The 57,671-nt window shown below is 39.2% G+C and carries 41 protein-coding genes (2 of these 41 only partly in view); 24 read left to right on the top strand and 17 right to left on the bottom strand.

From position 1 onward, the window contains the following. Positions 1-808, bottom strand: partial view of a DegV family protein gene (locus F7732_RS11260; protein ID WP_151573960.1) — the 5' portion only. 32 nt of this gene lie to the left of the window's left edge; 808 of the gene's 840 nt are visible here — the first part of the coding sequence; the start codon lies at positions 806-808; its stop codon lies off the left edge, out of view. Positions 809-1,083: 275 nt separating this feature from the next. Here F7732_RS11260 and F7732_RS11255 point away from each other — a divergent pair, with 275 nt between their 5' ends. Next, on the top strand, positions 1,084-1,401 hold the full coding sequence (locus tag F7732_RS11255) for a hypothetical protein (protein ID WP_151573959.1): 318 nt from the start codon (positions 1,084-1,086) through the stop codon (positions 1,399-1,401). 123 nt (positions 1,402-1,524) lie between these two features. Here F7732_RS11255 and F7732_RS11250 read toward each other — a convergent pair whose 3' ends face one another. Next, positions 1,525-2,208: a response regulator gene (locus F7732_RS11250; protein ID WP_066442522.1), complete on the bottom strand. Its 684-nt coding sequence runs from the start codon at positions 2,206-2,208 to the stop codon at positions 1,525-1,527. A gap of 42 nt (positions 2,209-2,250) precedes the next feature. Next, positions 2,251-3,393, bottom strand: coding sequence for a sensor histidine kinase (locus tag F7732_RS11245; RefSeq protein WP_151573958.1), 1,143 nt, complete (start codon positions 3,391-3,393; stop codon positions 2,251-2,253). A 607-nt stretch (positions 3,394-4,000) separates the two neighbouring features. On the opposite strand from F7732_RS11245, the gene F7732_RS11240 reads away from it, so the two are divergent. Beyond that, complete coding sequence (locus tag F7732_RS11240) at positions 4,001-4,636, top strand: YigZ family protein (RefSeq protein ID WP_151573957.1); 636 nt, start codon at positions 4,001-4,003, stop codon at positions 4,634-4,636. A 91-nt stretch (positions 4,637-4,727) separates the two neighbouring features. Then, positions 4,728-5,774, top strand: a complete 1,047-nt coding sequence (locus F7732_RS11235; RefSeq protein ID WP_151573956.1) for an LCP family protein — start codon at positions 4,728-4,730, stop codon at positions 5,772-5,774. 314 nt (positions 5,775-6,088) lie between these two features. Here F7732_RS11235 and F7732_RS11230 read toward each other — a convergent pair whose 3' ends face one another. Beyond that, complete coding sequence (locus F7732_RS11230) at positions 6,089-7,132, bottom strand: glycosyltransferase family 4 protein (protein ID WP_151573955.1); 1,044 nt, start codon at positions 7,130-7,132, stop codon at positions 6,089-6,091. Positions 7,133-7,580: 448 nt separating this feature from the next. Between F7732_RS11230 and secA2 the strand changes: the two genes are divergently transcribed. Continuing rightward, the gene (gene secA2, locus F7732_RS11225) at positions 7,581-9,941 is read left to right on the top strand and encodes an accessory Sec system translocase SecA2 (RefSeq protein ID WP_151573954.1); all 2,361 of its coding nucleotides are present in this window, start codon (positions 7,581-7,583) and stop codon (positions 9,939-9,941) included. Positions 9,942-9,959: 18 nt separating this feature from the next. Then, complete coding sequence (locus F7732_RS11220) at positions 9,960-10,856, top strand: accessory Sec system S-layer assembly protein (protein ID WP_192913019.1); 897 nt, start codon at positions 9,960-9,962, stop codon at positions 10,854-10,856. 80 nt (positions 10,857-10,936) lie between these two features. Here the strand turns inward: F7732_RS11220 and F7732_RS11215 are convergent, their stop codons facing one another. The 3 genes from F7732_RS11215 to F7732_RS23255 all read right to left on the bottom strand — a co-directional run bounded on the left by F7732_RS11215 (position 10,937) and on the right by F7732_RS23255 (position 15,011). After that, positions 10,937-13,453 carry a phosphodiester glycosidase family protein gene (locus F7732_RS11215; protein ID WP_161598867.1) on the bottom strand — a complete coding sequence of 839 codons (2,517 nt, stop codon included), beginning with the start codon at positions 13,451-13,453 and terminating at the stop codon, positions 10,937-10,939. A gap of 740 nt (positions 13,454-14,193) precedes the next feature. After that, positions 14,194-14,520: a hypothetical protein gene (locus tag F7732_RS11210; RefSeq protein ID WP_151573952.1), complete on the bottom strand. Its 327-nt coding sequence runs from the start codon at positions 14,518-14,520 to the stop codon at positions 14,194-14,196. A gap of 365 nt (positions 14,521-14,885) precedes the next feature. Beyond that, positions 14,886-15,011, bottom strand: coding sequence for a hypothetical protein (locus tag F7732_RS23255; RefSeq protein ID WP_275670926.1), 126 nt, complete (start codon positions 15,009-15,011; stop codon positions 14,886-14,888). A 200-nt stretch (positions 15,012-15,211) separates the two neighbouring features. Between F7732_RS23255 and F7732_RS11205 the strand changes: the two genes are divergently transcribed. The 4 genes from F7732_RS11205 to F7732_RS11190 all read left to right on the top strand — a co-directional run bounded on the left by F7732_RS11205 (position 15,212) and on the right by F7732_RS11190 (position 20,896). Next, positions 15,212-16,078 carry a helix-turn-helix domain-containing protein gene (locus F7732_RS11205; protein WP_151573951.1) on the top strand — a complete coding sequence of 289 codons (867 nt, stop codon included), beginning with the start codon at positions 15,212-15,214 and terminating at the stop codon, positions 16,076-16,078. Between the two features lie 330 nt (positions 16,079-16,408). Further along, positions 16,409-17,071 (top strand): hypothetical protein, encoded by a 663-nt coding sequence (locus F7732_RS11200; RefSeq protein ID WP_151573950.1) that lies wholly within the window; start codon positions 16,409-16,411, stop codon positions 17,069-17,071. Positions 17,072-17,086: 15 nt separating this feature from the next. After that, positions 17,087-18,319 (top strand): efflux RND transporter periplasmic adaptor subunit, encoded by a 1,233-nt coding sequence (locus F7732_RS11195; protein WP_161598866.1) that lies wholly within the window; start codon positions 17,087-17,089, stop codon positions 18,317-18,319. Between the two features lie 450 nt (positions 18,320-18,769). Beyond that, positions 18,770-20,896, top strand: a complete 2,127-nt coding sequence (locus F7732_RS11190; RefSeq protein ID WP_151573948.1) for a 5'-nucleotidase C-terminal domain-containing protein — start codon at positions 18,770-18,772, stop codon at positions 20,894-20,896. A gap of 93 nt (positions 20,897-20,989) precedes the next feature. On the opposite strand, the gene F7732_RS11185 is transcribed toward F7732_RS11190, so the two are convergent. Next, complete coding sequence (locus F7732_RS11185) at positions 20,990-22,297, bottom strand: S-layer homology domain-containing protein (protein ID WP_151573947.1); 1,308 nt, start codon at positions 22,295-22,297, stop codon at positions 20,990-20,992. A 467-nt stretch (positions 22,298-22,764) separates the two neighbouring features. Beyond that, positions 22,765-26,271: a S8 family serine peptidase gene (locus F7732_RS11180; protein WP_151573946.1), complete on the bottom strand. Its 3,507-nt coding sequence runs from the start codon at positions 26,269-26,271 to the stop codon at positions 22,765-22,767. Positions 26,272-26,727: 456 nt separating this feature from the next. Here F7732_RS11180 and tagU point away from each other — a divergent pair, with 456 nt between their 5' ends. Then, a complete protein-coding gene (gene tagU, locus F7732_RS11175; protein ID WP_151573945.1) occupies positions 26,728-27,675 on the top strand; it encodes a polyisoprenyl-teichoic acid--peptidoglycan teichoic acid transferase TagU in 948 nt (315 codons plus the stop codon). Positions 27,676-28,013: 338 nt separating this feature from the next. Continuing rightward, positions 28,014-28,499, top strand: coding sequence for a sigma-70 family RNA polymerase sigma factor (locus F7732_RS11170; RefSeq protein ID WP_151573944.1), 486 nt, complete (start codon positions 28,014-28,016; stop codon positions 28,497-28,499). 149 nt (positions 28,500-28,648) lie between these two features. Here F7732_RS11170 and F7732_RS11165 read toward each other — a convergent pair whose 3' ends face one another. The 5 genes from F7732_RS11165 to F7732_RS11145 form a co-directional block, all read right to left on the bottom strand. Next, complete coding sequence (locus tag F7732_RS11165) at positions 28,649-29,278, bottom strand: hypothetical protein (protein ID WP_151573943.1); 630 nt, start codon at positions 29,276-29,278, stop codon at positions 28,649-28,651. A 412-nt stretch (positions 29,279-29,690) separates the two neighbouring features. Continuing rightward, complete coding sequence (locus tag F7732_RS11160; protein WP_151573942.1) at positions 29,691-34,586, bottom strand: S8 family serine peptidase; 4,896 nt, start codon at positions 34,584-34,586, stop codon at positions 29,691-29,693. Positions 34,587-34,994: 408 nt separating this feature from the next. Continuing rightward, entirely contained in the window at positions 34,995-35,777 is a 783-nt protein-coding gene (locus F7732_RS11155; protein ID WP_151573941.1) for an N-acetylmuramoyl-L-alanine amidase family protein, read from the bottom strand. Positions 35,778-36,432: 655 nt separating this feature from the next. Then, on the bottom strand, positions 36,433-38,124 hold the full coding sequence (locus F7732_RS11150) for an alkaline phosphatase (RefSeq protein ID WP_151573940.1): 1,692 nt from the start codon (positions 38,122-38,124) through the stop codon (positions 36,433-36,435). 304 nt (positions 38,125-38,428) lie between these two features. Further along, entirely contained in the window at positions 38,429-39,061 is a 633-nt protein-coding gene (locus F7732_RS11145; RefSeq protein ID WP_151573939.1) for a hypothetical protein, read from the bottom strand. A gap of 372 nt (positions 39,062-39,433) precedes the next feature. On the opposite strand from F7732_RS11145, the gene F7732_RS11140 reads away from it, so the two are divergent. The 6 genes from F7732_RS11140 to F7732_RS11115 all read left to right on the top strand — a co-directional run bounded on the left by F7732_RS11140 (position 39,434) and on the right by F7732_RS11115 (position 45,400). Further along, positions 39,434-40,447 carry an SIS domain-containing protein gene (locus F7732_RS11140; protein WP_240056600.1) on the top strand — a complete coding sequence of 338 codons (1,014 nt, stop codon included), beginning with the start codon at positions 39,434-39,436 and terminating at the stop codon, positions 40,445-40,447. Positions 40,448-40,584: 137 nt separating this feature from the next. Next, positions 40,585-41,850 carry an ABC transporter substrate-binding protein gene (locus F7732_RS11135; RefSeq protein ID WP_151573938.1) on the top strand — a complete coding sequence of 422 codons (1,266 nt, stop codon included), beginning with the start codon at positions 40,585-40,587 and terminating at the stop codon, positions 41,848-41,850. Positions 41,851-41,981: 131 nt separating this feature from the next. Further along, entirely contained in the window at positions 41,982-42,866 is an 885-nt protein-coding gene (locus F7732_RS11130) for a carbohydrate ABC transporter permease (protein ID WP_151573937.1), read from the top strand. Positions 42,867-42,868: 2 nt separating this feature from the next. Beyond that, positions 42,869-43,720 (top strand): carbohydrate ABC transporter permease, encoded by an 852-nt coding sequence (locus tag F7732_RS11125; RefSeq protein ID WP_151573936.1) that lies wholly within the window; start codon positions 42,869-42,871, stop codon positions 43,718-43,720. A 27-nt stretch (positions 43,721-43,747) separates the two neighbouring features. Beyond that, positions 43,748-44,560, top strand: a complete 813-nt coding sequence (locus tag F7732_RS11120; RefSeq protein WP_151573935.1) for a PfkB family carbohydrate kinase — start codon at positions 43,748-43,750, stop codon at positions 44,558-44,560. Between the two features lie 81 nt (positions 44,561-44,641). Further along, positions 44,642-45,400, top strand: a complete 759-nt coding sequence (locus F7732_RS11115; protein WP_151573934.1) for a GntR family transcriptional regulator — start codon at positions 44,642-44,644, stop codon at positions 45,398-45,400. A 113-nt stretch (positions 45,401-45,513) separates the two neighbouring features. Here the strand turns inward: F7732_RS11115 and F7732_RS11110 are convergent, their stop codons facing one another. Then, complete coding sequence (locus tag F7732_RS11110) at positions 45,514-46,113, bottom strand: transposase (RefSeq protein WP_151573933.1); 600 nt, start codon at positions 46,111-46,113, stop codon at positions 45,514-45,516. Between the two features lie 276 nt (positions 46,114-46,389). Between F7732_RS11110 and F7732_RS11105 the strand changes: the two genes are divergently transcribed. The 7 genes from F7732_RS11105 to F7732_RS11075 all read left to right on the top strand — a co-directional run bounded on the left by F7732_RS11105 (position 46,390) and on the right by F7732_RS11075 (position 56,721). Beyond that, on the top strand, positions 46,390-47,745 hold the full coding sequence (locus F7732_RS11105) for a sodium/glutamate symporter (protein WP_151573932.1): 1,356 nt from the start codon (positions 46,390-46,392) through the stop codon (positions 47,743-47,745). 212 nt (positions 47,746-47,957) lie between these two features. Continuing rightward, on the top strand, positions 47,958-48,959 hold the full coding sequence (locus F7732_RS11100) for a GTPase (RefSeq protein ID WP_151573931.1): 1,002 nt from the start codon (positions 47,958-47,960) through the stop codon (positions 48,957-48,959). A gap of 255 nt (positions 48,960-49,214) precedes the next feature. Beyond that, positions 49,215-51,653, top strand: coding sequence for an EAL domain-containing protein (locus F7732_RS11095; RefSeq protein WP_151573930.1), 2,439 nt, complete (start codon positions 49,215-49,217; stop codon positions 51,651-51,653). 321 nt (positions 51,654-51,974) lie between these two features. Continuing rightward, complete coding sequence (locus F7732_RS11090; RefSeq protein WP_151573929.1) at positions 51,975-52,331, top strand: hypothetical protein; 357 nt, start codon at positions 51,975-51,977, stop codon at positions 52,329-52,331. Positions 52,332-52,564: 233 nt separating this feature from the next. Continuing rightward, entirely contained in the window at positions 52,565-54,994 is a 2,430-nt protein-coding gene (locus tag F7732_RS11085; protein WP_151573928.1) for an EAL domain-containing protein, read from the top strand. A gap of 584 nt (positions 54,995-55,578) precedes the next feature. Beyond that, positions 55,579-56,157, top strand: a complete 579-nt coding sequence (locus F7732_RS11080) for a competence protein ComK (RefSeq protein WP_151573927.1) — start codon at positions 55,579-55,581, stop codon at positions 56,155-56,157. 141 nt (positions 56,158-56,298) lie between these two features. After that, entirely contained in the window at positions 56,299-56,721 is a 423-nt protein-coding gene (locus F7732_RS11075; protein ID WP_151573926.1) for a VanZ family protein, read from the top strand. 132 nt (positions 56,722-56,853) lie between these two features. Here F7732_RS11075 and F7732_RS11070 read toward each other — a convergent pair whose 3' ends face one another. Both F7732_RS11070 and F7732_RS11065 read right to left on the bottom strand, forming a co-directional pair. After that, complete coding sequence (locus F7732_RS11070) at positions 56,854-57,072, bottom strand: hypothetical protein (protein ID WP_151573925.1); 219 nt, start codon at positions 57,070-57,072, stop codon at positions 56,854-56,856. A 454-nt stretch (positions 57,073-57,526) separates the two neighbouring features. Continuing rightward, positions 57,527-57,671, bottom strand: partial view of a plasmid pRiA4b ORF-3 family protein gene (locus tag F7732_RS11065; RefSeq protein WP_151573924.1) — the final stretch only. It continues 959 nt past the right edge of the window; the window shows 145 of its 1,104 coding nt (coding positions 960-1,104); its start codon lies beyond the right edge, outside the window; the stop codon is at positions 57,527-57,529.

Here is a 57,671-nt window from a genome sequence, read left to right as displayed (position 1 = left end):
CTTCGCCAAGATGAGTGCCAATAACCGGTCCAAAGTAACTGATCACAAATTCAACATGCGGGTATTGTTCCTCAAGTTCTGCTTTCCACTCAATTGCTTCCTGCTCCCTGTTTGCATGGATAATCACTGCACGGTGCGGTTCTCCGCCTTTGACTGCTTCGCCGAGCAGTTCAACGATGCGTTTCATCGCTTTTTTTCTTGTGCGGATTTTTTCAAATGGCACAATTAGTTTGTTTTCAAAGTGCAATAGGGGCTTTACTTGGAGAAGACTGCCGATTAGTGCCTGGGCACTTGATAGGCGTCCGCCGCGCTGCAGGTGCGAAAGGTCGTCCACCATGAAATAAGCCTTTAGGGTTTTGCGCATTTCTTCGAGGCGTTCCATGATTTCTGCCGCATTTTTGCCGGCAGCTGCCATTTCCGCCGCTTCTAAGACATAAAAGCCTTGAACCATGCAGCTGATCTCTGAATCAAAAGGAAATACTTTGATATCTTCTACCAGACTTCCAGCTGACACGGCTCCTTGGAATGTACCGCTTATTCCGCTTGAAAGGTGAATTGAAATAACTTCATCGTATTCTTTTGATAGCTTTTCGAACAGCTCCATAAACTCGCCAACTGGCGGCTGAGAAGTTGTCGGCAATTCTTTCGTTTTGACTTCTGCGTAAAAGCTATCTGCGGTAATTTCTACTTCCTCCTGATATGTTTCATTGCCGAATATCACACTTAGAGGAATCATATGTATGTTCAATTTTTCTCGTATTTCTAGAGGTATGTATGCCGTACTATCTGTAACAACAGCTGTTTTCATAAATAGAGCTACCATCCTTATCCTTTTTTCTCTACTATATGTTCTTCTATTATTTTATATGAATGAATGGAAAATTGCATTACTTACAAGCAGATTCTTACAGATCCCTATGTAAATATTTAATAAAGATCTGGCTTTAAATCAAATAGGCAATATATATAGAAAAATTTTAAAATTACGTGAATCTGCAAACATCTTCTAATTTCTAACAAATGTGTTAAACTCTATACTTGTTGAATTTACAAATTTTATAAGAAAGGTGGCTTTAGAAGTACTTGGAAGACTTTTTTCGTTCTCGATTTCTGTATAAGGATCGTGAATACTATGAAGGCAAAAATGTTTTTAATCACAATATTCTCCGGAACGAATTACAAAAACACGATACTATTATAATCCCTGCTCTTAAGGAACAGCTCACTGGTTCCGAGCTAGCAGAGTGGCTCATACACAATTCTTCTCCTCAAGATATAGAAAAGCTCGTGTTGATGATTCAAAAAGCACGCAAACATCAATCTGATACTAAAGCTGTGATCGAAATGGCAGTATCAGCTCTCACCATGGTTTCTCTCACATTTAAAAAAGAAGTCTTATAAATCTACACATATACTTATTCCTTTACTTCAAGATATAAAATATAGAATTCAAATTTTGCGTGCCTAATTTCTTTCATGACAAAAAAACACGTAAAGGGCGTCCCCCTTTACGTGCAGATTTTTTTATCGAACCTCAACCCAGCCGTTTTTAATCGCTACAACAACAGCTTGTGTACGGTCGTTTACGTTCATTTTTTGCAGAATATTGCTCACATGGTTTTTAACGGTTTTTTCGCTAATGTATAAAGCTTCGCCAATTCCGCGGTTGCTTTTTCCGTCAGCCAGCAGCTGAAGGACTTCGCATTCACGGCGCGTCAGCAAATGAAGCGGTCTGCGAATTTCCACTTGAACATACGTACTGCGATTGTTTGTCCCTTCAGAAGCCAAACGGCGGTATTCGTTAACAAGGTTATGTGTTACTTTTGGATGCAGATAAGATCCGCCATCCGCGACAACCTTAACCGCTTCTACTAAAGCATCTGCGTCCATTTCTTTTAGCAGATACCCGCTTGCACCTGTTTTTAATGCGTGTGTTACATAGTTTTCATCATCGTGAATTGATAAGATGATGACTTTTGATTCTGGATATTTTTCAGTCAGCAAACGAGTCGCTTCAACACCATTTGTATTTGGCATATTAATATCCATAATGACGACATCCGGGCGATACTTCTCAACAAGATCCATTGCCTCGCTGCCGTCATCTCCTTCTGCTACTACATCAAAAGAATTTTCAAAGTCTAAAATTCTTTTAACCCCTTCTCTAAATAACTGATGATCATCGATGATTACGATTTTTGTTGTCAAATTCTCCGCCTCCCAAGGTCTCTCTCTTTTATATCGCTTGCTTTATAAGCTTAAAGGGATCTGTATAATAACGACTGTGCCTTTTCCTTGTTTTGAATCAATGGAAAGCTGACCCTCAACAAGTTCAACACGTTCGCGCATTCCCATAATACCAAAGGAATCCCCTTTTTTCTCTTTTATATTAAATCCTTTTCCATTGTCGCGGATCACCGCTGCCACTCTGTCGCTGCGGATTTCCAGCTTGACCGAAATATCCGAGCATTGTGCATGCTTCAAGGCGTTTTGAACCGACTCTTGAATAAGCCGGAATAACGCAACCTCATATTGAGGAGGCAAACGCAGCTCTGCTCCAATATTTTGGAAATTTATTTGAACGTTTTGATGATATTCTTCTATCGTTTGCAGGTATTTTTTTAAAGTCGGAACAAGTCCTAAATCATCAAGCGCCATTGGCCGCAGATCATATATAATCCTCCGCACCTCATATAAGGCACTTCTGACCATTTTCTTCAGACTCTTGATTTCCAGAATTGCTTCTTCTCCGCTGCGCTCTTTGTATACTCGTTCAATTAGATCAGAGCGCATCATGACATTCGCCATCATTTGGGCTGGTCCATCATGGATTTCACGCGACAGGCGTTTTCTTTCTTCTTCCTGTGCTTCGATGATCTTCAAGCCAAATTCCTGCTTTAGCCTTGCATCCTCCAAAACCTCGCCCATTTGCTTGAGATCACTTGTTAAGTAGTTCATCACAACCGTAATCTGCGAAATCAGGTGCTCAGCGCGTTCAATCGTATCATGAACGGTTACAAGCCTTCTTTCGATATCATCACGCTTGTCTCTCAGTTGTTTTTCTGTTTGCCGGTTCATGGAAAGATCCATTTGCAGCTGATGAGCCTTTTCGTATGCCTCGCGCACTTCAACTTCTGTGTAATCCTTGAAATGCATACTGACCTCAGACAGCCGCTTCCGGGCAAACCTTGTCTTTACATCAAGGTCGTCCCCAGCAGAGATAATTTTTGCCACGTTCAGCTTGACCTCTTTGAGCTCGTCCGTTAATGTTTCATAATCCTTACGGCACTGCTCGCCAATTCGAAAGATTTCATCTTTGCTCGTTCCGACTGTATCAATCATTTTCTGCAATATTAAATCAAGTGCTTTAGTATCAAATTTCTTTAAACTCATTCTCAGTCCTCCAAGGGAAAGAAAAGCTCAGTCATTAGGTACTTGACGCTATCATCTATTATGTCTCTCTTTTGTCAGAATAGCCTGTCAGACCTATTTCCATCATAATCTCCTTGTTGCTATTCCCTATTTTAACTCGAAAAAATGCTCGTTACTATATGAGAAGACCGCAAAATGTGCGAAATTCCGCCAAATTCGTTAAATAGACTCATGGTTGAATTCAGATATCATGTCATTTATCCTACATTATGTACGATGAATCACAAAAAAACGTTGTCACTGGAAGAATATTTTTTATTATAACATGGTCCTAAGACAACCATATTAAAGTTTTATTACAATCCCTTTAAAGTAACCTTATTAAGCAGCAAGCAAGCCAGCCGGAAACAAGGCTTATATTACATTTATATAATCGTGCTCTCTGCTGACTTCTTTCATATATAAATTATGATAGTATAAAAGAAGACATGTTGGATTCTGTCGATTTATAATAGGAATACACATCGAATGTAAGGCAATCCAATGTCATATGTTTAACTAGACAGGTTCACAGCTGTGAGCCGTTCAATGGACGAACATTGAAAACAACCGTTAGGAGCGACACTTTATGCTGCCGAGCTATTTGACCGTAAAAGGATATGGAGAACACGAAATCGTGATCCAGAAATCCCGTTTCATCGCCTTTATTTCAAGAGCTGAAACAGAGGAAGAAGCACAGGAATTCATTCAAAAAATTAAAAAAGAACACTGGAACGCAACCCATAATTGTTCTGCCTATTTAATTGGTGAGAACGACCAAATTCAAAAGGCAAATGACGACGGGGAACCAAGCGGAACTGCTGGTGTACCCATCTTAGAAGTTTTGAAAAAAAGACAGCTGAAAGATACCGTAGCTGTTATTACCCGGTACTTTGGGGGTATAAAACTAGGAGCAGGCGGTTTAATCCGCGCATATGGAAAAGCGACATCTGAAGGATTAACAGCAACTGGAATCGTTGAAAGAAAGCTGATGGCTGTTATGCATACAACTGTAGATTATACATGGCTTGGCAAGCTTGAAAATGAGCTGCGCTCTTCCGTATATAGCATTAAAGACATTCATTACTTAGACAATGTCGAAATACAAGTTTATGTGGAAGAAAATCAAACTTCCGCTTTCACGGATTGGATGACTGAACTGACAAATGGACAAGGTAAGATCTCCAAAGGCGAAAGTCTTTATATGGAGGAACTTGTTCAATAAGAACACCTTCGCATATCGAAAAAGTATTTTACGAATTATAGCGAAAATTGTAAAATAGATAAATGAATCTAATTTAAAGGAGAAAAGCTCTATGTCTCTTGATAGACAATCAATCAAGCGCCAAAAGAAACGAAGCAAACGAAAGAAAGTATTAATGCTAATCCTTCTTCCCCTGCTCGTCCTAACCTTGAGCGCAACTGCATATGGTGCATTTTTATTTAACAAAGCCGAATCTGTAATGGATAAGTCTTATGAGCCAGTAGAACGAGATACAAAGAGAACCGATTCAATGCCTGAAAGCGAAGATACTTCGATCCTATTTATCGGTGTCGACGATAGTGAGCTTCGCAGCTATAACACGGGGTCCCGTTCAGATGCCCTGATTCTTGCTACATTCAATGCCGAGCAAAAATCAGTCAAATTGCTGAGTATTCCCCGCGACTCCTACGTCTATATACCTGATGTAGGATATGAAGATAAAATTACACACGCACATGCCTTTGGCGGTGTATCTGCTACACTTGAAACAGTTGAAGAAATGCTTGATATCCCGATCGAGTATTATGTAAAAATGAACTTTAATGCCTTTATCGATGTTGTCGATACATTAGGCGGCATTGAAGCCGAAGTCCCTTATGCAATTTCTGAAATGAATTCATTAGATCAGAAAGGCTCCATTAACCTTGAGCCTGGCATTCAAGAATTAAACGGTGAAGAAGCATTGGCACTTGCCCGGACAAGAAAGCAGGACAATGACATTGAACGCGGCAAACGCCAGCAGGAGATTATTAAAGCCATCGTTAAAAAGACGATATCTGTTTCCGGTATGACCAAGTATGGTGATTTAATGGAAGCAGTCGGTGATAATATGACGACAGACCTTCCTTTTGGCGAAATGAAATCGTTCTTTGACTTTGCCACAGCAGGAAGCAGTTTAAACATTGATACACTCAACCTAGCTGGAAGTGATTCATATATCAATTCTGTCTATTACTATCAATTAGACGAAACTGAATTAGAAAACGCAAAAAACATCCTAAAAGCTCATATGAACCTGGACAACGGTGAGACGGATTTGAACTCACCAGAATCAGAGACTGAGCAGATTGAAGGCAATGAAACAGCTGGATATGAGTAATAAGAAAACAGAGGCTGAAAAGTAACTTAATCTCGGCCAAAGATAGACCCGATGAAATTAGCAGATTGTATCTGTCTAATGTCTCGGGTCTTTTTGTTGCACTTGCATAACAACCTTTAAAAACGGATGGAATGGAGCGGAGGACCTCGACTCCGGAGGGAAATAGAGGAAGAGCTGAGACCCCACAGGCTCGCCGAGGAGATTCAGCTTCCTCCCCTCGGAAAGCGAGATCCACAGCGCAATGGAATTTACTACGTATTAAGACAAACTATATACAAAAAAATGGCCCCGATCACAGGGCCATTTTTCATATCTTACATCTTCTTCGGTGCCTTTACCATCTTCAGCAAAGGTTTATAGTCATTGTTCACAAGACCGATTTTTTCAACAACAAGCTCGATTCCGACGATCAGCAGTCCGATCAGCAGGATTGCGCCCCAGACAGTTGCCTGTGAAAGGATGATCGCTGCTAATCCAAACATTGCTGCCATTGCATAAATCAATAACACTGTCTGACTATGGGAGAAACCAAGTCGCAATAAACAGTGATGTAAATGTGATTTATCCGGTGCTGATAACGGCTGCTTATTGACGATACGTCTGATAATCGCAAAGAATGTATCAGAGATCGGCACACCGAGAATAATAACTGGGATAATCAATGAAATCATTGTAATGTTTTTAAATCCTAATAAGGAAAGCACTGCGATCATATATCCTAAAAACAATGCTCCTGTATCGCCCATGAAAATCTTCGCTGGGTGAAAGTTGTAAAGCAGAAAGCCTAATGTGCTTCCTAGCACAATAAATCCGATGCTTACAACGAATGGATCACCTTTAATAATCGCCATACCGGAAATCGTGATTAACGCGATCGAAGATACCCCTGCAGCTAATCCGTCCAGGCCGTCAATCAGGTTAATCGCATTGGTGATTCCGACAATCCAGATCAGTGTCAATGGAATGCTGAATATGCCAAAGTTAAGCTCGCCTATTAACGGAACAGTAATATATTCAAGCTGAACGCCGCCTAAGATAACGACAACAGCAGCAGCGATTTGGCCCAGCAGCTTATACTTGGCAGAAAGCTCAACGAGATCATCCAGAACTCCTGTAATAATAATGATTAAGCTCCCGATCACAATGGGCCAGGTTAATGCATCGTCCGGTCTTAATACCAAAAGGCCAATAATAAAGCTTATATATATTGCCAATCCGCCTAAACGCGGCATAATTTTTTGATGGACCTTTCGCTGGTTGGGCTTGTCAACTGCCCCAATTCTGATGGCCAGCTTTTTAACGAAAGGAGTAATAATAATTGAAGCGATAAAGCATATTAACAAGGTAAGGTAAACCATAAAGTACCTCCTCAATGATTAGCATATCCAATTGATATCATTTTTAATTTAACAACTTAGTCTTTTGTTACATTTTAATGGAAGTGCTTTTCCCCAGCAGCGGAAAAAGGCTTCTAGCAATCTCGTAAGTAAAATATTCCAAATGGGCATATCTCAACTTTTTTCATTATATCTAGTTCCGATAAATATATCTACAGAAATTTTTATAATTAATTCCCCATATTACATGCCCAATTTTTAAATAAGTTAAACACATGCCTACTGTCCCAATACATAGACGAGCTTAGTCGCCATTTAGTTACACATTTTGCAATAAAATTGCAATTAAATTTTAATAGAAACATTTATTTCCATATCAAGAATATTAATAGTAAATCCATTCTTATTTTGGTAATATTAATTAATGTCAAGACTTATGTAGTTTACTAGAGATTAAGGGGCGTCCTTTATGTTTACGTTTCTAAAGAATAAAATGACTAATACAAACGATAAGCGTTTGAAAAAATATTATAAATTGGTCGACGAAATTAATATGCTGGAAAGCAAATATGAAGCTTATGACAATGAACAGCTTCAGAATATGACAAATCAGTTTAAAGAAGAACTCCAAAACGGCCAAAGCATTCGAGATATTACAGCGGATGCCTTTGCTGTTGTACGTGAAGTTTCGAAGCGTGTATTAGGCTTGCGCCATTATGATGTGCAGCTGATCGGCGGTTTAGTACTAACAGAAGGAAACATAGCGGAAATGCCCACTGGTGAAGGAAAAACATTAGTGGCTTCCCTTCCGAGCTATTTGCGTGCCCTCGAAGGCAAAGGTGTTCACGTTATCACGGTTAACGATTACTTAGCAATACGCGACAAAGAAAAGATCGGCAAGATTCACGAGTTCCTTGGATTAACAGTTGGGCTGAATATCGCCCAATTAGATCCGGAAGAAAAGAAAGCTGCTTACTCTGCGGATATCACGTACGGAGTCGGAACAGAATTCGGCTTTGACTATCTGCGTGACAATATGGCAAGAGAGGCTGCAGAAAAAACGCAAAGACCTTATCATTTTGCCATCATTGACGAAGTGGACAGCGTGTTGATTGATGAAGCCAAAACACCATTGATTATTGCCGGTAAAATGGCTTCCAGCTCAAACCTTCATCATATTGCTGCTAAACTGGCCAAACGGTTTAAAAAGGACGAAGAATATTCCTTTGATGAAGAAACCAAAGCGACTAGCTTAACCGAAAAAGGAATTGAGCAGGTGGAGAAGGCTTTTGGTGTCGATAATTTGTATGAGCTCGAGCATCAGACGTTATACCATTATGTGATTCAGGCTGTACGGGCACACGTTATGTTTGAGCGTGATGTGGACTATATTGTGCATGACGGTAAAATCATGCTTGTTGACATGTTCACAGGACGGATTATGGAAGGCCGGACATTAAGTGATGGTCTTCACCAGGCAATTGAAGCTAAAGAAGGCCTGGAAATTACAGACGAAAATAAAACGCAAGCTTCAATCACGATTCAGAACTATTTTAGAATGTATAAATATTTATCAGGCATGACCGGTACAGCGAAAACAGAGGAAAAAGAATTTCAGCAAGTTTACAATATGCAAGTAATTCAAATTCCAACCAACAAGCCGCGCCAGCGCGAAGACTTGCCTGATATCGTCTTCCAGACAACAGAAGATAAATACAAGGCTGTTACAGCAAAGGTAAAAGAAATTCATTCAAAAGGACAGCCTGTTCTCGTTGGAACCACATCCATTCTTCAATCAGAAAAGGTTGCGAAATTTTTTGATGAAGCAGGTCTATCCTACGAAATTTTAAATGCCAAAAGCGTAGAGCAAGAGGTAGAACTGATCGCCGCGGCCGGGCAAAAAAATACGATTACCATTGCGACCAATATGGCCGGAAGAGGTACGGATATCTTATTAGGTGAAGGTGTTCACGAATTAGGCGGGCTATTCGTCCTTGGGACCGAAAAACACGAAAGCCGCCGAGTTGATAATCAGCTTAAAGGCCGTTCAGGCAGACAAGGCGATCCAGGCTGCAGCCAATTCTTCATCTCGCTTGAAGATGATATGTTTAGAAGATTCGCTAAAGATGACCTTGAGAAGTTAAATAAAAACCTAAAAGTGGAAGATGGCATCGTGCAAAATAAAAATATTCACGAATTTGTTGACCGCGTTCAAAGAATCGTTGAAGGTGCCAACTACTCGATGCGTGAATACAACTTAAAACTCGATGACGTCATCAACGAGCAGCGTGAAATTATTTATACACTGCGAAACCGCATTATAAACGAAGACAATCATCTCAACACTGTTTCTACTCTTGTAGAAGATGCCATTCAAAATGAAATTGAGTCGACTCAATTAGAAGATATGGTGCCAGAAGATGTGGACGTTAAACAAATTGAGGCAAGATTAAAAGTTATGCTGCCAGCTCAATTTGACGTCACACTGCCTAATGTGATTAATGATATTTCAGATATAGAAGAAACCGTTCATCCGAAGGTAAAAGAATACCTGGCCAGTCTTGAGGCTTATTCTGACCATGTACAATTTCAGACAACATTGAAATACTTAATGTTAAGTATTATTGATAAGTTTTGGATTGAACATATTGAAGGAATGACAAGGCTAAAAGAAGGAATTGGATTAAGGCATTACCAGCAGGAAGATCCAATGCGCCTTTATCAGAAGGAAGGCCTTGAGCTCTTCACTCATTCTTTTAATAAAATCAGAAGACACACAGCCATTGAGCTTGCCAATGTATTAAAAGCCATAGAAGAACAAAACGTATAAACATGGAGGTATGGAGAAATGGGGATCTTATCAATCTTTCGCCGCAAAAATAAAGAAGACATCAAAATGACGGGTCTGGACAGCAGCGTATCATCTGATGAATTAATAAACGAATCAGATACGAGCGAAGAGAAAGAAGAGATTCATACCGAACTCTCATTGCATCCAAGCTGGCAAGTAGAAAACGAACAGCTTTACGTGCTTAGATTCTTAAATAACGACCTAGCACCTTTAAAACCTAATCAAATTTCATTGGCCGGGATTGAATTAAGGGATGAAGATTCAGGCATTGAAGTTACAGCCTTTGTCCGCAACAGCCTTAATCGAGTTATTAATTTCAAGGAATTGACATTAGTTCTCATGGATGTAAACCAGAAGATCGTAGCAAGACATGAATTTGATCTAGGAGTTCTTGGTGAAGTACCTGGAAAAAGCAGCCGGCCATGGACTTTTTTATTTCCAGTTCAGTCAATATACGACCGAGAATTCAGCCATAAGGACTGGACCATTGCGTTTGAACTTAAGAAAAAACACAAGCTCGATTTGCACGAATCCTGGTCTAAAACAATTTCTGTTGAAGATCGTAAAAAATTAGAAGAACTCCTCTCTTCTATGGGTGATCCAAAGCCAGGTGAAGTAAATTTTACGGGACTTAATGCTAGAATAGCTGATAACCAGGATCTACTTGTGACAATGCTGCTGAGGAATGGCCATGATAAAGATGTCTCTTTCCATCAGCTGCCCCTAATCGTTGAGGATGCTACAGGAGAAAAAATTGCAGAAGGCGGTTTTAAATTAGAAGATTTCGAATTAAAGGCCAACACATCAAGACCTTGGACTTTTATCTTCCCAGCCTCATTAGTTAAAAAAGAGAATCCGGATTTATCTAAATGGAGAGCATATCCGATTCAATAATAAACAGCGGTATTCTTCTAAATTAAGAATTTACACGTCAAAAAAGATCAGCCATCAATGCTGATCTTTTTTGTTATCCTTTATTGAGCTTTAAACGTCATATAAAAGTCTTTTCTCAATCCCATTCCCTTTGTTGATGTTACATACTTCGTAACCGTCAGGCGATAGTTTTCACCAGATCGATAGCCTGCAGAAGGTGCATTTACGAGCACTGTTTTAAGGTCATTAGACAGCTTGACCGAAATCGGCATCCGCTCACCTTTGCTGTTTTCCACATAGATGTTTTCTTTCGTAATGGATAATGGACTTAATGGAATATTAAAATCAACTTTCCATTGCTTGTTAGCCGGAGCAGTCCTTGTATCAGATCCCGTTTCAAAATAAGTCTCAGCATGCGGCAGATCATAAACAGCCTGAAGCTGATCAAACACGATGCTGCCTTTATTTTGTTTAGAAATGGCCGGCTCTGCTAGATAAATGCGGTCAAAGGATAATGGGTAACGAACAGTAGAAGGAAGCTGAGCCTGTACGTATTTCCAGCCCTTCCAATTCAGCCCCGCCTCTTTCGTGAAGTCAATTGTTACTTCCTTACCTTGTGCATCATAGACGCGTCCTCTCAGCCAATGCGATTTTCCGTCGCCATATACCCACGCGCCAATTGCTTTAGGTTTGCCTGGTATCGCTATTCTTTTGGAAGCGACCGCGTATGATGCTGTTGTACCGCTTTTGTTGCCAGTAAAATCATAATTTAAGCGCAGGGCACCATTTCCTTCATATTGAGTGCCATCCGCTATGGAGCTAAGTGTCGTGCTGGCGCGAACGCTCTCAGCCTTCCACTCTGCTTTTGAGTTAAACCCATTCAGAAGTCTTGGCTTGTTGCTTACAGTTACAGGGATCGAAACTTTCTTGCTGCCCATCTGTGCAACAATCGTGCCCTTCCCTTCCGCATTTCCAGCCGTAAACTTTCCATTATCATCAATCGTTCCCGCATTTCCAGTGACAGACCAAGAAACAGAATTCTTATTCATGATAATTGGCTTACCGTCTGCTTCTGTCGCCGTAACAGATAGTGTCTGTTCTCCGCCTTTTTGCAGATAAACCTCACCAGGCGTCACTTTAAATTGAGATGGAGTTGCTACAACAGTAACAGGCACTTTCACTTGAGCTTTCCCATATTTAACAGTGACATTTGTTGTGCCTTCTTTTAAGCCTACAAAACGGCCGTTTTCAATTTTGCCAATGTTATTATCAGCAATATACTCTACTTGACTCTCATTATATGGAATTAAGTTGTTATATCCGTCAAGAGCATCTGATATTTTAAAAGAAACAGAAGCGCCCACCGCAACCTTTCCAACTTCAGCCTGTGCTGCTTTAAACGAAACAGCTTCACTATATGGAGCGGTGCTGACAGCCTGCAAAATTGCAGAAACCCGTCTTTGTGTCCCATCCGATGGCTTATTGATTAAGCCTGCATAGCGGTTTCCTGGCATTCTCGCTGCCAATGTTGTCGACCCGCCGCCATCGAGATTCAGAGCTTGATAGGCTCCAAGTCCAACTAAGTAAGAAGAAAATTCCTTCAGCGTCATTCCTTGACTATAGCCAGCTGTTCCTTTATCAACTGTTACAAGGAATACTTTTGTACCCGTTTTATCAACCGCAACAGCTGTTCTTGATGTTCTTGAAGTCGCACGGGGACTTGTAGGGTCAATTGACATATTCACCTTGCCTGCTTGTACAAGAAGCGGACCGCTTGCAAGCATAAACGAAGCGTCTTTCCATTTATCATCAATATCTACTTTAAGAGATACAGGATCTCCAACTTTTAAATTTCTAATTTGATCCACCTGTGTTCCATGTGCTGAAATAACATACCCATCTTTCGGGATTGTCGCACTTGTAACCTGCCCATAAGGCCGGATGGATGTAACCTCACCTGTAATGGTATCTCCAAAGCTCGCGCCCGGATCCAGGTTCTTATTCAATTTTTGAACAACAATCTCTAACCCAGTTTGGTTTGTCCGTGTTTTATCATAACGATTACTGCTCGTAAAGAGGATGCTTTCGTTCGGATCTCTTTGTCTATTAAAAGAATCAATCTTAAAGCTTTTGTTATGATGTGATAACGTAATATCTAAATTAAATTTACTTACTAATCCTTTACCGGCTTTATCAATACCAAATGCTGCCGGTGTATGCATGAATCCATTACTTAAAGCAGATACCGCTCCGAGAAAATCAATTTTATTATTACGAGCAAGCAAGTATGTAGGGTACCCGCTGTCCATATGAAATAAAGAGGCATTTACTGCACCAACAACATGATGGTTCTCGCGTGTATTTGCTTTCGCAAGTGCTATTACAGTCGAACGCTGATTGATTGGACTGGAGATTCCATAATTTATTGTTGTATATGGATCTAGTAAATTAACATTTAAAATATTAACTGCCTGCTTTTTACTGGAAATGGTCGTATTCCGTTTTTCCAGTTTTACGCCTGGCGTTACATTCGTCACAGTGTCTGCAAAAGCTGTAATGCCGCTAAAATGCCAAGTAACCAGGAACAGTGACAACACCAACAAAAACGCTTTTTTCATTCTTCTTTTACATCCCCTAACTTTCACTCTTTTTATAAAATCTACCATTCTAGTATATATGATTTCCTAAAAAATCCAACACAATATGTAAAATTATCCTTGTGGAGGTGCAGGTAATTTTGTCCAATTAGTTAGTTAAAATGAAATAGTGGAACATAACTAAGTTAATCTTAATAGGCTGTTTGTTCCATTGCGCTGCGAACCCTCGCTTTCCGCGGGGAGGAAGCTGAGCCTCCTCGTCGCTTCCACTCATTCGGGGTCTCACCCTTTACTCTACTTCCCGCAGGAGTTAAGGGTCCTCCGCTCCATTCCACCTGTTTTTAAACTTATTAGTTTCTAAGATATATAAAAGTACAACACGATTCAAACTAATGGACATTTTACTGAAGTCAAGTTACATTTCAATTGAGCAATTAACTTATTTGTATAAGTTAGCAGTTCACCATTTTTCTATAAAAAAGCATAAAAAAAAGATATCCGTTTATTAAAAACGGATATCTTTCCAGCCTTAGGCCAACCATCGCCCACAATTTATCAGTATACCAAAACGGAGTTGTATTACATTTTTATTTTAACATATACAGGCTTTTATACAAGAAGGAATATGAAGATTTTTCTTATTTTGGGTAAATTATAGCTAATAAGTATTTAGTGGTTTGTACCCCAGAATCTCCTAGACTATTTCTTAACCAGGTGCTAATACGATTACAGTGTTTCATCCTAAAATGGACATAGGTCTTTTAAAGGACATATGGTTCCTTAACTTCGCTAATGCCAATAATGCGCAGAAAATCCTGAATTCGGCCCATGGAATCCTGTTTGTATTCATCCATCACTTGAAATTCCTTGAGGTAGGCAATCTTTTTTTCACAATGGATATTTTCGCTCATAAAAGCAACCGACATTTCCATTTCTGTCTGGTTTCCATCTGTAAAAAAGGCTTCTGAACATGTACAAATGACGGCCTCTCCAATCTTCTTCTCTTCTTCTTGAAAATAAAACGAAAACAGGATCGAGCAGCTTCCCTCTTGAAAGGATGGCATCACTTTCATTTCTAATGCGTTCATACGATCACCTCATTATTCTTCAGGATAACTCTATCATAGCAAATTTAGTAAATATTCAGAAAACCGTTGTGGTTGCTTGAATGTGTGCTTCAACTCTAATTTATCTAGAAAGATCTTGTTTTCGAGTATAAATATAACTATAAGCATATTTTATACCATTTTTATTCCATACAAGCTTAATAATGCATGCTGTTAAAACAAACTTCTTCTATTTAATATTGCTTCTTATTATGCATTAATTAGTTACTGGTTCCCACATCCTCTCCATACATAAAGAAAAAGGCAAAAAAAATCACTTCAAAACGAAGTGATCAAAGGAGATTATGATGTATAAACGTTGAGGCCTAGTTACACTAGGTTAAGACTTAATGTACGGATGGTAATTCTAAAGTTGTTGCTCCTCCATCTGGACCGCTTGCGCTGATCGCTCCTCCAGAAAAGCTAAGTGCGATTAATACAGCTGTGAATAATACAAAAAATTTCTTTTTCATATAACTGCCTCCTTCAATTAGTAATTAACTGACCTTTGACAAAAGCTTGATTAATCTTTACAGTTTCATTTAACCATAATTTGAAAAAGTGCAAATTCTCTATTATAAGGATTTAGTAGGAGGTTTTCAGTCTATATCTCTTAATTTTTCAGTGGTACAATCAGAAATATAATTATAGGAATATTTAGGATGTGGTCAACATGAATTTTATTGTGATCGGGGAAAAAATCAAGGAGCTGAGAAAACAGCTGAAGCTTTCTCAAAAAGAGCTGGCAGATGGCATTTGTACACAGGCGCAAATAAGTAAAATCGAAAAGGGCGACGTCTACCCGTATGCTTCGACACTCTATCTTATTTCACAAAAATTAGGAGTCGATGTCAACTACTTTTTTGATATCGGAACAACTCCCAGAATTGATTATGTACGGGAAGTAAGCCGGCAGCTTATTACAGCCCGCCGTGAATTAAAATATGAAGAAATGCAATTGATCGTTAAAGCAGAGGAAAAAAATCCACTCTTTCATCAAAATCGGAAAAATGCCCAGCTGCTTCTTTGGCATAAAGGCATTTATACCTACCACCTAGATAATAAAGTGAATACTGCACTGAAATATTTGGACGAAGCAATTCAAATGACTCATGACAAAGTGTGGTCTGAACGCGAGGTTGAAATTCTTCAAAGCAAAGGCATCATCCTTTTTGAGCAAGGCGACCTTCCAAAAGCGCTCGAAATCTATGAATATGCAAAAGAACATCTTAAACAGCTTCCATACATACAGGATGATACAATCCAAACACGTTTATATTATAATCTCGCTCGGACACTAACTCGCCTCGGGCAATATCGGCAATCAACATTATACTGTAAACAGGCAATCGCCTACTGTATTGAAAGAGATCATTTGTATCTGCTTGGCGAGCTTCATTATCATGTTGGCTACAACTTCGAACTGATCGGCAATCTGAAAGAAGCCAAATCGTTTATGGAAAGAGCTCTCATTATCTTTGAACTGCAGCTTGATACTAAATACATTCAATTTATTACGGAGAAGATTAAGAACTGGTAGGTTTTCACTAGAAACATAGCAGCAATATGTTTGGTGATTGAAACGGAATGGCGCGATTCTCCTGCGGGAGGAGTGGGAAGGTGAGACCCCGCAGGAGAGCACGACGAGGAGACTCATCACCTGCCCTGCCGGAAAACGAGTGCCATGCAGTGAAAATAACCCTTTCCCCCGTTGCGTATAAAAATCCGCTATACACCTAGTTAATTTTATTCATTTTGTAAAATATTGCATGCGTTTTTAGAGGTAATTACTGCCTTTTTGTCACATTTTAAGTTAAAATAGGATTTAGTGTAATAAAAATGAATGATTCCTAATCACTGGAGGATTTATATGATTTATGAAGTTCGGCTCATAAAAGGGCTACTCCACCCTTATGATTTTTTCTATCAGCTTCAAAATGCGGAGGAAGTACGAAATCTAACAAAGCGAATAGTGTTCCTTTTTATTGCCAGCATCCTTATTTTTACGATTGGTGCGTATTTTGGAATTGGCAATGACATTATTTCAAACGAATTAACGAGTGTGTCTGCAGGTGAATTTGAAACAAAGAAACTATTTTTCGCATTAGGTCAGATTTTATGGGGTGTTTGCTATCCTGCCCTACTGCTGTTTATTCCAGCGCTTTATTTCTGGTCACTGACAGATATTCCGTATAAAAAAGTTCTTACATTGCAATTTTTTGCGGTAAGTATTCTGATTGCTGAGAAAGCGATCTTTATGTTCCTCGCGTTCCAGCTTGGACTTGATAAGGATTCATCTCCATTATCATTAGGAATCATAGCGCAAAGTTTAACAGACAATTTATTTGTTACATCATTCTTTGGACAAATCAGCTTGATTGGGATCTTCGTAATCTGGCTGCAGTATAAAGGACTAGTATATCTTTCAGAACGGAAGCCAAGGGTGCTATTTCTAATAGTGCTTTCCATTCATCTCCTTTACTGGGTGATTTCCGCTTTACTTTCATACATAAAATTTGAAAAGCTTCTATAAAAGGTGTTGAAAATGATGAAGAAATGGCAGATCATTACTGGAACAGCTGCATCCGTGCTCCTGATCAGTGTAAACAGTTACTTGCTCCTTAAGAAAGATAGTGAGATTGATAGAATCTCTTATGTGAGTCAGTATGAAGAAACCAAACGGGGCGATCTGCAGGAAGCCTTTCATACAGAAGGTGTCGTTGTTCCTTTGGAAGAGCACAAAGTTTATTTTAACGAACAAATCGGGGCTTTTAGCCAGTTCACAGTTGCAGAAGGCGATACTGTGAACCCTGGTGATCCTTTATTCGAATATGAATCCTTTAATATTGAAGAAGATCAGCGAATGCTGGAATTTGAAGCAGATAAATTAGAAGAACAAATTGAAAGCATCGAAGATCATATTGATGAGCTGCGCAGCTTTATTATTGTCATTGAGGCAAAAGAAAGCACAGAAACAGCAGACGAAGATTCCACTAACTTCATCTATAATTCTGTCGTTGATGTTGAAAAAGAAATTTACCAAAAAGAGCTTGAGCGAGAGTTATTAATGGCTGAAGCAAGTGTCATCCAAAAGCAAATTTCCAATATAGATCAGCAAAACAATATGCTGACCACCCTCAGCACCTATGCTGGAACGGTGACAGACATCAACACCAGCCTGGGTAACCCGGTCATCACCATCCATTCTGATACTCCTTCGATCAAAGGCAGTTTAACAGAAGAAGATGTGGACAAAATTGAGGTGGGCATGCCTGCTCATGTTTTTGCTGCTGATGAAGGGAAAATAAATGGAATCGTCAGCAAGATCAACACATATCCTGAAGATGAACCGTCCCTTAACAAGGAGAGTTCTTATCCCTTCTCAGTCGAACTTCAGCTTGAAGAAGAACAAGAGGCATTATTAACGGGCAAGCATGTAAATGTAAATGTGGTCACAAATGAAATACTTGATGCCGTAACCATTCCAGTTAAAGCATTAAGTACAGCCGGCATCGCAAAGAACGCATTTGTAATTGGCCAGGACGGGACATTGCAGGAAACGCCTATAACCGTTGGGTTAAAAATGGGACAAACACAAGAAGTCGTTGAAGGACTTTCGTCTGAACAGCTTGTCGCTATTCATCCAGACATTCATAGTGAAAATGACATCACATCATTCAACACCCCGATCTGGACGAAATATATTTCAAAAACTGCGATTGAAAACCTTGGAACAAAACAAATCGCTAAATATATTTTTACGGGTTTTATTCAAAGATAAACCCATGACGGACAGCTTATGCAAGCTGTCTTTTTCTTTGGTTCTAAAGAGAGCCGATGGCAGAGAGGGAGTAGTAAAAGTGCCCTTTAGGTTGAGGAAAGAGTGGCGGCTGGCATCTAAGTAACGGCTATGTGCCCTTCGCGGCCTATTAAGTGGGACGACAGGCACTTATGAGGCGACTATGCGCCCCCTCGCTCACCCCCAACTAAAAAGAGACAAGAAATAAACTCCGCCTCTTTAAATTCTGCCTTTTCCGCCTCCCTTCTACAGCATTCTCTATTCCCCATTTTAAATTTATTGTAAAAATAATTAGTATTTTGTCATTCTTTTTAAATATTCTCCTACAAAGGTTGTATTCTTTGTTATAATATTTTCGGGTCTATTATTCTATTTTTCTTCATTTTAGGAAAATACGAACCATTTACATAACAATCAAGGGGGAAGAGAAATATGACAAAGGGTAACCGCAAGTTTATTGCAACAGCTGCAACAGCGGCATTAGTTGCTTCTGCGATCGCGCCTGCTGCTTCTGCTGCAGCAAAGGATTTTACAGATGTACCAGATCGTTATAAGGATGCCGTTGACTTCTTAGTAGAAAAAGGAGCAAACGGAGTTTCTGCCACTTCTTTTGGCACAAACCAATCCATTAAACGTGTGGATGCAGCTGTATTTGTAGCAAATGTATTAGGTTTAGATACAGATAATGCACCAGCTTCAGGTTTCACTGATGTACCAGATCGCGCTGTAGGTGCTGTAAATGCTCTTAAAGCTGCTGGCATTACATCTGGTAAAACTGCTACATCTTTTGGTTCTTCCAGTGAGATTACTAGAGGAGAGCTTGCGATTTGGCTTCAAAGAGGCTTTAAACTTAAAGGTTCTGCTGACAGCGCATTTACGGATATTAGCGATCGCTATGCCAAAGCGGTAGAAGCGCTTGTTGCAAATGAAATTACCAATGGCGTTTCTGCAACAAAATATGGTGTCGGCCAGCAAGCAAAACGCGGTGACTTTGCTATTTTCCTTCATAAAGCAGATGCAGTAAAACCTGCTTTTGAATTATCTCTTATGCATACAAATGACCAGCACGGAAATGCACAAAACGCACCTAAGCTAGCAACAGCTGTAAAGGAATTCCGTGCCGCTAACCCTGAGGCACTTCTTCTTGATGCTGGGGATGTTTTCTCAGGCACACTTTATTTCAATGAATTTGAAGGACAAGCTGATCTACAATTCATGAACTACCTTGAATACGATGCCATGACTTTCGGAAATCACGAATTTGACCTAGGTTCAGGCGAAGATGGCCATAAAGCACTTGCGGAATTTGTGAAAGCTGCTAAATTCCCATTTGTTTCTGCAAACGTAGATTTCTCAAAAGATTCCTTGTTTGATGGATTAGTAGAAGGTACTGTAGCAGCAGATGCTGAAGATGGTAAAATCTATAATGCAATTATCCAGGAAGTAGATGGAGAAAAAGTAGGTATTTTCGGATTAACAACTTCTGAAACAGCTGAAATCTCAAGCCCTGGTCAAGTTGAATTTAAAAACTACATTGAAGAAGCAAAAGCTTCTGTTAAAGAATTGCAAGATCAAGGCGTAAATAAAATCATTGCTCTTACACATATCGGCTACGATGATAACATCGAATTTGATAATGATTTAGAGCTTGCTAAGCAAGTAGACGGCATCGATATCATCGTTGGCGGCCATACACATACAAAACTGGAAGAAGCAGTTGTGATTAGCGAGAATAAAACAGAACCTACTGTCATTGTTCAAGCAAATGAGTACAATAAATATCTTGGAACATTAAGTGTAAACTTTGACAGTGAAGGTGTTGTAACAACTCTTGATGGCGAACTGGTTGATCTTGCTGAAGTGGCGGAAGATGCTGAAGCAGTGAAGATCCTAAAGCCTTATAAAGAGACAATTGACGCAATGCAGCAAGAATCCATTGGTGTTGAATCTGCCGTAGCACTTGATGGTGAGCGTGCAAATGTGCGTACAAAAGAAACGAATCTTGGTAACTTAATTACGGATGGAATGCTGAAAAAAGCTCAATCCATTAACCCAAATACAGTGATCGCACTGACAAATGGCGGCGGAATCCGCGCTTCCATTGACCAAGGCGATATTACACTTGGTGAAATCCTAACAGTAATGCCATTTGGTAATTCTCTTGGAATCATGCAATTAACTGGAGAAGAAATCGTTGAAGCTCTTGAGCACAGCATAAGCCAAGCTCCAGAACAAAACGGCGGTTTCCTGCAAGTATCTGGTCTTAAATTCTCTTACGACAGCTCTAAGCCAGCCGGCGAGTGCGTTGTTTCTGTAGAAGTAAAAGGCACTGATGGCAGCTTCTCTGAGCTTGAAGCAGATCAAACATATGCTGTTGCAACAAACACATTCACGGCTAAAGGCGGCGACGGCTATGACGTATTTGCAAAAGCCTATGCTGATGGACGCGTGAGTGAGCCAGGTTTTGTAGACTTCCAAATCTTCACTGACTATCTAACAGGCTTCGAAACAATTGAACCTGTAACAGAAGGTCGTATTACAGATCTTTCTGCTGAGTAATATAAGAAAGAGAAGCCGGCGCTTGCCGGCTTTTTTTATACCAAACTAAAAGAGAGTGTCCTCAAATAAGGACACTCTCTTACTATTTTAATCTTACTTTACTTCAATCTTAAGGCTAACCGTTGTAGCATGATTAGCTGTATCTTTAAATTCTGCTTCCAGTGTGTAATGTCCAACTGGAATAATATCATAATTTGTTGAATCTACTAACTGCCATTGACCATCTTTGTACTCTAGAGTTCCCCAGTTTTGGCCAATTCCTGGTGCCACTGCGGGTACGTCTGTATCTTTAAGGATTACATTGACTGCTGTTTCATCCTGATTTTGATCTTTAACTTCCATGCTCATGCCATTTAAGTTAACAGCATCGGCTTCTCCGCTATCTAGCGTAACGGAAGCTGTTGTTCCACCAGCAAAATCAAATGTCACAGGAGACTCTTGACCTTCTAAGATGATATCGCCTTTTCCAGCGATAGGAGCTGAATAGTCATATGGGATTTCGAATTCATCCAGATAGAAGATACCTTCTTGTCCTTGAAGATCAAGATGCGTCATTGTTAATTCCTTACGATCTGAAGAGAACTTAGCTGTGTAAGGCATTAACAAAACAAATTCTTCATTTTTGTAATCAACGCCCATGATCATATACTCAGCCACTTCTTCAGCTGTAATGTCCTCTGGCATTGCTTCAGCAAAAGTTACTGTAACTGTTTTGGAGTCAACTAGTTTTACATCTGTAACAGGAGATTCAAATAGATCTCCGCTAAACATCAATGAACTATATAAAAGATTAGCAAAATCGCCGCGTTTGATGTTGTCATGAATTCCATACTGTGTTGCACTTTTTCCTTTAGTGATTTCAGCTCCATATAAAGCTTCTACATAAGGAGCAAATGTACCGCCAACATCTGTAAATGGCGTTTCAACTGCGTACTCTTCCAGCTCAAATGCATTTACTAATAGCTTAGCCATCGCACCGCGTGAAAGCTTATCGTCTGGTGCAAACTTTGTTGCTGAAACCCCAGATATAATACCTTCTGCATATAATGCATTAACAGCACCTTTTACACGCTTATTTAAATCTTTAAAGCCTGCATCTGGTGCGTTTTCTGTATCCAGTCCAAGCGTATTGGCTAGAATCACAGCAGCATCTCCGCGCTTTAACTGAAGATCTGTTCCAAACGATGTGTCAGAAACACCTGAAATCACCTCAATAAAATATAAAAAGCTGACAGCTTCTTCATAGCTTGCTTTAACATCTGTAAATGGATGTTCAAATCCAAAGTCAAATTCAAAGTCCTCTTCTGTTACTTCTTCTGCAGATACTGCAGGTGCTACAACAGATACTGCTACTGCTGCTGTCGTTCCAGCTGCTAAAAACTTGGATAATTGCTTGTTCATTCGTTTCTTTTCCTCCTAAGATGGCTATCTATTAAAATGGTACAGATCAGAGTCTGCCCTGCATTTAAGGCGCAAATATCCTTGAATGTAATCTTATAGTAGCAAATTTAATAAAATTGAAATACAGGTAATTTAAGCCAGATTTGTTGGTTTTTTAACACTGCATTGTAATGGTTTTCAGCAGATCGGATGCACGGTCTGAAACTGCTGTTCTTTCATCAATTTAATGCCAATTTTCCTTAAAAACCATTAAAATGACTACCTTTCAGACTAAATTCTGCTTAAAAACTATTCCTAAACGTCATGTAATAGTCTCTTTATCCTGGATATCCGCCGTTCAGACAAAATATCCGCCGTATAAAAATTTTATCTGCCGTTATTTCCATATATCCGCCGAACCCAAATAAATCATTCTGAACGCAAAAAAGAGATAACACCCCACAAAGGCATTATCTCTTTCATATGGTTTATTTTAAAATAAGCTTGTATGGTTGGCTGCTGGCTCCGCCCAGAACGTCTTCAACTTTGATGTAGTAGGTTCCTTTTTTCAGGTTTAACGGCAGGGATTCTGCATCACCTTTGCCATAGTAGTCGGCAGTGGCAACAGATTGGCCTTTTGCGTTGTAAACCGTCACTTTTCCATCAAGGTCATTAGGAAGTTCAAGAGACAGAGTTAGTTTGCTGTTTTTGCTTAAAGATAGTTTGTAATAATCTGTGTCAGGCTTGTTGGATGTCATATTGATATATCCATAAGCATAGTAACGATCTTTCGCCGGACGCTTAAGCGCTATCGGTTTGGATGGAATATTATTTTTGACAACAGATCCACTGTCTTCATCTTTTTGTGTGATTTCATCAATTTTAAATACATAAGGAATCACTGGTGAGTTTGTCCCCACATAATCAGCTGTCAGGAAGAAGTAGCCGGCATTCTTTTTCGAACGGAAGCTGACTCGCTCTTCTTCATTATAAAGCGTGCTGTCAACGAGAGTCATATTCGCCTGTTCCTCTAAATCCAGCTTACCATTACCGTTTGTGTCTTCGATGACCGCAAGGATTGGATCAACATCGGATTTGTGGATCGTTGGAACATTTTTATACTTCGCTGGAATAGCACCTGGTGTTACTCTCACGTTATATACGCTTTCTTTCCCAGGTTTGAAATAATACATATCGATATCACCAACTGAAGCATAATTCCCAGTGATTGCTTTAGTTGTTACCTTTACTGCATCTTCAAACGCATCATTTGTTTCAAACTGATCAGCTACATTTTTAATAAGTGGCTTAACAGTAAAGCGGTAAGGATCAAACTTCGCTCTGTAATTCTGATCGATGGCAACGAAATAATATGTTTCACCCGCTTGTAATCCTACAGAGAACTGATCATTAACGCCTATAGATGTTAAAGTGAATGTTGCATTAGAGTAGACAGGCATAAACCCTTGTGACTCTTTATCGTACTTCATAATATCCATACCTGTTGGCGCATAACCATTGGTTGTGTCCATTTTCACGTCAAAAAGACCGCTTTGTTCAGGTGTAAATGCATACCAATCCTCATCACCCATTGTCTGCAAGTAGCCAGTATTGGCTTCGTTCTCTGCAAATGGAATCGCAGCATCCATAATCATTTGCGAATACTCATCAACCTCTGCTTCTTCTTCACTAGCGATTTTAAAAGAAGATGCTAAAGATTTTGAACGAAGCTTTTCTTTCGCTTCCTCAAATCCTGCGAAATCCCCTTCAAATAGGAAATCTTCAGGAGACATGCCAATTGCGTCTGGAATGCCATCTTCATCAGCAGTTACATCCTGAATATCAAGCGAAAGCTCGTATGGTTTTTGGGAAGAGAAGCTGCGATTCAAATCCATTTCCATTCCGCCGCCTAATAAAATCATGATCGGATCAAAATAATAAGATTTATTCGTTACTTCAACAACAAACTCCTGACCAGGATAAGCACTGAATGACAATGTTTCACCTTTGCCAAAGCCGTTGTCCATAACTGAATCCATCTCATACTGATACTCTTCTCCGTCCATATTTTCAATGGTGTGAAGAATAATCGTTGGATCAATACCCGGAACGTCAGACAGGTCAATTTTCACCATCTTCATGCCGTCTTCTTCATTTCCTGGAATCGTGAAACGGAAATAATCGGAATCACCTGGCATCATGTCTTCTGCCATTTCGGTTTCTTCAACTAGCGAACTTTCATCAGTATAATAGTTTACTAGACCGCTTTCAAATGGAAGACTTTCAATCATTACTGGCGTTTCATACGTATTGGTATCTTCAGGCAGCGCTAAGCTTTTACCTAATGATAGCTTATAAGTAGATTGTCCTGCTTCATTGTAATTTCCATAACTATCTTTTACTTTTACAACAAGCGTACCGTTTTCCGGCGCTTTAAATAATGTGCCTTCTGTGCTACCTTGAGCTGCATCATTCACTTCTAAGACAGATTCCGGAGTCTTTGCACCTTCTTTGAAGAATTGCAGTTCAAATTTAAGATCATATTTGCTAGTGCCCTCAAGAGTGACATCCAGATACTCGTCCTTATTCAGCTCGACCTTGTATAAGTCTTCCTGATTTAGTTTAACAAGTTTACCAGAAGCCTCTGTTGCTGCTTCAACTGAACCAAGGTCTTTTGCTTTTGAAAGAAGGTCTGCTTCTTTCACAGCCGGATCGGCAGGAATTTTCTTCGGATCGAAAGAAAGCATTTTTTCTAGATCGATTAGGCCATGACCGTATTTCGTATCATATCCCTTAGCACCTAAATCTTTAGCTGTTTTGGTTAAGATGTAGTTGACTTGGTAAGGAGTAAGATCAGGATGCTTCGATAATAGTAATGCAGCAGCCCCCGCCACTACAGGTGAAGCCATTGAAGTTCCGCTCATGTTCACAAAAGAAGAACCTTTCCCGGCATCAAAAACAGATGAGTAAACCTTGTCTCCCGGTGCCACTACATCAACAGACGGTCCGTATGTAGAAAAATAAGCAAGCTGGTTTTCTGCATTTGTTGCACCTACACTAATAACGCCCTCATAGGAAGCTGGGTAATTTAGAATATCCGCTCCATCATTACCAGCTGCTGCAACCACAACAATCCCGCTATCCACTGCCTTTTTCACTGCTTCTTTTAAAAGAGGCGAGGAAGCATATGAGCCTAAACTCATGTTAATAACGTCAGCCTTTTGACGAATCGCTTCTAAAATTCCTTCTGCGATTGTATAATCCGTAACCGTCATCGCACGATTAAAGACATCAATAGAAATGATATCTGCGTTAGGAGCAATTCCATAGCCGCCAATTCCATTGTTCTTTTCAGCAGCAATAATACCCGCCACATGTGTTCCATGCGCATCTGCCAGTCCTTTTTTCACTGGGTCCATTGCATTTTTATTAGCAATGATCTGGTTCTTTAATTCAGGGTGGCTTGCATCAACTCCCGTGTCAATAACAGCAACCTTTACTTTATTCTTGCCTGCTAAAGCCTGTGCTTTGGCAACATTCAGATTTTTCAGGTGATACATATCTGATGTTTTAGGATCTACCGCGCCAAGACGCTTAACATAGGCACTGCGTGAAATGGAAGTTACATTTGGCAAGGCTGCATAAGCTTGTGCTACTTCCTGCAGCTCGCGCTTTCCTTGAACTTCAATGACATCATAGCCTAATGTTGAAAATCGCTTAAGCAGTTTTCCTCCTGCTTTTCGGTGTTCACTCGATGTAATTGGCGATGTGTACTTGACCACTAACTGATTTTCTGCGAATGCTTTCTCCTCGCCTTTTGTCAGCTGGCTTGTTTTCACATCTCCTAGCTTTAAGTTAAAACGCTCAAGCTGTTCGTAAGTCTTTTCGCCTATACCCTTTTCAGCAGCGAAAGAAAGACCCGGCATCATTGTACTGACCGCTAAAGTTGCAGCCAGACCAACGGCTAATCCTTTCTTTTTCATAGACTTCTTCATCTTATTGCCTCCTACATGCAATTTGTGCGATAAGTGATCATATTCTGCTAGAACGAGACTTTTCGCATAATATATTAGACGTATGAGATGAAAAATAGTTTCATATTTTTTCCTATTTTTTAAATAAATTTTTCCATTACAGATAAATTAAGCTAAAATCACTGAGTTTCTAGGGTAAATAAGTTTTTTAAAAAAATTATTGTTGATTTACACTCCATGGTACTCGCTTTCCGGCGGGGCGGGTGGTTAACCGCTGGAGTCTCGCACCATTCCGTTTCAATCAATGAGTTTATAGATAAAAAACATTTAAAAAAATATCATTCAGAAAATAGCCTTTGAATAATAGCCTTTATCAATTTTGTTTCTGCAAAAAAAGAATTAAGATGACAAATTATGTAGAAAATAGGTACAATAGATGAGAAAGATTGTGAATGGGGTAAAAGCGGAGGTAGCTGAATGACGAGAAAAGGAACATCAAAACGCAGAAAATGGCTGAAAATTATTGGGATTATTAGCGTCCTTCTAATTGTTGCCCTAGGCGGATATGCTTATCTTGTATATAAATCATTAAATGAAGCAGTAGATACGATGCACCAGCCAATAGACCGGGAGAAGTCAGATAAACGCGTTGAACAAATTACTCTTGAGGAAAGAGAACCTTTCTCCGTTTTAATGCTTGGTGTAGATGAGCGTGAAGGAGATAAAGGCCGTTCAGATACGATGATTGTTTTAACGGTCAATCCAAACACCCAATCAATTAAAATGCTGAGCATTCCGCGTGATACTCGCACAGAGATTGTCGGCCACGGAACAGAAGATAAAATTAATCATGCCTATGCATTTGGAAATGAAGAAATGTCGATGGCTACAGTAGAAAACTTCCTTGATATTCCGCTTGATTATTATATTAAGGTTAATATGGAAGGTTTTAAGGATATTGTCGATGCGGTTGGCGGCATTAACGTCAATAATAAGATGGCTTTTTCTCAAAGCGGCAAGCAATTTGAAGAAGGTAATATCGAACTTGATGGTGATGCGGCATTAGCGTATATCCGCATGAGAAAGCAAGATCCAAACGGTGATTTTGGACGCCAGGAACGTCAGCGTCAAATTATCCAGGGTGTGATTAGAAAAGGGATCAGCTTTAATTCTCTTACTAATTTTGATGATATCTTTGATGCTTTAGGAAGAAATGTACGGACAAACATGACTTTTGCTGAAATGAGAGATATCCAAAAGAACTACCGTGATGCTGCTGGAACGATTGATCAGCTGCAGATAAGCGGTTCTGGCGAATATATTGGCTCTATTTGGTACTTAATTGTCCCTGAAGAAGAAAAAGTACGTGTGCAAAATGAATTGAAGGAACATCTTGAATTAGAAGTAACAGAGGCGCCAGCTTAAGCTGAGCGTCTTTTTTTATGCAGTATGGAACGCATGAACGGCGTAGAAAATTTATTGGAAAATCAAAGAATTGCCCAATAAATTGCTGTTTTCCAGCTGATAGAATGCTATTGAAAGAACAGTTTTATTTTTTAATGAATTTTTCAGAAAATGAAACAGAAACTCATTTTCACCCTCTTTCCGACAAATACACATTCTATAAATGTTCATTTCCTCCCTCTCTCTCCATTCACTCTAAATTGAAAAGCCCGATTTGCCTATTCGCTTCATTTCATCGTTTCCCATATGTTTAGAGTACCCGGGAATCATTGAAAGCGCGCTTTCCGAAGGACATTATAATGGAAAGCTTTGAAGACATTCTTAATCAATATGAACCTATGATCCATAAAATTATTAATACCTTAAAAATCTATCAAAACAAAGAAGATTATTTTCAGATTGGTGTGATTAGCTTATGGGAAGCATGGAAGCAATTCAATCCGGAAAAAGGCAAGTTTCTCAATTTTGCTTATACCAGTGTAAAAGGAAGAATGCTGAATGAATTAACGAAAAATAATTCCAGAGAGGAGCGCACGCAGTTTGCTAAAGATGAATACTGGGCATTAATCGAAGATCAAAATACGCTGGACCCTTTAGAGTTCGATACAATCTTAGGTCTTTGTCAGCCATTAACAGACAAACAGAAAAGGTGGGTATTCTATACCGTTTTTAATGGCATGAGCATTACCGATATCGCCAAGCAGGAAGGGGTCTCTCCTTCCGCGGTGAAACTATGGAGAAAGGGAGCAAGGGAGAAATTGAGGCAAATTTTAAGCATTAGTTAATGAAAAATAGCTCCGCAAATTGCGGAGCTATTTTTATGATAAGTGGCTGTCTGTTAAAGTCCAGTGCGGTTTTATTCATTTTTTTATGTTCTCATGAACCGCATTATTTAAGGGCGATGGTTGTGGACTTAACAGCATGATTATCTATATTATCTATATTGTACAGATATCCAGCCATCTTTCATTAGTGATATTTGATAATAAACACCTTTATCCGCTTCTACAGTGACCGTAGCACCAGTTTCTAGTACAACATCAAGGTTATGATAAAGTCCTGTCTGATTGTAGAATTCTAGAACTTCTTTTATATAGTCTACATATGCAGGATGGGTTTGAACATTGCCGACCGTCATTGCGCCAATTTCCTTTCCATCTTTTACCAAGGCGTAGACATCTGAATATGGGATGGCAAACACTTCAGCACCGATTGATTCAGCTGCTTCAATCTTATAAGCATGTTTTGGATATTTTTCTTTATCCATTAGTCTAAAATAAGTGTAACCACGGATCACCATTTCTTCTTCCTGTACATTCTGTTCAGACTGCTGTTTCTCTGTTACTTCTGCAGGTTCATTTGTTGTTGAATCTGTTTCCGGCGATTTGTCTTCTTCAGGCTTGTTCTTTATTTTCTCTTCATTTGACCTTTCGATCACAGGCTGTTTCTGTTGTTCCTCGCTTGCCTTTGCCTTCTCAGGTTTTCCTTCATAATAAAAGGCACCAGCTGCAGATAACATCAAGGCTGCTAAGATTGCAACATGCCATTTCTTTTTTACCTTCATTATGCTCACCCCCTTTTTTTTCTCTATTCATTAGACGAAGCAGACTGAAAGAAAGTTACTTTTATTACAATAAAATTTCATTTTTGTTACAAAATACCTAAAACAAGGCTTTTTTATTATATTTCACTTTTTTAGACGAGGACCGGAAGAAAAAAGTTTATGTTTTCACTCGTTTTTTTAAAATCCTCATATAAAATTCATTTATAGTCAGATAGGTTGAAAGAATGAATGTTAAAACGTGTTGGGGAGGTAATTTTCATCTATAGAATCCTACCTTTTAAGGTCCGAATGGGGTTACATTAGGTATGATTTTTTGTGCCATTATAAAGAGATTCGCTTTTTTTCAATCTAGGAAACTGGCAGTCTTACACAATCAAAAGGGGCATCCGTAATGGATGCCCCTTCTTCATGCTTATTTCAACTCATCTAGAGCATCAAGCATTCTGTAAAGTACTACAGCCGCTTGAGCACGAGTTGTGTTTTTCTTAGGACCGAATGTGCCATTTGAATTACCGTTTAGTAATTTCAGAGCAACAGCTTGGTCAATTGCTTCCTTCGCATACGAATTGATTCTATCAGCATCTTTGAATGAAGCTGAAGGCTTCAATCCTTCTAAAAGTGAAGCATCTTTGTACTCAACTGCACGGATGAGCATAGCAGCCATTTGTTCACGAGTGATGTTTTCACTTGGAGCAAATGAACCGTCAAGCTTACCGCTGATGATGCCTGCAGCATAAGCAGCTTCGATGTCAGAAGCAGCCCAGTGATTGGCACTTACATCCTTAAATGATCCTTGTTCTTCAGATGCAGGAAGATTTAAGGAACGTACAAGTAATGCTGCGAATTGAGCACGAGTGATATCTTCTTCAGGAGCAAACGATCCAGAAGTTTTACCATTAATGATGGAGCGTGAAGCTAATACTTCTATTTCATCCTTTGCCCAGTGCTTAGCTACATCCTTGAATGTAACGTTGTTTTCAATAACAGAGTAAGTTGAGAAGTGGTTAACCGTAAATGTGAAGCTGTCGCCTGACACTTTACCGCCAACATATTCCCAAGCTGCATCGTCTTCATTTAAGTAGTAAGCAGCAGCTTTTCTTGCATCATTGATTTTCTCAGCATCAACAGAAACAGTTACTTCAACTGGCTCAGCAAATGCGCTGTAGTCAGTGCTCTTGCCGTCTTTGTTTAATGTGATAGAGAAATCATAAAGCTCAGATACAAGGTTTTTACCTTTTGAAGCTGGTACATCTTTCGCTTCAAGTGTTGCAATTGTTATTTGAACATTGTCACTGCCTTGCTCAGCAATATCAGCAACAACAGCAGCTGGTAATGCAACAGTTTCAGTTCCTGCCTTCACGACAAGTCCTTTTTTGCTGTCAGCCACTTTCTTGAATGTATCTTTGCCTACTTTTGCAATCAGCTTAGATACATCGCCAGTTTGTAAGGATGATAGATCAACTGTAACCTCTGATTTAGAAGAATCATTGATTTGATCAATCACTTTTCCTTCTGTTACATCAAGTACAGCTTCGCCATCATCAGTTGCTGGCGGTGGTGTTACTGGTGGTGTCGGAGGAATAATCGGACCTGTGCCGCCGCCATTACCAGGTGGTGTTTCTTCTAATTTTTCGATTGTAACGGTTTTAGATGCTTTATGACCCGCAAGGTCTGTTACTTCAAAGACGAATGTGTTCTTACCGTCTTTTAAAGCAAGCTCTACATCTTCAATTGTCTTTTTGTAGCCGCGCATTTCGTATGGCTCTAAAAATTCATTTGTAAAGATTTCGCTTCCGTTGTTGTATACTCTGATTTCATCAAAGTTATCAGCAACTTCCAAAGAAACTTCTACACTGTCTTTTCCAGTTGATGCTGGAGCACCTTTTACATCAATTGTTGGAGCTGTACTATCAACAAATACCGTACGCTGGAAGGCAATTTCATTATCACGGTTGTCAACAGTCTTCACATCAAACTTCTTAACGCCATCTGCTTCATAAGAAATCGTTGTTGAGAATTCATGCGCTCCTGTAGCAGGATTCACTACAACATCAACCAATTCCCCATTGATTTCAAGCTCTTTGATACCAGACTTATCGTTAACATAACCTGAAACGATAACATCTTTCGATCCAACTGTTCCAAATGCTGCCGGAGTTAATACATGCACATCCGGAATCACCGTATCTTCTGCAACTTGTAATTTTTCTGTTGTGCTGTTTCCAGCAAAGTCATAAACAACAACTTCAAGATTGTTATCTGCTGTTAGACCATTTACAGCATATGTCTTTGTATCAGGACTTAATGGACCTGAAAGGACAGTAGAACTGTCTACTAATACATCAATGTAATAAACACCGCTGCCGCCTTCATTATCTGCAACATTAGCAAATGTAATTTCTTTTGATTCTGCATCATAGCTTGCTTCAATTTCTGGAGCTGTCACATCGACTTTGATTGGCATTGTAAATGACTGCCATTCTGCACCAGGATAATCAACAACTGCACGGATTTCGTACTGATAATCGCCCTCTGCAGCAGGTTTTAGATCAATTTGACCATCCCAGCCGCGAACTGTGCTTAGGGAGTACTGCTGCGCTCTTCCGCCATCATAGTAATTTTTGCGGGCATGATTCTCAGTACGGATTGTTCTGAGTTTATTGCCTTCACTATCTAAAATATTGTATTCCACTTTCTTCGCATTTCTTAAGAAAGAAACAACTGGAATTGCCTGATCTTGTACGCCATCACCATTTGGAGAGAATGCGATATGATCTGGATTAACTCCTTGTTCAAATGCACTGTAGCCTAAGAAGCTTAAGCTTTCATCGACTAAGCTTGTCATTCCGTAGAATGAAGTATCTGTCCAGCGTGCATCGTCCACGATTTGCGCTTTATCCCATTCGCCTTTAAAGCCAACGTAAGGAACAGAAAGCTCAGGATTCTCGTCAGCAGTGTCCGTTAACGTTACGAAACCTTCAACGAAGTAGCCGTTCGTGAATATCTCTTCTGCAGGTACTAGTGCAGAGCCATTTCGATTCAACACTGAAGCATTTGATAAATCTAACTCAACTGTAATAGTTTTCTTTTCGCCAGCCCCTAATTCAACAACAGCTGTCTCAGAATCATTTACTTTCACACCAACATCTTGAAGCACTTGAGCTTCAAGGGCACTTGGTGAATAACCTAGTTCTCCATATAATGCTAAGTCAGTTTGAACATTTAAACCAATATTGTAACTAACGGTCTTGTCTGAGTAGTTTTCAGCGATTAAAGTAAATTCAACAGTTTCGCCAATTTCTTTTAGAGCAACCTTTGCTTCTTTTGAGTCTTGTTCAGTGACCACAACAGGTGTGGACAATGCTGCATGCAATTGCATCAACCCTGCACCTTGGCGACGAGGTGAGTAAGGGATATCCCAACCTTCACCACTATTAATAAAGCCTACATCTTTTTGAGCTTTTGCAGTATTCATTAAAATATTCTTCGCCATATTCACACGTTCAGCGTTTTTCAAGCCAAATTCATTATCAACACGCTCAAGAACAAGTGCAGACCCACCTGCAACATGCGGTGCAGCCATTGATGTACCGCTCATCATTCCATATTCATTGTTTTGTAGTGTAGATAGAATTTGTCCGCCTGGAGCTGTGATCTCAGGCTTAAAGTCAAGATTTGGTGTAACTCCCCATGAGGTGAAATCACTCATTGCACCAGCAGTTGGGTTTGGTGCTTGGGTTGTTTCACCGTTAAATGAAATCGTAACCGTTTCTCCACTTTGTAAAGCATCTGCTAAAGCTTCCCCATTTGATTTAAGCATAAATAATTGAGGAACTGTAATAGATGGATCAGTTTGCATATTTACATATCCATCTACATTGTTGTAAACGATTACGCCAAGCGCCCCTGCTGCTTGTGCATTTATTGCTTTAGCAGTGAAGGCTATTCCACCACGTTCAATAAGAGCAAACTTCCCTTCCACATCTGCAAGCTCTTCAGGATTACCTAACCCACCGTATGCAAGTTCAAATTCTTTTGTTTCTAAGGAATTCGGATGTACGCTTCCCGCAGAAAGAAAAGGAGATTTACCAGTTACTTCTCCGAAAGAGTAACTTACAGCATCTAAATCCATATAGGTATTTTCATAAGATGCTACTTGCAAAGAATCATATGAAAGACCTGGTGAACCAGAAACCCCGATATCCGGATTTTGCGGCCATGGATTAGCAAACCCATTACCAAAGTGAGCAGAGTTACCAGCTGAAATAGCCATTAATACACCATTTTCAACAGCCCGCTCAATTGCCTTTTGCTCAGGATCTTCCGGCAGAACGAATGCAGCAGTGGAACCTAAACTCATATTAATTACATCAACACCAAGCTTAATGGCATCATCAATTGCCTTTACATAAATATCACTGTATGTAGAAGGCATTTCAGGATCATTTCCAAAAACTTTTAATCCTAAAATTTGTGCTTCAGGAGCGACGCCTTTTAAACCGCCATTTTCTTCATCTCCGTTGGCACCAACAGTACCTGATACATGCATTCCATGTTCTGATGCTTCTGCACCAAGGTCAAGAATCGTATCGTTTTGATCCATATAGTTATAAGCATATGGAACTTTCTCAGTATAGTACTTACCAGGAAGACCTTTTTCAGCGACAATTCCGTCTACAATGTCTTTTGTAAGTGTTTCTTCTGTTTCATTAGAAAGAACCATGTCTCTATGTTCAGTATCAATGCCAGTATCAATAACACCAACAACCATGCCTTCACCTTTAAAGCCATACTCTTTCCAGGCATTTTGCGCTTCAACTAATTCCTTACTATAGCGCATTTCAGGCTTCACTTCTGGTCTTGTGTATTCGTGTGCAATATGTACAGTCGCCACACGGTCGGCTTTTTCAATAAATTTAATATTTCCGAATTTGACTTCTGTACTGAAGCCATTCACAACTGTTGTGAAGTTATTAATCACTTCAATTCCAAGCTTGTCTGCATTTAATTCGTTTACTACTTGATTTTGCTGGTCAATCAGATCTTTTTCTACACTTTCTTTCTCTGTTTCTGTTAATTCGCTATAGATTTTACCTTGCTGCTGCGCTTTTTGAACTGCAGCTTCTCCGTCCAATTCAACAATAATACGCACTTCATCTTCATCATTATATTCGTGTTCTGGTGATTCTAATTTTTCTCCTGATGTAACTGGCTTTTCTCTTTCAGCTTTAGGCGGTACTGCACCATAAGCTGCGCTTGAAAATACCATCAGGAAAATAAGCAGTGCTAAAGACACCTTTCTGATCAAGGCAATTCCCCCTATAGTTGTTTTAATGTTCCTGTCATCTACCCTCCTTTATTTTTAATAATATTCTAGATGTTGAAATATTTGTGATAATCTGATTATAATCATAGGTATTTCGATAAGTAAATGAAATTTTTTAATATTTTTTTATAATCAAAATATTTGTTTAATTGTGTCAGTATGTGGGTAAAAAGATTGCTGGATGTTGTAAAGTGTTGTCATTTTGGGTGTAAGCGTTATCTATATTTAGTAAGAAATGAGCAGTACGATTTCCACTGTATAGCCTACGCTTGCCCGCAGGAGTCCAGCACCATTCCGCTCAAATCTACAAGGTTTCCATATACAATCTAGTTAAAATAGGAACAAAAAAAGAGAGTGTAAAAGATTTCTCTTCCCCACCCTCTTAATCTATTACTCATTTCCTTCTATATACCCACGCTCAATTGCTACATATAGTAAACCGATCGCGTCTGAGATGGTTAATTGTCCGTTTAAGAATTGTTCTCTCCATTGTCTGGCGAGGGCTGGGTCTTTTTGCTCAAATCTTGCCAGTACAGTTGCAACTGAATTTCGAATAGTTGACGTTGTTGGATTGAATGGCTGTGCCATAAGATCATCCTCCTCCGGTGTAATGGTATTGGGTTTTCCTTGCAAATTATAAAATGAAACAATCCCTTGAACATGACCGACTGCAATCGCCGTTATGACCTCCGATTGTTTCAGCAAATTAGCATCCGCGGCATTATCAATAAACAAATTTTCGGTTAATACTGCTGGGCTATCCGACTCACGGAGCATATGAAAATTAGCTGTTTTCACTCCGCGATTCACTACGCGGAAAGATGATAATGACGTCGTAACCGCTGCATGGATCTCCCGCTGAATTCTCCCAGAGACAGAAGTTGCGGCTTGATTGCTGTGCCGGTAATCCTCATACCCTGTTCCTCCTCCAGCATTTATATGAACTGATAAAACAAAATCCGCTCCCCACGCATTAGCGATATTGGTCCGCTGATTTAACGTTAACGTCTGATCACCTTCACGGCTCATCCGGACCGAAACATTCTCATATTGCAAAAGTAAATCACGAATGACTCGAGAAATCTGTAAAGTTAGATTCTTCTCCAGAAGCCCATTTCCTACTGCTCCTGAATCACTGCCTCCGTGGCCTGGGTCAATAAAGATTTTCACCATAAATACTCACCCCCTTTTAAGATATGCAGGAGGGGGGTGGGACGAAACTGAGATTATAAATCTGGTCATTGGAGTATCTTGGAAGAATCTCTGCTATAAAATATGATTGGCTCGCTACAGCCAATTCAAAAACCAAAACCTAGTAAAAAGGTCTCAATACTACCAAATATTAAAAAGTTAACTTTGAAATCTCTAAAAATATTAAATTTTTGTAAAAAGACAGTTTTTTCCCAAAAACCCGTTCTCTTTAGCGAACTTTTCTAGTATAATGGCATTAAATAGAAAAAAAGAGGTATTTAGTAACAAACTTTTTTCCGTAGAGGGGATTGACAAGTGAGCTTAAAAGGGATTATGTGCTTCTTTCAGAGAAAGCATAAATTTAGTTATTATACCGATACCTGTGTTCGCTGTGGGAAGAAAAGAAGATTATAGTACTAGAGGAAGTGCTCTGTTAAGGTGAGGACTTACAGCAGTTGATCTTGTCACTTAATTAACGCTTAAAAATGGGCTTATATAAAGAGGCAAGATGCTCTGCATCCTTGTCTTTTTTTATGTCTATTGTTAGAAAGGTATTTTAACATTAAGTTTGCCAGTACACTCAACTTAGATAGAAAAAACGGTACAGCATCGCTGCACCGCTTTTCTTTTCACTGAATTATTGGTTTCTTCTTTCTTCCATTTGATCGATAAACGCTTGCTCATCTTCAAATAGCTCTGTGCCTTGCAGGTAAGAAATAATGCGCGGCAGGTCTGTGTTATTAATTAAACCAACAAATTGGTCAGAACCTTTTCCGTATGCATATAGAGGGATTTCAACACCAGAGTGGTTGCGCGTTCCCCAGCTGATATAAGCATGGTTGGAAATAACTGTTCCAAGTGTGTTAACTAAAGTACTGCCATCCCAAGGCTGAGATGTTAACAATTCTAAATCTGCATCATTGATATCAAGCTTCGTGTGCTTTTCTAAAACACTTTCAGCATCAACTACATATGCTTTGTTGTCAGCTTTGTTGTCACCGATTTGATAACCAGCTTGTAAACCAAATAATTCCGTGAAGTCTTGGAAATCTACATGGTTTACACCAGGTGTTTTCACGATGCCGATACGTCCATTTTCACCTTTTACTGCAGTTGTTCTCTTCAATAAATCGATTGTAGCTGTTGTACCATCTAAAGAAACCGTTGCTTTTCCTGATTTGGAGTTAAAAGAGAATTTAGCTCCTAGTTCTTTTGCAGCATCACGAATTGGCAAGTAGTAATTACCTTCAGATTCTTTCGCATTTGCAATCGAGATTACGTCAGCTTCTTCTGCTAGTTTCGCAGCTAAAACGTTGTTGCTCATTTTGATATTTTTCAAAACATCTATATTATCCGCATAACCGCCCTCAGTTGTTCCAATGTTCATTCCGCCTGTTTCATGATCTCCAACCACGACAACAAGTGTGTTTTTATCTTTCTTAGCGAAATTTAGCGCCTTTTCAACGGCACGATCGAATTCAAGCATATCAGTCACTGTTGCTACTGGGTCGTTCGCATGTCCAGCCCAGTCAATTTGGCTTCCTTCTACCATTAAGAAAAAACCATCTTGATCTTTGCTTAGTGTATCAATCGCAAACTCAGTCATATCGGTTAAACTAGGCTCTTCTTGATTAACTCTATCAATATCGTAAGTTAGTGCTGCATCTGCAAATAAACCTAGTACTTTGTTGCCAGTCACAGAATCTAATTCGGATTTTTTTGTTACATATTCATAACCAGCTTCTTTTGCTTCTGCTACTAAATCGCGATCTGTTTGTTTGCCGCCGTCTTTTTCAAGCGTAAACATGTCGCGTCCGCCGCCAAGGATTAGATCTACATTGTTAATGTATTGCTGTGCAAGTGCAGCTTCATTTCCTCTTGAAGCATCATGAGAAACAAATACTGCTGGAGTGGCATGAGTGATTCTTGATGTTGCCACAATTCCTGTTGCTTTATCTTTATCCCGAGCGGCATCTAAAATAGAGCTCGGCTCTTTTCCATCTGGAGTTACCGCAATCTTGCCGTTATCTGTCTTATATCCTGTTGCCATTGCCGTACCTGCTGCAGCTGAATCCGTTACACTTGTATCTGCAGAGTACGTTTTCATCATACCTTTCATATAACGTTCAAAGCTAAGCTCTTCCCCTTTGAAAATACGAGATGCTGTCAAATAGCTCGCACCCATTCCATCCGGGATCATTAAAATAACATTCTTAGCTGTACCTTTCTCTGCAGCACTTGCTGCTGATGTTGGGATGCCTGCTGAAAGAACAACAGATGTTGCTACTAAAGCTCCTACCGCTTTCTTCCAAGAAAAGTTCTTCTTCATTTCTCAACACTCCCTACTATGTATTAGTTATACATTCCAATCCTAGCAATTATTTGTAAATAATAGATTTCAGAATTGTAAGCGTTTGTAGATAAATCGTAAAGGTTTTGTTTAGTCGGGACTTTGGGCGGAGAGTGGTGCGGTTGGGGCTTTTTGGGACGTCTGCGAGGTGTCTGCAGGGCGTGTCGGGGCGTCACAGTGACGCCCCGAACAGCCCCGATTTTTGTCGATTTATTCAAAAGCAAAAAAAGAAACTAGCAGTATAGCATCTGCTATTGCTAGTTTCTTCTATTAATTATACATATCAATCGTAATTAACAATCAAATATCCATCTTCAAGGGATAGCAAGTAGTATGAATGATTCTCAAACTCCGCATGGACTTTTGCGCCTGTGTTTAGAACTAAGTCGATATTCTGTGCAATTCCTCTTTCCTTGTGATGCTGGATATAATTTGACACGAACTCTTTATACTCTGGAAGGATTCTCATCGCTCCAACAGACATACTGGCAATCACTTTTCCGTTTTTTACAAGTGCAGCTACATCTGATTGAGGGATGGCATAGAAATCAGCACCAATAGATTGAGCCGCCTTCACAGATTTTGCAGTAGGATCATCCATCATAAGATGATAAGTTTCTCCGTAAATGGTTATAGTCCGTTTTTTATCATTATTTTCGGACTTTTGCTTCTGTTTACCGTCTTCTTCTTTCTCCCCAGATTGCTGTTCAGCCTTTTCAGCTCCAACAGGCTGCTCCTCTTTTGCTTCTTCCTTTATGGCTTCAGCTTGAGGCTCCTCATCTAGTTCTACTTCAGATGATACGTTCTCTTGTTGCTCCTTAGCTTCAACAGGAACTGGGGCACCTTCGTAATAAAATATTCCCGCAGATAAAAATAATAATAATGACAATAAAAATGCAGATAACTTTTTCTTCAATTCTGTCACTCCTTTTTCTTTTTCATATCATTAGACGAAGAAGGCCGCAAAGAAGTTATAGCTTTAAGAAAGATTTTTATCATAAAATATCGACAAAAAACGAGGAAAAAGGAAATAAATCCACTCCCTTATTGGCGTCTTTTTTTAATGTGATTTCAATTGATTTTTTTAGTAAGATTGCTAGCTGACCGTAAACCGAAAATAAAATCCCTGACCTTTGAATTGCCGGTGGCGTACTTGAAATCGACAATTATCGCCAAATTCCGGGGCGTCACTGTGACGCATAAACATATTGACAATTAACAATATTCAGATTTAAGATACTAATTAATATAACGTCATATGATGTTATAAATTTTCGGAGGTGTAATGATGAAACAAAAAAGCGGAGTATTGGTGAGTAACAAGTCGATGAAGCAGGAACATTTGGAACAGCTCGAGAATGTGATTGAGGCTGTGAAGAGCAGACAGATTGAGAATGTATTCTTTATCGCTTGCGGAGGTTCAATGGCTTCTCTGTCATTGGGTGATTATTTTTTTACAAAAGAAACAGATGTCCCATCTTTTGTCTACACATCAAATGAATTTATCCATCGCGATCCAAAGTCTTTAGGCCAGAACAGCTTAGTCATTCTCAGATCTCATTCTGGTACAACTCCTGAAACCGTAAAGGCTGCAAGCTTTGCCAGACAAAAAGGTGCTCTAACCGTTGCCATATCAATGGAAACAGATTCTCCTCTTTGTCAGTCATCAGAATATATCATTCATTACAACTATAAAGATGGCTCAGATGCGATCGATGGTGAAACAGGAATGTTCTATAGCTTAATCTTCCAGCTTTTAAATGTATTTGCACCTAATGAAAAATTTGCTCGTGTTGTTGAAAAATTAGCCCTCCTCGAAGACCTATACACAAAAAACAGAGAAAAATTCGCCGAAGTAGCAGATACATTTGGTAAAAAGAACAAACGTGAAAATATCATCTACACAATGGCTAGCGGAGCCTACATCCATCAGGCATATTCGTTTACAAGCTGCCTGCTGATGGAAATGCTGTGGATTCATTCAAACGCCATTCATTCCGGTGAATATTTCCACGGACCTTTCGAAGTAACAGATTATGATGTGCCATTCCTCTTAATCCTAGGAGAAGGTCCAAGCCGCCCACTCGATGAACGCGCATTAAGCTTTGCGAAAAAGTTCAGTGAAAAGGTCGAGGTCGTGGATGTAGAAACGTTAATATATGAAGGAGTTGACGAGGATCTTAAAGAATATTTTGGTCCAGCGATCATTGGTGTTGTGCTCCGTTTATATGCGGATGCTTTAGCAGAGCATACAGGCCACCCGCTGTCGGTCAGAAGATATATGTGGAAAATGGACTATTAATCTTTTAAAGCTTCAAGGATGAAGGGTTTTATAAAAGAAAAAGTGCGTAATAGGCAGGGAAAACATCACGGAATCCGCCTATGAGATCTAGACAGTCACTCGCTGCCGAAAACCGCCATATTTGGGGGAGGCTTATCATGAGAGGGAGAAAATATTGGGTCTTACTGCTCGTAATCGTATCAATATTGTCCGCCTGTAATTCCAGCGATGGAGCCAGTTCAAGTGAAGGAAAAACGGAAATTGACTTTTTCCATCGGTGGCCAAATGAACCTAGAAAGTCCTTTTACGATCAAAAAATTGAAGAGTTTATGGAGCAAAATCCGGATGTCCATATTAACGTTGATTATGTGTTAAATGATTCCTACAAAGAAAAAATTAAAGTGCTTGTCTCTAACGACAACCTGCCTGACATCTTTTCATCATGGTCTGATTCATTTGCAAAGAATCTGGTATCCTCAGGAAAAATCTTGCCTGTCGATGATATTTTAAAGGAAGACACCGAATGGTCTTCTCAGATAGTAGAATCCCAGTTTAAAGGATTTACTTTTGATGATGCGACTTACGGTGTTCCATTCACAGTTGATGGTAAAGCTTTCTTCTATAATAAGAAGGTCTTTGAAGAGCACGGAATTGAAATTCCAAAAACATATGATGAATTTATCGCTGTCTTAGATGACTTGCAAAAGGCTGGCTATGAGCAGCCATTAGTAGAAGGACTAACAAATACATGGGCCATCTCCCATTACTTAGGCACGATCTTTCAAAGATTAGTAGACCCTGAAGTGCTAGCAAAAGATTACAGCTTGGAAAATGCCGAATTTACAGATGAAGGTTATATCAAAGGACTTGAGGTATTCCAAGAATTAACCACTTATATGGGCGATGTCTCGACTGCAATCGATCATGAAGCTGCCCGAAATATGTTCGGCAGCGGTGAGGTTCCGATCCTATACATGCAATTTGCTGAGATTAAACTTGTAGAAGAAATTGGAGATGTAGAGTTTGGTTTCTTCGACTTCCCTTCCTTTAAAGATGGCAAAGGCGATCAAACCGCTTTAACTGGTGCACCTGAAGGCTGGATGTTAAGTAAAAATGCCCCTGAGGAAGCAGTTGAATTCTTGAAATTCTTAACTTCCGATGAAACCGCTTTCGATTTTACTGAAACGGACGGACAGCTTAATGCAATTGAAGGATCAGTAACAGCTGAAAATGCAAATGAAACGAGTTTGGAAGCTTATGATCTAGTTTTAAATGCCACATCGGTTTCACCGTGGTTCGATAATGCTTTAGATATAAATGTAGCAGATGTATTTATGCGAGGCAGTCAAGGCCTTGCCACAGGCCAATCGACTCCAGCTGATATCTTGAGCGAGGTTCAGCAGACTGTAGAAGGCATGAAATAGAAAATTTAGCTTGATCGATAGAGATACACACATATATAATATCTTAAAAATTCAAACAAGCTCCTTTCTTCTCCGGAAGATTGGAGCTCTTCCTCCAATATATACATTAAATCCGAAAGTAGGTGTAAAGGGTGGTCAGCAGAAAAAACAAATGGATTCCTTTCCTATTTCTTTTACCAAGCCTCTTATTTTTAGGAATTTTCATCTATATTCCACTTATTCAAAATTTCTATAATAGTCTCTTTGAATTTAGCGTTTTTTCTCAAACAAAGGAATTTGTCGGATTGAAGGCTTTTAAAAACCTTTTCCAAGATCAGATTGTAACAACCGCGTTTATCAACAACATTAAATATGCTGTCATCTCCGTGCTGTTTCAAGTCTTTTTTGCACTCGTATTGGCAGCTATTTTAGAAGATAAACTCTTTCGAAGAGCAGCTCCGGTATTGCGGATTATTTACTTTGTCCCAGTTATGATATCCATTTCTGTTATCGCCCTTTTGTTTGGTTTCATATATAACCCGCAGATCGGAATCTTGAATAGCTTCTTGGAATTAATTGGTCTTGAGAATTTGGCCAAGCCGTGGCTAGGCAATAGCACCACTTCTATTTATGCCGTCATAGCGATGTCGCAATGGCAAAGCATCGGCTTCATTACAATGCTCTTTATCGTTGCGATTCAGAAAATTCCAAAAGAATTATATGAAGCAGCCAATATTGATGGTGCAGGCAAAATCAGAAAGTTTTTCAGCATTACGGTTCCACAAGTAAAAGAAACGATGTTTGTTAACCTGCTCATAACCGTAACCGGCTCTATGCTCGTTTTTAATGAGCCGTATATTTTAACAAATGGCGGACCTGGCTTTAGTTCTATGACTCTAGCAGTTCATATGTATCAGGAAGGCTTTGTGAAGGATAATATGGGCTACGCTTCAGCAATTGCAACACTTATTTTCATCTTAACAGCCGTTTTTGCTGTCATTCAAATCAAAGTCTCTGGCACCGGAAAGGAGGAATAATGATGTTTAAACGGAGAAATCATTTTGGCAATGCTGCCTCATCCCTTTCCCGGAACATCACATTTCTAGGTCTTATCATATTCTCGATAATCATACTCTATCCTCTTTACTGGATGGTGATCTCTTCTTTAAAAAGTTATGACGAGATTTATAACAATGTGTGGGGATTGCCTGATGTATGGCATTTCGAAAACTATGCTACCGCTTGGTCTTTAGGAATTTCAAGCTATTTTCTCAACAGTGTATTTGTAACAGGTGCAACGATCATTTTAGTCGTAATAATTGGCTCTATGGCTGCATTTGCGTTATCAAGATATAGATCCAAATGGATTGATGTCTCCTTATATATGATTATCGGCGGATTAATGATGAATCCGCAGGTTGCATTGATTCCCCTATTTGAACTGCTGACATGGATGGAATTGATTAATACAAGATGGGCGCTGATTTTAATCTATGTAGCTTATCGTTTACCGCTAACAATTATCTTAATTCGTGCCTTCTTCTTAAGCATTCCCCGTGAGCTTGAGGAATCGGCGATTATTGATGGATGCAGTGAATTTAAAATTTATACGAAAATTTATCTTCCATTATCCATTCCAATTCTTATTACGACAGTCGTGTTAACAGCTTACTTTGCTTGGAACGAGTTTTTATTTGCAACCGTTTTTATTGATTCAAATGATTTAAAAACAATACCTTCTGGGCTGATGAACTTCAGAGATGCTCTCCGCACAGATTGGGGCGTACTGCTTTCGGGCATGGTGATCGCGTCGATACCAATGATCATTCTGCTGATTTTTCTGCAGAAGTATTTGGTCAGAGGATTATCTGAAGGGTCTGTTAAAGGATAGTACACATATTTAATAGGAGGAAACACGATGAAACTGATTGCGATTGGTGATAATGTAGTAGATTGTTATTTGGATCAGGAGATTTATTACCCTGGCGGAAATTGCGTGAATGTGGCTGTCAACGCACAGCGTAATGGCGCAGAACAGGTTTCCTATATCGGAATTTTCGGGAATGATGAGAAAGCGGATCATATAAAATATGCCTTGAAACAGGAGGAAGTAGATTTTCAGCATGCCAGATCCGTAATGGGTATTAGCGGCCAGCCGCGTGTTACACTCAAGGATGGAGACCGTATTTTTATCGGCGGTCCAAAAAACACGGTACAGCGGATGTTTAAGCTTCAGCTTATAGATGATGAATTAGATTATATTTCAAATTTTGACCTTTGTCATGTGAGCTGTTATTCTTCGATGGAAAGCGAGCTTGAGAAGCTTTCAAACGTTATTAAGATCTCATATGACTTTTCCAGTCGAAAGGATTTAGATTATATACGTTCGATCGCTCCCTATATTCAATATGCCTTCTTTTCAGCCGCAGAATTATCGGAAGCAGAGTTAGGTGCTTTTATTGAGGAATTAATAGCGTTACCATTTGAGGTTTTTGCATTAACGAGAGGCAGTGAGCCGGCATTATTTTTCCAAAATGGAGTTCAATATGAGCAGAAGCTAAACCCTATTTCAATTGTGGATACGATGGGTGCAGGTGATAGTCTCATTGCAGGCTTTCTTGTAAACTATTTAAACGGAGACACGATGCCATCCGCTATTGAAAAGGCCACTCTTTCTGCTGCAAAAACGTGCGGAATGTATGGCGGATTCGGATACCCTAAAAAAATGTAAAATTATTGTATTCAATCCTCTCCTCATGTAGAGTAAAATTACAAAGTAATAGAAGAAAAAACAGCTATAGGAGAGTATGAAATGAGCCATGAAAAACCGGATGTACAAATAGACGGCCCAGTCCCCCTATACGAGCAAATTAAGGCTGGAATTAAAGAATATGTGAAAAAACACGACCTTAAGGCCGGACAAAAAATACCGAATGAAGCAGAGCTTTGTGACCTATTCGACGTTAGCCGCATTACCATTCGAAGAGCGATCAAAGAACTCGTTGAAGAAGGATTTATTGAGATTATTCGCGGCAAGGGCACCTTTGTCAAAATTGCTAAAAAGGATCTTCATCTTTTAAACCTTAAAGGATTTACAGAAGGATTATCAACCGGGGAAAAGGAGAACAATATTCAAAAAGAGATAAAATATAAAGAAATCATTGAAGATACGTCGGAGATTGCCAAAGCATTTGGCACTGGACACACTTCCTTCTTAAAGCTGATTCGGGTGGTAAAGGATTCCCACGGCCCTTTCAGTGTTGATTTCGCCTACTTCCCCACCAACCTATACCCTGGCATAGAAAGCAAAATCACAGACGATACATCCACCTTTGCGATCATCCGAGAACATTATCACATTAAATTCACCAAAGTAGAAAAAGAAATAGAATACAACCTGCCCACCCAAGAAATATGCACATACCTGGGCATAAGCAAAACCACCCCCGTCATCCTAGTAAAAAAAGTCATCTACGGAACCTACGGAACACCCGTGCACTACTCCAGATACTACCTAATTGGAGAACGTGTTAAATTTTTTATTGACGCAGAATACGACGTGTCACAGTGACGTCCCGGAATTTGTCGAATTTTTGCAAACAAAAAACTAGCAGTATAGCATTAGGTACTGCTAGTTCCTCTATTATATTTTTAGTCCTACTCCCCTTAAAATACTAGTCAATCTCATCTGTCTGACCATACATTTTTACTTTTATGTGAAATCCTTCGTAAGCCTTGATTATTCTCTTTCAAAAACTGAAAATACTGCTCCCTTTTTTCTTCTTTAGTACCCTCGAAATAATTTAGTATGCAGTCAATATTTAGGTAGCGCGGTGTTTCCATATCAGTCATAAAGTATTGCATACTACTCCATGGATATTGATCAGGACTCTCCACCATATGAGCTTCTACTGGATTCAGGTGAATATAGCGGCTGACCGCTAACATCGATCTTTGGTCAACCAGGATGTCATCAAAAAATCTTTTTTCATACACATGGCCTGTCAGTTTGTATCTCGCATTGTAGTAGTTTGCGTATTTCTTATTAATCAGGGCCATTAATTTGCTGATGGAAATGACTTGAGAACGGAGCTGCAGGTGGTAGTGGTTGTTCATGAGGCAATAAGAGGTAATTTCGAAGGGGTATTTTTCGTAAATGTCGTCCAGATTGTAAAAGAAAGCATCATAATCTTCCCAGTCCATAAACAAAGGATCCCGGCGGTTTCCTCTGCTCACAACATGATAATGACATTCTGGTACATATATTCTTTTTTTGTACGGCATTAAACTGTTTCCACATCCTTTTTGAAATATTAAATTTGATTAAACTTGCTGGGAATTTTTTAACATGAAACTTATCAAAAAGGAAACAACTAATTGGGGAGCCTAGCTTATACATTCAACACTAACAGTTTATCTCCTCTAAGCTAGAGAATAAATCTTCATTACATGGAGGAATATCGACAAAAACCACGATTTTTCGGGTGGTCACTGTGACGCCCCGAATAAAATAATGTATACTTAAAAGTGAATCTAGTTTACATAAAAGGGGGAGTCAGTTTGACAGAATTCACAATTTGGGGTTTTTTAGTTGATTTCAGTTTGATGTCCGGGTTGATCTTACTTGGAACCATTTTAAGAGCGAAGGTTAAATTCCTGCAGGCGTTGTTCTTGCCAGCTAGTATTATTGGAGGATTTATCGGACTAGCTCTTGGTCCATTCGGCGCAGATCTGCTGCCATTTTCCGATCAATTTTCATCATACCCAGGATTATTAATCGCCTTTATTTTTGCAGCCATTCCAATCGGCGCTGCGAAAGTACAAATTAGAGAAATTATCCATCGAGTTCGGGAAATGTGGTCTTACTCCATGCTTCTGACTACATTGATGTGGGGCGGTGGTGCTCTCTTTGGTCTAGTTGTCATTAACCAAGTATTTCAAGACTTGCCTAGCGGATTTGGAATCATTTTAGGAGCCGGCTTTGTGGGCGGGCATGGAACAGCCGCAGCCATTGGAGATGGTTTCGCACAATATGGCTGGGACGAAGCCATGACACTTGGCATGACATCTGCCACGATCGGTCTATTAGTAGCTGTCATCGGCGGGCTTATTCTTGTTAAAAGAGGAACACAAAAAGGACATACACAATTTATTTCCAGCTTCAAAGACCTTCCAACTGAACTGCGTACAGGGCTAATCCCCGCTTCAAAACGCGTACATATGGGTACAGAAACCTTTTCTCCTAGTGCTATTGATCCTTTAGTTCTGCATATTTCGATCATATTTTTTGTAGTTGGTGCAGCTTACTGGCTGACAGAAAGACTCGGCGAGCTTATTCCGGTCATTTCGATTCCATTGCTGAGTGTTGCCTTTGTGGTCGGGCTACTCTTCCAATTTGTTATGCGTAAAACAAAAGCAGATTCCTACATCGACCAGCGTGTGATGGATCGGATCGGCGGAAGTGCTACAGATTATTTAGTTGTGAGCGGAATCGCCTCGATTAATTTAACGGTCGTTCTTGATTATGCTGTTCCACTGATTTTACTATTTGTATTCGGTATCATTTGGGCTTACCTCATGTTCCGTTTTATTGGACCGAACATTTTTAGAAACTACTGGTTTGAGAAATCATTATTTGGCTGGGGCTGGAGTACAGGAACAGTCGCAATGGGCCTAGCATTATTGCGCATCGTTGATCCTGAATTAAAAAGCAAAACCATTGATGATTATGCCTTGGCCTATATCGGCATGGTTCCGGTAGAAGTCGCCATCATCACCTTTGCGCCAATACTGGCCTTCTCTGGATTGCCATGGGTCACACCAATCGTTCTTCTGATTACCGCAGCTATTATTGTTGTAGTTCATAAGCGTGCAGGGGTTTGGGGCAGGAGAGTGTTGGACTCGAAGCAGGAATAAGTGGGTTTAGGCTGGGTTTTGGGGACAGGTTCCTCGACCCATTTCTCTGTGGGTTTGAGGGACAGATTCCTTGACCCACGTTTCTCGCTTGGTTGAAAAGAGCCTTCCCATTAGACGGGAAGGCTCTTTTTTTCGACAAATTCCGGGGCGTAACTGTGACAAGTGCAAATTTCGAGCATATTTGCTAAAATTTTGTAAAAGGAGTGACGAATATGACAGATTTTAAATTCAATGAAAATGATTTCAACAAAGCCTATGATGATGAGATGAAAAAAGTAAATGATCAGCTTGAGAAAGAAATTGTTTTTGCCATGATTGGTGATGTAAATGCAGGGAAATCTTCTACATTAAACCGATTAATTGGAGAAGAAGTCGCTTCTGTTGGAGCCGAGCCAGGAGAAACTGTCATTGTAAAGAAGTATCCATACAAAGACAAAATCATATTTGCTGACACACCTGGATTAGATGATATCAATCATAAAAATTCCGAAGAAACGCTGAAGTTTTATAAAGAGGCAGATGTCATCTTATTTTTCTTAAATGCTGCAGGAACGGTGTTTTCCGAAGGTGAAAAGAAGCATTTTGATAGTATAAGAAAAGTAAACAAGAATATCATCTTTGTTTTGAATAAAATAGATGCTGCTGAGGACATTCCTAATCTTGTAAAATATGTACAAGATAAAACAAACTACGATTTTAAAGTGACACCGATTTCCTCAAGAACTGGGCAAAATGTTGATATGCTTAGAAATGCTATCTTGGATATCCTTAAAGAAAAAAATAAAGACATTCTCTTTGCCAGGCAAATCAAAGAAAAGTCTTCGACAGCGAACAAATGGATCCTAGCAGCTGCCTCATCTGCTGGTGCAGTAGGCGCCATGCCACTTCCTGGTTCAGATATTATTCCGCTTACCAGTATTCAAGTGGGGCTAATGGTAAAGCTAGCAACTTTATACGAAAAGCCGCTATCTAAAGATCGGGCAAAAGAACTGGCCATCGCAACATTCGCAGGGAATATAGGCAAAAGCTTATTCAGACAAGCAGTGAAATTTGTTCCTGGCGCAGGCTCTGTGGCAGGTGCAGGCATAGCCGGCAGTATGACACTCGGATTAGGATATGCCATTAAATATGCGTATGAACATGACATTGAACTGAATGCCGAAATCTTAAAAACTCTTTCCAAGTCTTTTATGAAGGATAAGGTTGAATCTTAAAAAAGCTAACAGATGTTAGCTTTTTTATTTTGAGGATGGGTTTTGGGGACAGGTTCCTCAGCCCATTCGGCCTTGTTTTTCTTTTCGTTTACTAATACCATTTAGACCCCAACACCGTTCGACAAATTCCGAGGCGTCACTGTGACGCACAAACCAAACAGGAACAATCTTCCACCCCATATTCTACTAAATTAATTATATAATGTGCTAAGGACAAAAGTACCACTTACGCATCTAAGATCAGGAGGATCGTCCATGGTGAATTTACTATTTTATTTACTTGTTTGCTGTGTGATTTGTGTTTTTATAATGAATATAAATATTTATGCAGCAAGTGCAAGTGCTGGGAAGAAGTTGCATGAGGTATTTTATATGCTATTTTTAGCTCTCCTAAGCAGCGTTATTATTTCCTTTATTCCCTACATATCTCTTTTAAGTATGAAAGTCATTATACTATCAGATGAAAGTATATTTCTTACTTTAAAGAATAGTATTTATACCTATATTTTTAGCTTCATTACCTTCTTCCTTTTGAATACAATTGGAAAATTCACTATAAATCCATTAAAAGCCGTCACCAATCGGAAGAAGGGAATTCTCCCCTATCTTTTATTAAGCGGGATGGTTGCCGCCTTTATTTTACTTTATATACATTATTTACTAGGGAGCGTTTATTCTATCTCCATTCATATGAACGGAAAAATTATTACTTACTCTGCCGTACTCTTAACAGCATCGATCTATAATATTGCAAGGATTTTCGAGCACCTTCATATAGACAGATTAATGTTCAATAGAACAAACACTTATACAAAGAGTTCTGTTTTCTTTATCGTATTTAGCATTTCGTACGCTTCTACTATTTATCTTTTTATAGAAAGTCTAGTTGACGGATTAAACTTCTCTATGGCACTCATTGCTATAAGCAGCTTGCTTATATTGTTTATTATCACCATCAATTATATTGAAAACCAAATGATCTATCAGCATGGCCTTGTAGAGAGTCAAAATATGAAATTAAAAATAAATGAACAGCAATATAGATCATTATTTCAATACAATCCTGATGCTATTTTCATTTTAGATTTGGAAGGGAATCTTAAAGAAGTGAACCCCTCCGTTTTCCCTTTAACAGGCTACACATCAGAGGAAATTCTGCAACTCAAAATAAATGAGTTATTGTATAAGGATGAAACCGAGAAATTAAGTATATTACTTCATCAGATAAAAAAAGGAAGCAGCATTAGTTTTGAGACCTTTATCATTGCTAAAAATAAAGAAATCGTAAATCTCCAAGTGACAGCATCACAAATCAATATCGATGATTCTCTTACAGGCATATATGTCATTGCCCAGGATGTTACAGAACAAAATAAAGTTCAAAAAAGGGTAAACTTCTTGGCATACCATGATGAACTCACCGGACTACTGAACCGACGGGCAATATATAAAGAAGTAGACGACCAGATTAAAAAAGACAGCTTTTTTGCGACCATACTAATTGATGTGGATTTGTTCAAAGATATTAACGACCATCTCGGTCATGCTGCTGGGGATACGTTATTAAAATTAATTACCATGAGATTAAAATATGCAGTCCAGAAAAATGGCCTCATTGCCAGACTTGGCGGGGATGAATTTTTAGTCTGTTTAACCGAGGTCACAAACGCTAATGAAGTAAAAAAAATAATAGAAGAGATTCAGCTAGAGATGCAGAAAACCTTTCATTTAGAAGGACAGCAGAAGGAAATTACGTTAAGTATGGGAATTTCCTATTATCCGAAAGATGGACAAGACTATCATAAATTAATTAAACATGCAGATATGGCCATGTATGCTGCAAAAAAAGCTGGCCGCAATAATTACTCAGAGTATAAAGAATCTCTAGAGGAAAATATGCTCTCCAAAATCACAATGTATGAGGAATTGAAAGTTGCGATTGAAGAAGAACAATTTGAACTATATTATCAACCTAAACACAGTGCTAAGGATAAGAAAATTGTTGGTGCAGAAGCATTGATACGCTGGCAGCATCCTACTAAAGGCTTTGTCAGTCCTGGTGATTTTATCCCTTTAGCAGAAGAAACAAATTTAATCATTCAATTAGGCAAATGGATTATTAGACAAGCGCTTAAGCAATATAGTGATTGGGTAAAAGGTGCTTCAACCGAGTGTCATATATCCATAAATATATCTCCCAAGCAATTCATTGATCCTAACTTTGTTCCTTTTCTTATGAAAAGCTTGAAGGAATTCTCTGTTTCTCCCAGCAAAATAGATATTGAGATCACCGAAAGTTTGGCGATTGAGAATACCGAACTCACCATTGAAAAAATTAAAATTCTCAAAGATCTAGGTGTGCAAATCACGATGGATGACTTTGGCACAGGCTATACATCCTTAACGATCTTATCGAAATTCCCATTAGATCGAATTAAGATTGATCAATCCTTTATTCGAGACCTTCCCAACCATCAAAGACATGCCGCTATTGTCCAATCTTTGATATCAATAGCAAGAAACCTTGGGATCCAAGTAACAGCAGAAGGAGTAGAAAACGAGGATCAGCTGCAATGCCTTCGTGAGTGGGAATGCGATGAGATTCAAGGTTTCTTCTATAGCAAACCATTGCCGGCTAGTGCGTTTATAGAATATTGGGTGGAGCATAATAAAGATCTTAAATCCGGGGCGTAGTAGTTCGGGGCGTCACAGTGACGCCCCGAAACGCCCCGAACTATGTCGATGAATCTGTGGGTTATGGGGACAGGAACCTTGACCCATTATTTCATATAGAGGTACTCTCGGTAGTTAGACAATTAGTTACCTTATTTTGGTTATAGCTTAAAAGGAAGATCTCTGTATAATTAGGTTTGGGGAAATAAGACAAAAGAACTAAAGTTGACGGATCGCCGTATGTGATGAAAGTCACCTGTACGGTGAAGGCTCGTTATAAAGCGAAGAAAGCTATAAGACGAGAATAGCATAGTAACTGTCCCAACAGCAGGACAATTTTCTTTGATCGAAGGCGCAACAACTACAAGTATTTTTACATCTACTTTTAAACCAACTACAGAGTTTAAAAATGGAAGTATCATTTTCCAGGCTAACTTTCAATGGGATGCGAATGACATGGTCTTGTTAGATGGTGCTTGGACTAAAATTTCAGAGCTAACTGTTGCTAACGCTACAATTAGCGAAGACTCCAAAACGTTAACATTAACAAATGTAAATACCACTAATGAAATACGCGGAAGAGCCTCTACAAATATTGTACAAGGGCAGCCATATGAAGTTACAATGATTGTTGATGCAGATGGAAGTGGCAATCAATACTCTCCTGTTTCTCAAAAGCTACCAGTTTCAATGAAATAAACCCTTCTTCATAAAAACCTCACCAATTGGTGAGGTTTTTCTATTTTCGACAAATTCCGAGGCATTCCGGGGCGTCACTGTGACGCCCCGAACCACGCCGCGCCCCATGCCCGGACTACGCCCCCGAACCACCCCACCAAAATGCCCAAAAACACCAATTTCCTCCAAAATAATATATAATCATCACAGGTCTAAAGTACTGATTTAGCATCTAAGAAATAGGAGGAAAGTCCATGATGAGTCTTATATTGTTTTTGGTTGTGTGTTCGGTCATTTGTGTGTCGCTGCTGAATCTCAATCTGTATTCGACAAAAATGAGTTTGGGAAGGAAAATGCCAGAGGTTTTGTATACACTGTTTTTAGCGGTATTATGCGGTTTTATTATTTCAATAATTCCCTATATTACACTTTTAAATATGAAACTATTAAAACTATCAGATGTCAGTTTCATCCTTACGGTAAAAAATAGTTTTTATACAGTTGTATTTTGCTTTATCAGTTTTTGGCTTTTGAGTGTGATTGGAAAAGTGGCATTAAAGCCATCTAAAGATGAAACCAATAAGAAGAAGGGAATCCTTCCTTATCTGATTTTAAGCGGAATAGTAGCTTCTTTTATTCTCCTGTATATTGTGTATCTGCTAGAAAACGTCTATTTTATCCCGATTGATGTAACGCCTCAGAATTTTACATATACAGTTGTTCTCTTAACTTCTACCACTTATAATTTGGCGAGAATTTTTGAGCATCTTCATATAGACCGCTTCTTGTTAAATCAGCGAAATACATATGCAAAGAGTTCCCTATTTTTCACCGTATACAGCATTGCTTATTCTTCAACTCTTTATGTTTTTATAGAAGGTTTGGTGGATGACTTAAACTTCCCCATGACGATCATTTCGTTAACCAGTTTGCTTGTCTTATTCATGATTACCATCAATTATATTGAACATCAGCTCATGTACCAGCATGGCTTAACAGAAGAACAGCATATGAAATTAAAGATAAACGAACAGCAATATCGCTCATTGTTTCAATATAATCCAGATGCCATTTTTATTGTGGATTTGGAAGGAAACTTCAAAGATGTTAATCCATCTGTGCTTCTTTTAACAGGCTATACATTAGAAGAAATTTTCCAATTAAGAGCTGAGGATATATTATATGGAGGTGAAATGGAAAAGATAAAGAGTTTCGTTCGTGAAACATTGAAGGGCAGCAGTGTCTGTTTCGAGACCTTTATTCTTACGAAAAATAAAGAAGTGGTTAATCTGAGAGTAACCGCCACACATATTAAAGTGAACGATTCAATCACAGGATTTTATGCGATTGCTCAGGATGTAACTGAACAAAATAAAACTCAAAAAAAGGTAAATTACTTGGCTTATCATGACGAGCTCACCGGGCTTCCGAACCGAAGGGCAATATCTAATGAAGTAAAAGAGCAAATGAAAAAAAGCCCATTTTTTGCGACTATCCTCATTGATGTGGACATGTTTAAAGATATTAATGATCATCTCGGCCATTCGGCTGGAGATACGTTATTGAAACTGATAACTCTAAGATTAAAAAAGACGGTCAAGAAGAAAGGACTCATAGGCAGACTTGGCGGGGATGAGTTTTTGGTCTGTTTAACGGATGTACATACGAATGAAGAAGTAAAAAAGATCGCAGAAGAAATTCAGCTGGTGATGCAGATTCCGTTTGAAATTGAAGGGCAGTTTAAAGAAATCACTCTAAGCATGGGGATTACCTATTATCCAAAAGACGGTCAAGATTATGATACATTAATCAAACATGCAGATATGGCCATGTATGCTGCCAAAAGAGCCGGCAGGAATTATTACTCAGAATACAAGGAATCTCTAGAGATTGATATGATATCTAAAATTACCATGACTGAAGAATTAAAGATTGCTATTGAAGAGGAGCAATTTGAGCTCCATTACCAACCTAAACACAGTGCAAAGGATGCAAAAATAGTCGGTGCAGAAGCACTGATCCGATGGCACCATCCTACAAAAGGATTTGTCAGCCCAGCAGATTTTATTCCTTTGGCTGAGGAAACAAACTTAATCATTCAGCTAGGCAACTGGATTATTCGTCGAGCCCTGTGTCAATATAGTGAATGGGCAAAAAAAGCTCCTATCGAATTTCAATTATCGATCAATATTTCACCCAAACAATTTATTGATCCTAATTTCATCCCTTTCTTAATGAGCAGTCTAAAAGAGTTCGACGTTCCTGCAGAAAAAATAGATATCGAGATCACCGAGAGTCTAGCAATTGAAAACACAGAATTAACAAAGATGAAAATCAGTATTTTAAAAGAACTAGGCTTCGAGGTCTCCATGGATGACTTCGGTACAGGATATACATCTTTAACTTTCTTATCGAAATTTCCATTAAATCGAATTAAAATTGATCAATCCTTTATTCGCGATCTGCCGGGCAATAAAAGTCACGGCGCAATCGTCCAATCCTTAGTATCAGTAGCCAAAAATTTAGGCATCAAAGCTACTGCAGAAGGAGTCGAAACGGCTGAACAGCTGCAATGTCTTCGGAAATGGGATTGCGATGAGATTCAGGGATACCATTATAGCAAGCCACTGCCTGCGCGGGCGTTTTTGGAGTATTGGAGTGGGTTTCAGGGACAGGTTGTTTGACCCATTTGGCGGTGGTGGGGTGTGGGTTGGGGGGACAGGTTCTTCAACCCACTTCGCTAGGGTGGGTTGAAGGGGACAGGTTCCTTAACCCACTTTCATTCTATAGGTTCACATGCCGTTTCAAGATTCGTAGTGACAGGTCCCTCCCCCTTACAAACTGAAAAGATATGTAGCGTAATCGACAAGAATCGATGTATTTCGGGGCGCTTCGGGGCGTCACTGTGACCAGTCAGACTACACAACCCAACATCCCCAAACAAACCGCACAATCCCCCTCTCGATTCGTCTATATTTTCACAAAATTGTAACTAATTTACGAGGTAAAATTTGGTATGTTAGACATAAGACATTTAGACTAGCTTATTCATATAGCCAGGAACACAATCTTACATATATATGCCTTATCCATTCATAGAACAAAAGAAAGCTAGTCCAGATGCAATGCAGTTATAAAGGTGGTGGAATGTATACAAGAAATGATTCAATCATGAAAACGCAGTTGATGACCGCAGCCTAGGATGTAGTTGGCTTTACAAGCCTTTAGAGACTTTTCAAAGGTTTTATACTAAATAGGAGAGTGAATAATGAACATTATTGATCGTTACGCAGTTAATCACCTTACTAGCTTAATTAAAGGTGAGCACTACATGTACGGACATTTATACACTCGAGTGATAGAAGGTAATAAGACCTTCTTAGTTCGTATGACACCTTTAGAAGTCCTCGAATACACCCTCACCTCTGTCGGCTCAGATTTGAAAGGCGCAACAAAGAGTGCCCGCATCATACTTGGAAAAGGGTATATGACACCCATCATCGTGAACGCATACCAGGAAGTTTGTATGTTTCCTACTCACTCGCCAAAGAGTGATGAATGCATATGGTTTAACCCAAAACATATTATTGACACCAATAGCATTGGCAGCGAGACCATAGTCTTTCTTAGCAACGACTGCACCATTATTGTTAATATCAAAGAATCTACGTTCAACATCAGGCGTTTTAATGGAAAGAACTTACTAGATTCCACCAAAAAGAATGGTATTCAAGTAAATGATATCAGCACTACTGTAACTCCTAAACAGTATCCAATTATTCGAGAAAAAAACGGTAAGTACAATTTCGACGTGTTTAAAAAAATGGATGACAACGAAGAAGAGTAATTTCTTCCTAAACAAAAAGTGAACCAGTCAACGGTTCACTTTTTGTTTACAAGGAAGCTGCACTTGCGACTAATACGTCTAAATTCGTTCCATTCTGTTCATAATGGGTATTTATAATATGCCAGGAGTTGACGGATTAAGATGAAACAAATAGGTTTAACACTTTGGGTGATCGTGATGTGCATAGGTCTTTTCACAAATAATGTAGCTGCATTCTTTATAGAAGGGAACATATCATTTTATATAGACCCCAATCCCTCAGCTGTTCTGTATTTCCCTGCCTACCCTCTAATACAGGCGAGTGCTTTTGAATTGACTGGGCACGCGCTCATGTTTGCAGTATTTACATATCTATTATTTAAAAATATCCCTCGATTTACATTAACTTTGGTTATTTCAATCCTTTTTGCCATCATCACAGAGTTGCTGCAGCCTTTTTTTGGCCGGGGAGCGGATTGGTATGATTTAGGGGCTGATTTTATTGGGATTAACTGTGTTTTGTTATTCTTTTATATAGAGAAAATCTCAGCAAGGAGCTCGATCTCTGCTCCGAAAAATAACTAATTAGAATATCTTCTCCACCACACCAGCCATTTTAAATTCAACCGAGTTGACATAATAAAACCTCACCGGTTATGGTGAGGTTTTTTGTGATAACGAAATGTAGGAAGCAATTCTAAAGTTTAGACCTGAAGCTTAGTTTGCTCCGTTACCAACTGTATATATCTTTACTGTTCCGTCCTCAGCTTTTACAACAACTTTTACCAACGAAGCACTGTTTTGTTCATTGTATACAGGATGTTCTGGTTCAACCTCTGTGGCACTATTGAATTGTGTTTCTGTTGTGATGTCAGAAGAAGCAGAGACTATTTTGAAACTAGCTTTTGAATCATTTACTTGAACTATACTTCTCAAACCAGAGACTTTTCCCATTGGATCGTTTATCGAAAAGATTGCTACAATTATATCATTATGCAAGGTCCCAACAATACCATGCGCCAGATTATTAACAACCCTAATTGCTGTATCGTTACTTACTACTTCGCTATTCTCGCCTTATTCTTCTCAGTATTATAACGAGCCTTCACCGTACAGGCAGCTTTCACTGCATACGGCGATCCGTCAACCGTAGTACTTTTTTCTTATTCCCCTCTATCATTATACATTTCATTCATAAAAAATCATTAATAATAATTACTATGAGCTTAAATTAGCTCTAATAAGGAAGCACTAAATGAAATAGCCCCCTCAGATTTACTTTAATAGAACAGAATGAATAAATAATTAATAGTGACATGAAAATACACTGAATACTTTGCATTGAATAAAGAATCCTCTGACAACCTAATGAGCCGTGGTCCTTCACCACTCATCTCCTCTTCAACAACCAATTCACCCGCTCCAACTCAAACTCCTCATACCCCTGCTCTCTCCCCCACTGCAGCATATGCTGATAATCAGGATCGTTGGGATTCGCTAAGATAGATAGGAAATGTTCGTATCCGAATGTTCCA

Origin of the sequence: Bacillus mesophilum (genome assembly GCF_008923265.1) — a bacterium.
GTDB classification, from domain to species: domain Bacteria; phylum Bacillota; class Bacilli; order Bacillales; family Cytobacillaceae; genus Cytobacillus; species Cytobacillus mesophilum.
The sequence above is the reverse complement of the archived record's forward strand: the minus strand, read 5'-3'. Positions and strand labels throughout refer to the sequence as shown.

What these genes read in the sequence shown, in the direction of transcription:
- F7732_RS11205 (WP_151573951.1), top strand. Translation starts at nt 15,212, where the DNA reads ATGAATTTTATTGTGATCGGGGAAAAAATCAAGGAGCTGAGAAAACAG.
- F7732_RS11200 (WP_151573950.1), top strand. Translation starts at nt 16,409, where the DNA reads ATGATTTATGAAGTTCGGCTCATAAAAGGGCTACTCCACCCTTATGAT.
- F7732_RS11110 (WP_151573933.1), bottom strand. Translation starts at nt 46,113, where the DNA reads ATGCCGTACAAAAAAAGAATATATGTACCAGAATGTCATTATCATGTT.
- F7732_RS11190 (WP_151573948.1), top strand. Translation starts at nt 18,770, where the DNA reads ATGACAAAGGGTAACCGCAAGTTTATTGCAACAGCTGCAACAGCGGCA.
- F7732_RS11095 (WP_151573930.1), top strand. Translation starts at nt 49,215, where the DNA reads ATGGTGAATTTACTATTTTATTTACTTGTTTGCTGTGTGATTTGTGTT.
- F7732_RS11210 (WP_151573952.1), bottom strand. Translation starts at nt 14,520, where the DNA reads ATGAACGCATTAGAAATGAAAGTGATGCCATCCTTTCAAGAGGGAAGC.
- F7732_RS11080 (WP_151573927.1), top strand. Translation starts at nt 55,579, where the DNA reads ATGAACATTATTGATCGTTACGCAGTTAATCACCTTACTAGCTTAATT.
- F7732_RS11100 (WP_151573931.1), top strand. Translation starts at nt 47,958, where the DNA reads ATGACAGATTTTAAATTCAATGAAAATGATTTCAACAAAGCCTATGAT.
- F7732_RS11185 (WP_151573947.1), bottom strand. Translation starts at nt 22,297, where the DNA reads ATGAACAAGCAATTATCCAAGTTTTTAGCAGCTGGAACGACAGCAGCA.
- F7732_RS11170 (WP_151573944.1), top strand. Translation starts at nt 28,014, where the DNA reads ATGGAAAGCTTTGAAGACATTCTTAATCAATATGAACCTATGATCCAT.
- tagU (WP_151573945.1), top strand. Translation starts at nt 26,728, where the DNA reads ATGACGAGAAAAGGAACATCAAAACGCAGAAAATGGCTGAAAATTATT.
- F7732_RS11075 (WP_151573926.1), top strand. Translation starts at nt 56,299, where the DNA reads ATGAAACAAATAGGTTTAACACTTTGGGTGATCGTGATGTGCATAGGT.
- F7732_RS11125 (WP_151573936.1), top strand. Translation starts at nt 42,869, where the DNA reads ATGTTTAAACGGAGAAATCATTTTGGCAATGCTGCCTCATCCCTTTCC.
- F7732_RS11195 (WP_161598866.1), top strand. Translation starts at nt 17,087, where the DNA reads ATGAAGAAATGGCAGATCATTACTGGAACAGCTGCATCCGTGCTCCTG.
- F7732_RS11150 (WP_151573940.1), bottom strand. Translation starts at nt 38,124, where the DNA reads ATGAAGAAGAACTTTTCTTGGAAGAAAGCGGTAGGAGCTTTAGTAGCA.
- F7732_RS11215 (WP_161598867.1), bottom strand. Translation starts at nt 13,453, where the DNA reads ATGAAAAAAGCGTTTTTGTTGGTGTTGTCACTGTTCCTGGTTACTTGG.
- secA2 (WP_151573954.1), top strand. Translation starts at nt 7,581, where the DNA reads ATGTTTACGTTTCTAAAGAATAAAATGACTAATACAAACGATAAGCGT.
- F7732_RS11220 (WP_192913019.1), top strand. Translation starts at nt 9,960, where the DNA reads ATGGGGATCTTATCAATCTTTCGCCGCAAAAATAAAGAAGACATCAAA.
- F7732_RS11155 (WP_151573941.1), bottom strand. Translation starts at nt 35,777, where the DNA reads ATGGTGAAAATCTTTATTGACCCAGGCCACGGAGGCAGTGATTCAGGA.
- F7732_RS11230 (WP_151573955.1), bottom strand. Translation starts at nt 7,132, where the DNA reads ATGGTTTACCTTACCTTGTTAATATGCTTTATCGCTTCAATTATTATT.
- F7732_RS11135 (WP_151573938.1), top strand. Translation starts at nt 40,585, where the DNA reads ATGAGAGGGAGAAAATATTGGGTCTTACTGCTCGTAATCGTATCAATA.
- F7732_RS11115 (WP_151573934.1), top strand. Translation starts at nt 44,642, where the DNA reads ATGAGCCATGAAAAACCGGATGTACAAATAGACGGCCCAGTCCCCCTA.
- F7732_RS11165 (WP_151573943.1), bottom strand. Translation starts at nt 29,278, where the DNA reads ATGAAGGTAAAAAAGAAATGGCATGTTGCAATCTTAGCAGCCTTGATG.
- F7732_RS11245 (WP_151573958.1), bottom strand. Translation starts at nt 3,393, where the DNA reads ATGAGTTTAAAGAAATTTGATACTAAAGCACTTGATTTAATATTGCAG.
- F7732_RS11180 (WP_151573946.1), bottom strand. Translation starts at nt 26,271, where the DNA reads ATGAAGAAGTCTATGAAAAAGAAAGGATTAGCCGTTGGTCTGGCTGCA.
- F7732_RS23255 (WP_275670926.1), bottom strand. Translation starts at nt 15,011, where the DNA reads ATGAAAAAGAAATTTTTTGTATTATTCACAGCTGTATTAATCGCACTT.
- F7732_RS11240 (WP_151573957.1), top strand. Translation starts at nt 4,001, where the DNA reads ATGCTGCCGAGCTATTTGACCGTAAAAGGATATGGAGAACACGAAATC.
- F7732_RS11120 (WP_151573935.1), top strand. Translation starts at nt 43,748, where the DNA reads ATGAAACTGATTGCGATTGGTGATAATGTAGTAGATTGTTATTTGGAT.
- F7732_RS11085 (WP_151573928.1), top strand. Translation starts at nt 52,565, where the DNA reads ATGATGAGTCTTATATTGTTTTTGGTTGTGTGTTCGGTCATTTGTGTG.
- F7732_RS11235 (WP_151573956.1), top strand. Translation starts at nt 4,728, where the DNA reads ATGTCTCTTGATAGACAATCAATCAAGCGCCAAAAGAAACGAAGCAAA.
- F7732_RS11140 (WP_240056600.1), top strand. Translation starts at nt 39,434, where the DNA reads ATGAAACAAAAAAGCGGAGTATTGGTGAGTAACAAGTCGATGAAGCAG.